Genomic DNA, 57671 nt, shown 5'->3' with positions numbered 1-57671 from the left:
TGCAGTTTTTCCTTCAGCAGGTCGCCCAGCTTGTTGGAACGTTCCAGCAGCTTTTCTTCCTGAATCACGTCGATCACGGCACTGGCAGCGGCCAGGCCCAGCGGGCTGCCGGCGTAAGTGCCACCCAGGCCGCCCGGTGCCGGTGCGTCCATCAGTTCGGCCTTGCCGACCAGGGCTGCCAGCGGGAAACCGCCAGCCAGCGACTTGGCCATGGTGGTCAGGTCCGGGGTCACATCGTAGTGTTCCATGGCAAACAGCTTGCCGGTACGGGCAAAGCCGGCTTGCACTTCGTCGGCAATCATCACGATGCCGTTGTCGTCACACAGCTTGCGGATGGCACGCACCCATTCGGCCGGTGCGGAGTAGAAACCACCTTCGCCTTGTACCGGTTCGAAGATGATGGCGGCCACGCGCTTGGCTTCGATATCGAACTTGAACAGTTTTTCGATGCTGGCCAGCGAATCTTCCACCGATACGCCGTGCAGGGCATTCGGGTAGGCAGCGTGGTAGATCTCACCCACAAACGGACCAAAGCCGATCTTGTACGGGGCAACCTTGCCGGTCAGGGCCATGCCCAGCATGGTACGGCCGTGGAAGGCACCGCCAAATGCGATCACACCCGGACGGCCGGTGGCGGCGCGGGCTACCTTGATGGCGTTCTCGACGGCTTCGGCGCCGGTGCTGAAGAAAGCGGTTTTCTTGGCGAAGTTGCCCGGAGTCAGCTTGTTCAGCTTTTCGGCCACATCGATATAGGATTCGTAGGGTACGACCTGGTAGCAGGTGTGGCTGAACTTGTTCAGTTGCGCGGCCACGGCAGCCTGTACCTTGTCGTGCAGATGGCCGGTATTCAGTACGCCGATACCGCCAGCAAAGTCGATGTAACGGTTGCCTTCGATATCCCATACTTCGGCGTTCTTGGCCTTGTCGGCAAAGAAAGTACACATTACACCCACGCCGCGCGGGGTAGCCTCGGCCTTGCGTTGCATCAGATCCTTGTTGCTCATTCCATCTCTCCTAAGATTGGGGTGCCTGGCGGCGATGTCCTGGACGGAAGGGCTGGTTGCGGCGGTGGCACTTTCAATGCTTTTTTGCCGGGTCAACCAGCTGCCGGGGCGATGAATCGGCGGCTTCCAGAGTCGTTTGATTCTAATCAGGTGTTTAGCAAAAAGCTACACTTGCCACAAAAAGTTAAACACTTGTTGCAAGACCAGCACACCATGAAAAATGGGGCCGCTGTGCGAACAGTAGCCCCATTTGATCAAAAGTAACACATTTTCTTAATGCCGCACTGCCGCATTCACCTCCTGCAGTTGCTGCTGGTCCAGCGTGCCCGCCACTTGTCCCAGCTGCAGGCGAGCTGTCAGGTAATCGTATTTGGCGGTGGCCAGGCTGGTGAGTGCATCGTAGTAAGCCTGCTCGGCCTGCAGTACGTCCAGATTGGTCCGAATGCCCACTTCCTTGCCCAGCTTGGTGGAGTCGACCTTGCTTTTGGCCGAGACCAGCAGCTGTTGCTGTGCCCGCACCAGTGCCGCGCCATTGGTCACGCCCAGCCAGCTTTTGCGTACATCTTCCCTGAGCTGGCGGCGGGCGGATTCCAGCTTGTCGCGCGCCGATTCTTCACGGGCCAGTGCTTCGCGGATTTGCGAGTTGATGCCGCCGCCGGCAAACAGCGGCAGGCTGACGGTCACGCCGATGCTGCTGCCGCGGGTGACCGGTATCGTGCCGGCCTGGTTGCTGCGGTTGTCGTTATAACCGGCATTGAGTGCCACCACCGGTAATTGGTTGCCGCGTTTTTCGGTGACGGTCTGGCTGGCATATTGCAAGGCCTGTTCGGCAGCGCGCAGTGCCAGGCTGTTGTGCGTGGCGGTCTCCAGCCAGCCTTGCAGGGTGCCGGCGGGCGGTGGCGGCAGTTGCTCCTGCAAGGGCTGGATGGCGCTGGCATCCAGGCCGGTCAGCCGGCGCAGATTGTTCTGGCTGATTTCCTGCTGGTTCAGTGCAACGATTTCCTTGGCGTTGGCGGCATCGAAGCCGGCCTGGGCTTCGTGGGTGTCGATGATGGTGGCCGTACCCAGCTCAAAGGCGGTTTTCGCCTGTTCCAGCTGGGTGTGAAAAGCCTTTTTGCTGGCGCGGGTGGCGGCCAGGGTGTCTTCGGCCAGCAGCACGTCAAAATAGGCGCGGGCGATGTCGACGATCAGTTGCTGCTCTGCCGCGCTGAAGGCGGTTTCGGCCTGCTGGCTGGCAATCTTGCCTTTCTGATAGGCGCTGTACTTGCTGGTGTCGAACAGCGGCTGGCTCAGTTGCACACCATAGCCGGAGCTGTCGTAAGTGGACTGCCCGGCCGGCTGGGTGGGGTTGGTGTGGCTGTAGCTGCCGCTCAGCGCCACTTGTGGCAGCAACTGGGCACGGCCTTGCACCGCCTGTTCCCGACCGGCGCCCAGATCGGCACGCGAGGCCGCGTAGTCGCTGTTGTAGTCGCGGGCGGCCAGCCAGGCCTGGTTCAGGTCGAAGGCCGGCGTGGCCGTGCTGGCCAGCAGCAGGGCCAGTCCGCTCAACAGCGGTGCGCAGTGGGCGTATGTCTTCATGATGTTCTCTTCGGTTTGCTTTCCACCCTGAACCACTGGGCGTACAGGGCGGGCAAAAACAGCAGGGTCAGCACCGTGGCCACCAGCAGGCCCCCCATGATGGCCACGGCCATCGGCCCCCAGAAGGTGCTGCGGGTCAGCGGGATCATGGCCAGGATGGCGGCCAGCGCGGTCAGCATGATGGGGCGGAAGCGCCGTACCGTCGAACCGATGATGGCCTCGTGCCGGTCTATGCCTTCGCGGATGTCCTGTTCGATCTGGTCGACCAGGATGACCGAGTTGCGCATGATCATGCCGGACAGGGCAATCACCCCCAGCATGGCGACAAAGCCAAAGGGCGCATGGAAGATGATCAGCGTCAGCGTCACGCCTATCATGCCCAGCGGTGCGGTCAGCAAGACCATCAGGGTGCGCTGGAAGCTTTGCAGCTGCAGCATCAGCAGGGTCAGCACCACCACGATCATGAAGGGGGCGACCGCGGCGATGGCGCTCTGCGAATTGCCACTGGACTCCATCGATCCGCCCAGCTCGATGTGATAGCCCAGCGGCAGGGTTTGTTCCAGCTGCTGCATCTGCGGCCACAGCGCGGCGGATACATCATCCCCCTGCACGCCGTCGGCCACGTCGGCATTGACGGTGATGGTGGGCAGGCGGTTGCGCCGCCAGATGATGGATTCTTCCGGCTGATAGTCGATCTTGCCCAGTTGGGATACCGGTACAAAGCGGCCACTGGCGGTTTGCACCTGCAGATCACCGAGGGCGGCCACGTCGCTGTGCTCCTGCTTGTTGAGGCGGGCGACAATGCCCACGGTACGGTTGCCATCGCGATAGTCGGTGATGGTGGCGCCGGAAATCAGCATCTGCAGCTGTTGCGACAAGGATTGGCTGTTGATGCCCAGCAGGCGGATCTTGTCCTGATCCAGGGTGATGCGCAGCGCTTTCTGCTGCTCGCCCCAGTTGATGTTGACGTGGCGGCTGGCCGGATGGGCGCGCACCTTTTGTTCTACCTGGGCGGCAATGGCGCGGATCTTGTCATGATCCGGCCCCATGACGCGGAACTGCACCGGGTAGCCCACCGGCGGGCCGTTTTCCAGCCGGGTCACCCGGCCGCGCACCAGCGGGAAATCGTGGTCGAAGATGGACTCCAGCCGCGCCTTGACCTGTTCGCGCACATGCTCGTCGCCGGTCATCACCATCAGCTGGGCGTAGTTCAGATGCTGTTGCTGCTGGTCCAGCGGCAGGTAGAAGCGCGGGCTGCCACTGCCGACATAGCTGGTGACGCTGAGCACGTTCCTGTCCTGCTTGATCAGTGCTTCCAGTTTTTTCACTTCGCCTTCGGTGGCGGCAAAACTGGCACCGCGCGGCAGCCACATGTCCACCATCAGCTCCGGCCGGTTGGACGAGGGGAAGAACTGCTGGGCCACCAGCAGGCGGAAAGCCAGCAAGGACAGCACGAAAACGCCCAGCGTGATGGCGATGACGGTCTTGCGGTAGTGCAGGCACCATTCCAGCAGCGCACGAAAACGGATGTAGAAGGGCTTCTGGTACACATCATGTGTCTGGTGATGCATGGCCTGTTCCGGCAGCAGCTTGTAACCCAGAAACGGGGTAAACACCACGGCGACGATCCAGGACAGGATCAGTGCCAGCCCGACCACGGCAAACAGGCTGAACACATATTCGCCCGCGTCGGATTTAGCCAGCCCCACCGGCAGGAAGGTGGCCGCGGTAATCAGCGTGCCGGTGAGCATGGGGAAGGCGGTGCTGGTATAGGCATACGTCGCGGCCTGGAACTTGTTCCAGCCCTGTTCCAGCTTCAGCGCCATCATTTCCACGGCGATGATGGCATCGTCCACCAGCAAGCCCAGCGCGATGATCAGCGATCCCAGCGAGATGCGTTGCAGGTCGAGCTTGAAGAAGTACATGGCCAGAAAGGTCATGGCCAGCACCAGCGGAATCGACAGCGCCACCACCACCCCGGTACGCAGGCCCAGGCTGAAGAAGCTGACGGCCAGCACGATCAGCACCGCCTCGATCAGCGAGCTCATGAATTCGCCGACGGCGCCTTTCACCACCTTGGGCTGGTCGGACACGGCGTGAATCTGTATGCCCACCGGCAGCTTGGCCTGAATCTGCTTGAGCGTGGCATCCAGATGCTCGCCCAGCTTCAGCACATCGCCCCCGGTTTTCATCGAAATGGCCAGGCCCAAGGCCGGCTGGCCGTTGAAGCGCATGCGGAAGGAGGGCGGGTCGATGAAGCCGCGGTGAATGCTGGCGATATCACCCAGCCGCAGCGTCTTGCCATTGGCCACGATGGGCGTGTTGGCCACGGCTTCCACCGTGCTGTAATTGCCGGTAGGGCGCACCCAGATGCGGTCGCTGGCCGTTTCGTAACTGCCGGCCGGCAGCATGGCATTTTGCTGCTGCAGCGCAGTCCAGATGCTGCCGGTATCCAGCCCCAGCGAAGCGAGCTTGCTGCTGGAGAGGTCGATATAGATGTTTTCGCTTTGCTCGCCCACCAGGCTGACCTTGCCCACATCCGGCACGCGCAGGATTTCTTCCTTGGCACGGTCGACGTAGCGGCGCAGTTCTTCGGCGCTGAAACCGTCACCGGTAAAGGCGTAGATATTGCCGAAGGTATCGCCGAACTCGTCATTGAAGAAGGGGCCCTGGGTGCTTGCTGGCAGGCTGCTGCGCACATCGCCCAGCTTCTTGCGTACCTGATACCACAGGCCAGGTACGTTCTTGGCTGGGATATCCTCACGCAGAGCGATCAGCAGCAGCGATTCGCCCGGTTTGCTATAGCTCTGCACATACTTGATTTCCGGCATTTCCTGCAGCTTTTCTTCCAGCCGGTCGCTGATCTGCTGCTCTACCTCCTCGGCCTTGGCTCCAGGCCAGTAGGTCTGCACCAGCATGGCCTTGAAGGTGAATTCCGGGTCTTCCTTCTGCCCCAGCTGGGTGTAGGCCCACAGGCCGGACACCATCAGCATCACCATGAAGTAGAACACCAGTGCCTGGTGGCGCAGTGCCCATTCCGACAGATTGATTTTCTTCATTACTGTTCGCCTTGCTGCAGCAGGAGCACGCGCTGGCCTTCGTGCAGCAGGTGCACACCGGCAGTCACCACCAGCTCGCCCGGCTGCAGCGCCCCACGTACGCTGGCACTGTCGCTGTTGATATCAAGCACGCTGACGGCGCGGCGGCTGACGCGCTGCGTCTTGGGATCGACAATCCACAGCGCATGCTTGCCCTGCTCGTCCAGCAGTGCGGTCAGCGGCAGCCGCATGGCGCTGCTGTCGCCGTGGCTGGCGCCGGGCAGGGCCACGGTGGCCGTCTGGCCCAGAGCCAGGCCAGCGGCTTGTGGCAGGGTGATGCGTGCGGCATAGGTGCGGGTGGCCGGATCGGCATCACCAGCCAGTTCACGCAGCCGGCCCTGGTATTGCTGTTTGCCGGCCCACAGGCTGATGTTGAAGGTCTGTTGCTGGCGCACGCTGGCCAGGGCGTTTTCCGGAAGCTGGATCGCGACTTCGCGCTCGCCGTCATGTGCCAGCCGTGCCACGGTCTGGCCGGCGGCCACCACCTGTCCCGGCTCGGCCAGCATCTGGCTGACGATGCCGTCGGCATCGGCGACCAGCTGGGTGTAGCTGCCCTGATTGCGGCTGGCGGTCAGTTGCGCGCGTGCCTCGTCACGCTTGGCGCGCGCCGCGTTGACGCCATTTTGCTGGCTGTCCACCTGCGCCTGGCTGATGAATTGCTTGGCCAGCAGCTCCTGGTAACGCTTCAGATTGAGCTGCTGCTGGGCAAGGTCGGATTCTGCCGCGGCCAGTTGTGCCTGTTTGGCGCTGATGTCCAGGCTGGTGTCACTGGCATCCAGCCGCGCCAGCACCTGACCTTTGCGCACATGCTCGCCGCTATTGACCAGCTTGGCGATCACCTTGCCGCCGATGCGGAAGGCCAGATCGGTTTCGGTACGGGCGCGGACTTGTCCGGCAAAGCTGTTGCCATTGTCGATGCCGTGCTGGCCGGCGCTGACCACGCGTACCGGGCGGACTTCTTCGCTGGGGGCCTGCTGTTTGCTGCAGCCGGCCAGCAGCAAGCCAAGCAGGGCAATACGCCAGAGGTGGGGAGAGGTGGACATGGGCATGTTTCCTGTCAGTTGTTTTTCAGGCCGTGCAGCACCAGATCCAGCGCGTCTTGCAGAAAGCCGAGCGGGTCTTTGGTGGAACCGATGCAGCAGCCAGGCAACTGGCCGAAGGAGTGGCTGAAAATCATGGTGGTCAGCAAGGGGGCCAGCAAGGCATCGACGGTGTGCACCAGCGGCACGGCGCGAAACTCGCCACTATCGATGCCGCGTTGCAGCACCCGGCTCAGCAGCTGGTTGCTGGGGGCGATCAGTTCTTCAAAGTAGAAGCGGGCAAGTTCGGGGAAATTGGCCGCTTCCGCAATCATCAGCTTGCACAGGCCGGCCGAAGGGGAGCAGCCCACTTCCTGCCACCAGTGCGCCACCATCTGATGGAGCAGTGCACTGGCGGAACCGTCGAAATCATCGGCCAGCCTGTCCAGCTGCTGCAGATTGGCCACGAAAGTGCCGCGGGCAATCGCCTTGAAAATTTCTTCCTTATTCTGGAAGTACAGGTAGGGCGTGCCCTTGGTCACCCCTGCGGCGCGGGCAATGTCTTCCATCTTGGTGGCGCGATAGCCTTTTTCGACAAACTGGCTGAGGGCGGCATCCAGGATTTCAGCCGGGCGGGCTTCTTTTTTCCTACGCCAGCGGGCGATAGGGCAGTTTTCGGTCATGGATTTAACTGAATCAATATTCATTAATGTCCGGCAATGTAGTGCAATTGCCTTGTCATGACAATTAATAAATCACTGTTCAGTAGCTTGATTGATTAGAATGCAACACATTGTCGCCAGTGGCCGGAATGGCTCCGGTCCTTATCCTCAGAAGGAGAGTGTCGTGTCTGTAAATGCCGCTGAAAAAGCGTTGGTTCTCGCCGAGGCCCTGCCGTATATCCGCCGTTTTTCCGGCAAGACCATCGTGATCAAGTACGGTGGCAACGCCATGACCGACGATGCCCTGAAAGAAGGCTTTGCCAAGGACATCGTGCTGCTCAAGCTGGTGGGCATCAATCCGGTGGTGGTGCATGGCGGCGGCCCGCAGATCAACGAGCTGCTGGAGCGCGTGGGCAAGGAAGGCAAGTTCATCCAGGGCATGCGCGTGACCGACCAGGAAACCATGGACGTGGTGGAAATGGTGCTGGGCGGCCTGGTGAACAAGGAAATCGTCTCGCTGATCAACACCCATGGCGGCAAGGCGGTTGGCCTCACCGGCAAGGATGGCCATTTCATCCGCGCGGAAAAGATGTTCCTCAGTGATGAGAGCGAAGACAAGATCGACATCGGCCAGGTCGGTGAAATCTCCAGCATCGACCCCTCGCTGGTGTCACTGCTGGACCGGCAGGATTTCATCCCGGTAGTAGCCCCCATCGGCGTAGGTGCCAATGGCGAAGCCTACAATATCAATGCCGACCTGGTGGCCGGCAAGCTGGCCGAAACCCTGAATGCCGAAAAACTGATCCTGATGACCAATACCCCGGGCGTGCTGGACAAGGCGGGCAAGCTGCTGACCGGCCTGTCCGCCCAGCAAGTGGACGCACTGTTTGCCGATGGCACCATCCACGGCGGCATGCTGCCCAAGATCAGCTCGGCGCTGGATGCGGCGCGCAGCGGCGTGAATACCGTGCATATCATCGACGGCCGTGTGCCGCATGCCCTGCTGCTGGAAATCATGACCGACGACGGTGTCGGCACCATGATCCGCGCCAGCTAGGCGTCAGCACTCAGCAAGCCAGGCCGGCAACAGCGATGTTGACCGGCCTTTTTCATGGCGGCGTGGCGGCCGGGCAAGGGCACGATATACCTTCTGCCATTTCGTTGATCAGTCTTGTTCTATAGTATTAAAACAGGTTGTATCAGGTTCTCTTGGCCGAACAGGGAGGGTGCAATGCAGACAGTCAGACAGTTGCTGGAGCAGAAGTCCGGGCGCGTGCTGGTGACGGTATCGCCGGAAAGTACCGTGTTTCAGGCTTTGCAGGTGATGGCGGAGCACGACATCGGTGCGGTGCTGGTGATGGAAGGCGGCGACGTGGTGGGGATATTCTCCGAGCGCGACTATGCACGGCGCATCGTGCTGCAGGGCCGTACTTCGGCTGGCACCCGCATCCGCGACATCATGACCAGCAAGGTGGTGTATGTCACGCCGGACCAGAGGTCGGACGAGTGCATGGCGCTGATGACGGAAAAGCACATCCGCCACCTGCCGGTGCTGGAAGGCAAGACGGTGCAGGGCATGTTGTCCATCGGCGACCTGGTCCATGCCACCATTCAGGAGCAGGCGCAGGTCATCAACCAGCTGGTGCATTACATCCAGAGCGCCTGAATCCGGATCTGCCCGCAAGAAAAAAGCCGCCTGTTGGCGGCTTTTTGCTATCTCGTGTAACGCCTCAGGCCACCGGCACGATGCGCTGGCGCAGGGCAATCAGCGCCGGGGCAACTTGCTGCTGCATTACCTCGGCGCTGAAGGCAAAGGCCGGGCCGCTGGCGTTCAGGCTCATCGGCGGCTGGCCCGGATTGGGCGAGGGCAGGTGCACACCTACCGCCATCACATCCGGTTCATATTCGCCAAATGATGCCGAATAGCCGCAGCGCAGGTATTCCTCCATCGCCTGTTGCAGCCGTTGTTGCAGCGCCGGCCAGCGTTCGCCATAACGCGCAGCCAGTTCGCCATCCAGTTGCTGGCGCACATTTACCGGTAGTCCGGCATAAAAGGCCCGGCCGATGGCGGTAGTGGCAATCGGCACCCGTGAGCCCACGGTCAGCTGCACGCTGACCCGCGACTGGCTGCGACAGGTTTCCAGATACACCATATCGGTGCCATCGCGCATGGCCAGGCTGATCGACACATTGTTTGCCAGGGCAAATTCCCGCATCAGCGGGCCGGCCACCTGGCGGATGTCATAGCTGGCCAGCACCACCGAGCCCAGCGCCAGCAGTGCCACCCCCAGCCGGTAAAAGCCGCTGTGTTCATCCTGCGACAGATGACCGAGCCTGGTCAGGGTGTAAGTCAGCCGCGACACGGTGGACTTGGGCAGGCCGGTACGCTTGGCGATTTCCAGGTTGGACAGCGCCGATTCGCCGGGGCGGAACGCCGCCAATACTTGCAAACCCCGCGCCAGCGCGGTGACAAATAACCGGTCCTTGTCATCCTCTTCCTGCATTGCTTTCCTCATTTCTATCTTGATGGCCTGGATTTTCCAACCTGGCGCTAGCGCGTGAGCGGCAAGCATAGCCTGCTTGCCGCCAGGATCAAACAAAACGCTTTACAGGCGAATTTGGAGTTGTTAGTCTATTCTGCAATGTAAAACGCAATTCCGCAATGCGGAACAAGCAAAACCAAGGAGAACTCTCGATGGCCGCATCCAACAGCCGCGCACCCTTTGCCTGGGAAGATCCCTTCCTGCTGGCCGATCAGCTGACCGAAGAAGAACGTCTGGTCCAGCAGACCGCCGAAGCCTATTGCCAGGATCGCCTGATGCCGCGCGTGCTGACGGCCAATCGTGAAGAACGCTTCGACCGCGAAATCATGAGCGAGATGGGCGAACTGGGCCTGCTGGGCTGCACCATCGACGGCTATGGCTGTGCCGGCCTCAGCCATGTGGCCTACGGCCTGGTGGCACGCGAAGTGGAACGTGTCGATTCCGGCTACCGCTCGGCCATGAGCGTGCAATCCAGCCTGGTGATGCACCCGATCTGGGCCTATGGCTCGGAAGCGCAGAAAGACAAATACCTGCCCAAGCTGGCCACCGGCGAATGGGTGGGCTGTTTTGGCCTGACCGAACCGGATGCCGGTTCCGACCCGGCCGGCATGAAAACCCGCGCTCGCAAGGTCGATGGCGGTTATGTGCTGTCCGGCAGCAAGATGTGGATTACCAATAGCCCGGTAGCCGATGTATTCGTGGTATGGGCCAAGGATGATGAAGGTGAAATCCGTGGCTTTGTGCTGGAAAAAGGCATGAAGGGTCTGTCTGCACCAAAGATTCACGGCAAGTTCAGCCTGCGCGCCTCCATCACCGGCGAAATCGTCATGGACGAAGTACTGGTGCCGGAAGATGCCATCCTGCCGGGTGTGAAGGGTCTGAAAGGCCCGTTCGGTTGCCTGAACAAGGCCCGTTACGGCATTGCCTGGGGTGCGATGGGTGCCGCCGAGTTCTGCTGGCACGCCGCTCGCCAGTACACGCTGGACCGCAAGCAGTTTGGCCGCCCGCTGGCTGCCACCCAGCTGATTCAACTGAAGCTGGCCAATATGCAGACCGAAATCGCGCTGGGCCTGCAGGCGGCCATTCGCGTGGGCCGCTTGCTGGACGAAGGCAAGGCTGCACCGGAAATGATTTCGCTGATCAAGCGCAACAACTGCGGCAAGTCGCTGGACATCGCCCGTATCGCCCGCGACATGCACGGCGGTAACGGCATTGCCGACGAATTCCATGTCATCCGCCACGTGATGAACCTGGAAGCCGTCAACACTTATGAAGGCACGCACGATGTGCATGCCCTGATTCTGGGCCGAGCCCAGACCGGTATTCAGGCATTTGCCTGATAGCACAGCGGGGGCATGGCTCCACCTGCCCCTGTTGTTGGTTCCTGTCTGTCCTTGTGCGGCCCGGTGAGTACCGGGCCCTTTTTTTGGTGCACAGCGTCATGTGGCTGCTTACGCGGCGGCATCACACTGTCCATCCGGCCGCCAGGCGGCCATTAACGAATCAATCAGGAGAACACCATGGCGGGCGCACTTGCAGGCATCAAGGTTCTGGATCTTTCCCGGGTACTGGCCGGCCCCTGGGCAGGCCAGTTGCTGGCCGACCTGGGTGCCGAAGTGCTCAAGGTGGAACGGCCCGGTGCCGGCGACGACACCCGGCAATGGGCACCGCCCAGTCTGGCGGATGGCACGGCAGCTTACTTTCTGTGTGCCAACCGTGGCAAACGCTCGGTAACGGTGGACATCACCAAGCCGGAAGGGCAGGAGATTGTCCGCGCCCTGGCACGCGATGCCGATGTGATCATTGAAAACTACAAGGTGGGTGGACTGAAAAAATACGGGCTGGATTACGACAGCCTCAGCCAGCTCAATCCGCGGCTGGTGTATTGCTCCATCACCGGCTTTGGTCAGGATGGCCCCTATGCCGAGCTGCCTGGCTACGACTACATCGTGCAGGGCATGTCTGGTCTGATGAGCATTACCGGCCCGGCCGATGGAGAGCCGCACAAGGTGGGCGTGGCGGTCACCGACCTGTTCACCGGCATCTATGCCAGCAATGCCATTCTGGCGGCCATTATTGCGCGCAACAGCAGCGGCAAGGGGCAGTACATCGACATGGCGCTGTTCGATTGCGCGCTGGCCTCGCTGGCCAATATCAATATGAACTGGTTGATCGGCCAGCAAGTCCCGCCGCGGCTGGGCAATGCCCACGCCAATATCGTGCCTTATCAGGTATTTGCCTGTGCCGACGGCCATTTCATCCTGGCCTGCGGCAACGACAAGCAATTCCGTGCGGTATGTCAGGTCATCGGCCTGCCGGCACTGGCCGACGACGAACGCTTTGCCAGCAATCCGCAGCGGGTGAAGCACCGCGACAGCGTGGTACCCGTGCTGGCCGCAGCCTTCATGGGCAATACCCGCGAACAGTGGCTCAAGCAACTGGATGAAGCCGGGGTGCCCTGCGGTCCGATCAACACCGTGGACGAAGCCTTCCGCGATCCGCAGATCCAGCATCGCGGCATGGAAATACACTTGCAGGACAGCGTAGGGCAAAATGTGCCCCTGGTAGGGTGTCCGATCAAACTTTCCGGCACGCCAGTCGAGTACAATCAGGCCCCTCCCAAACTGGGTGAACATACCGACGACGTACTGCGCGCGCTGGGCTACGACGCTGCCAGGATTGCCACACTGCGTGAGCAAGGCACCGTTTAAACGCTTGTTTGATTTTGACGAGCAAGGCCGCTTCATTGCATGATGACTGCCAGCCAATAAGGACAGCCCTCCGGGCGCAAAGGAGATGTGGTGCAACGCGATTATATGGAATACGACGTGGTGATCGTCGGCGGCGGCCCTGCCGGGCTGTCTGCCGCGATTCGCCTCAAGCAGCTGGCTGAAGAAAAAGGCCAGGAAATCAGTGTCTGTCTGTTGGAAAAAGGCTCGGAAATCGGGGCGCATATTCTGTCGGGTGCCGTGATTGAAACCGGCGCACTGTCTGAACTGATACCGGACTGGAAAGAAAAGGGCGCGCCGCTGAATACCCCGGCACTGTCCGACCGTTTCCTCTACCTGACGGAAACCGAGTCCATCCAGCTGCCTACCCCGCCGCAGATGCACAATCACGGCAACTACATTGTCAGCCTGGGCAATTTCTGCCGCTGGCTGGGCGAGCAGGCCGAAGCGCTGGGCGTGGAAATCTACCCCGGTTTTGCCGCTGCCGAAGTGCTTTACCATGCCGACGGCTCGGTCAAGGGCGTGGCCACCGGCGCCATGGGTACCGGCAAGAACGGCGACCAGCCGGGCGAACCGGGCATGGAGCTGTGGGCAAAACAGACCATCTTTGCCGAAGGCTGTCGTGGCTCGCTCACCAAGATGCTGTTCGAGCGCTTTGCCCTGCGTGACGGCGCCGACCCGCAAACCTACGGCATCGGCATCAAGGAATTGTGGGAAGTCAAACCGGAAAACCACAAGCCCGGCACCATCACCCACACCGTGGGCTGGCCGGTGGACACCGCCACTTACGGCGGTTCCTTCCTGTATCACCTGGAAGACAATCAGGTTGTCGTGGGCTATGTGGTGGGGCTGGATTACACCAACCCCTACCTCTCGCCGTTCGAGGAATTCCAGCGCTTCAAGACCCACCCGGCCATCAAGGGGGTGTTCGAGGGTGGCCGTCGCCTGAGCTATGGCGCACGTGCCCTGTCCGAAGGCGGCATCCAGAGTCTGCCCAAGCTGACCTTCCCTGGCGGCTTGCTGGTGGGCGATACCGCTGGCTTCCTCAATGTGCCCAAGATCAAGGGCACGCACACCGCGATGAAGTCGGCCACGCTGGCCGCCGATGCCGTGTTCGAGCTGCTGCAGGCCAATCCGGAAGCGCAGGGGCTGGAAGCGACCGGCTATTCCGCCCGCTTCAAGCAAAGCTGGCTGCACGAAGAATTGCACAAAGTGCGCAATATCCGCCCGTCCTTCCGCTGGGGCCTGTGGCCGGCCATGATCTACTCGGCCATCGACACCTTCCTGTTCCGTGGCAAAGCCCCGTGGACGCTGCGCCACAAGCATGCCGACCACGAAGCCTTGCGTCCGGCCAGCGAATGCACGCGCATCGACTATCCCAAGCCGGACGGCGTGCTGACCTTCGACCGCCTGTCCTCGGTGTTCATTTCCAACACCAATCACAGCGAAGACCAGCCGCCGCACCTCAAGCTGAAAGATGCCAGCGTGCCGATCAGCTTCAATCTGGCCAAGTACGATGCCCCCGAGCAGCGTTACTGCCCGGCTGGTGTGTATGAAATCGTCGGTCAGGAAGAGGGCAGCCCGCGTCTGCAGATCAATGCGCAGAACTGCGTACATTGCAAAACCTGTGATATCAAGGACCCCAGCCAGAACATCAACTGGTGCACGCCGGAAGGCGGCGGCGGTCCCAACTATCCCAATATGTAAGCCGCGCTCTGGATTGCTGTTGCAAAAACCCGGCCTTGGCCGGGTTTTTTTGTGCAATGCAATGATTTCTGGCTTTCCGCCTTGACAGCCCACTGCCCTTGTTGGCAGGATGGTCGACATGAATACTTTCTCCGCAGTCTTTAACGCCTATTTTTATTGGTACCGCAGCTCACGGCGGCTCCAAGGGGCGTCTCTGCACTAGAGAACAGTACAAGAGAACGAATACACCCGAACAATGCCGCCGCGGACACTCCGGCGGCATTTGTTTTTTCAGCAGACAAATCAGCTCCGGACCCACCCAGGCAAGCCCGACTGGAGATGCAGGTCATGAATGAAGTCAGTGATGCAAGGCAGATCGCCCGAGAAAGCGCCAGTCTGGTGCTGGACGGTGCTGCGTGGTCCGTAACCCTGTTGACTGATGGCGAGGCCCTGGCCAATGCTGTCGCACCACAAACGGACAGCCTGTATCGCTACCAACAGCAAGACCAGACAACGGCCACGCCGCTGCTGGAATCGCTGCTGCCGGACATTCGTGCCTTTGCCATGTTGCTGGCCTCGCAGCGCCGGCATCCCCATGGTTCGCCTGCACGCTTTGCCGATGCAACAGACTGGCTGGCGGCGCGTATCGCCGTGCTCGAACTCAGCCATGTCGCCGTCACCCTGGCTGAGCTGACGCAGCTGGATGAGGCGAACCGCCGTCTCAAGCTGCTGTCGGAGCAGTTGCAGCTTACACTGGCGCCAGCCGCCCCCGTGCTGCTGACCGCACCGGAGGCTACGCCCGGCGTATTGCGCGGCTGGAGTCGCCAGCGGCAGAGCGGCATGGTGGGGACGGTGCACGGCATGCAATCCATGCTGATGGCCTCGCGCCTGGTGGCGCAGCAATGCCGTCAGCGGCTGCAACCTTTCTGGCACGGCCTGCAGGCAGCACGCCGCGGCTGAGCGACCAACAAGCGGAAATACCATGCAACTGCAAACGCGTGATGATGAGCGCAAACTGAACAACCTGACCCTGGTGGTGTATATCCTGCAGGGCCTCAGCCTGTTTACCGGCCTTCCCATGCTGGTCGGCGTGATCATCAACTATCTCAAGCTGGAGGATAGCCGCGGCAGCTGGTTTGAAAGCCATTTTCGCTGGCAGATCAACACCTTCTGGATCGGCCTGCTCGGCACGGTGCTGGGCTATGCACTGGTATGGATACTGGTCGGTTTTGCCATTCTTGGCCTGACCTGGCTGTGGTGCCTGTACCGTGTGCTGCGCGGTTTTCTGGCTTTCAATGACGGCAAGGCACTGCCGCGCTGAGCCAAAAAAGAAGGGCAACCAGAGCTGGCTGCCCAAAGAGGTCTTGAGCGTGCGGGCAGGCCAGGCCTGTATCCAACCGCCGTATGCACTACGGCTGCCACGCCAAAGAACCTACGTCGCTATCACTGAACTGACTTCGCATTGCGGTCGCAATCGGAACCGACCAGACCCCGGTAACGAATGGCCACCATGCTATCCCGTCCACGCCGGTTTTCGACAGAAAAATGACAACGGCACTTGTCGCAGATCAAATCCGGAAGCTGGACAATAAAAGTCCGACAAAACAAGGCTGTGGCGTAAAATGGCAGCCTTTGGCACAATGCGCCTCCTTCAGTCCGGTCTGAAAGCATGCAACAAGAAGATCTGCAGCGTCTGGTTACCACCGCAATGCCCTTTGGCAAGCACCAGGGTGTACTGATTTGTGATTTGCCCGGCAATTATCTCAACTGGTTTGCCCGCGAGGGTTTTCCCAAGAGCGAGATTGGCCGTCTGCTGCAATTGATGCAGGAGATCGACCACAATGGACTGAGTTATTTACTGGACCCGTTAAGAAAGCGTTAAAGCATGGCAATTCAATGGTTTCCCGGCCACATGAACAAGGCGCGCAAAGATGTCATGGAGCGCCTGAAAGACATCGATGTGGTCATCGAAATGCTGGATGCGCGCTTGCCGGCGTCCAGCGCCAATCCGATGCTGGCGCGCATGGCCAAGGGCAAGCCGCGCCTGATGATCCTCAACAAGCAGGATCTGGCCGACCCGGCCATCACCACGCAGTGGCTGGACTGGTATCGCGCCAAGAAGCAGACCCAGGCCATTGCGCTGGATGCCGGCGAACGTGCGCCCTCACAAAAGCTGGTGGCGGCCTGTCGCGAGCTGGCGCCCAATCGCGGCGGCCTGGACAAGCCGCTGCGTGTACTGATTTGCGGTATTCCCAATGTCGGCAAGTCCACGCTGATCAACAGCATGAGCAGCCGCAAGATCGCCAAGACAGGCAATATGCCTGGCGTCACCAAGAACGAGCAGCGCATCATCCTGGCCGATGACGTCGAGCTGTACGATACCCCCGGCATGCTGTGGCCCAAGATCGAAGTGGAAGAAGGCGGCTATAATCTGGCCGCCAGCGGTGCCGTTGGCCGCAATGCCATGGATGAGGAAGAAGTCTCGCTGGAACTGCTCAAATACCTGCTGCAACACTATGTGCCGCAACTGACGGCGCGTTATCGCCTGGACGAGGTGGACGGCCTGCAGGACTGGCAGGTGCTGGAAATGATTGGCCGCAAGCGCGGTGCCATGCTGGGTGGCGGGCGCGTCAATATCCAGAAGGCAGCCGAAATCGTGCTCACCGATTTTCGCGATGGCAATACCGGCCGCATCACGCTGGAGCGCCCGCAGGAATGGGTAGTCTGGGAAAAGCGTGCCAAGGAACTGGCCGCGCAGAAAGCGGCAGCGCGCGAAGCCATGATGAGCGAAAAGGAAAAGCGCAAACACAGCTCGCGCGGCCCGCAGGATTGATAGCGGTTTGCCCGGCAAACAGCTACAACAGCTAGCGCCGGAACGATCGTGCCATCATCAGGGCCGGTCGTTCAGGCCAGCGTATCAACGATGCTGCTATCCGTACTATCCTGCACCGCGGTATTGCTCAATGCCGGATCATTTTGCAGCAGGCTGCCCCAGTTGCTGCTCAGGCCCGCCAGGGTGCCGCTGCTGGCGGCTGTTCCCCCCAGTAGTTGATCATCCACCGCGGCTGCCGCGGTTGCCGGATCGCTGGCCACACTGCCTTGCAAGCTGCCAGCTTGCGTAAAACTGTTCAGCAAGCCTGCTGCATCATACGTCGTCCCCTCATCCCCACCGCCGCCAAGTGTCACCACGACGCTGGCGTCTTCGGCAATGCTGCTCGCCGCATCCACCAGCGCCGCATTGCTGTTGGAGGACTGGATCACCGGTGAGGGCAGCACGCCGCCATTCAACAAGGCGGCGCTGGCCAAGGAGAGCTGGGTAGCCTGGGTGATGGAATTGCTCATGGTGCGATCGGCTCATGCATGTTGATCACTCACTTATAGTGCAAGCGGCGCTGCTCTTGCAGGGAAAGATGTTGCCAGATGTTGCCAGTCTGTCGCGCGGGCATGAAGCTAGCCATGCTCAAGCCCCAGGCGCGGGCTCTGTCATTGTGGCAGCCAGCCAGCCGCTGGTGCGTCCTATCGGGTGCAGGGTGCGCTGGTGGCAGCTCGCTGAGCGACTGATGGGACAGTAGAGAGATTGCACTCTTCCCCCTACGCTGCTGGACAGTTCAGCCTGCCCCTTTATCGCATGAAGCCCGCGGAGCACCAGGCTGGGCATTGGCGCAACCCCCGCAGGAGATCCTTAATGAGCCGGACAATGCACCGCTATGCCACCCTGGCATTCCTTGTCATCGCCATTGGCGGTTTTATTGTCACCTGGTACTTCAACTTGCAGTACCTGATGCAGGGCGGAGGCCTGGGGCCCGCCGAATTCTTTGCTGCGGCGTTTGCCAATCCACTTACCAGCGCGATCACCATCGACATTTATTTGTCAGCCATTGCATTTTCCGTCTGGGTCATCAGCGATTCACGGCACGCCAGGGTCAAGTGGCCATGGGCATACATCCTGATCTGTTTTGCCCTGGGCCTGGTGGTGTCCCTGCCCATCTATCTGGCCATGCGCGGGCGGGCCGGGCCCGCCACCTCAGTAGCTGAACAGCCCTGATGCCCAGCTGTGCTGGTCAAGCAAGCGGGTCGGTCACCGCTGTCGGTCAGCCATCAGTCGACTGGCTCCAGACGGCCACGCAGTGTAGCCATGGCAGAAAACTGGCCAATAGTCTGGTTTTCTCCTGGGTTGTTGCCACCGCTGGCCTGTGGCGCGCCACGGCATTCCGATCAGGACTGATCTCTATGCCAGTGTGCTGCCAAAGCGGACAGTAGCTGCCTGATGGCAGCCGCCCTACCTTGCACCTCTGTTTCGTCCGCACGGCAAGCTGCTTGTGTTGCCAGCGGCACGATTCGGCTAATCCTATCTGGTGGCTAGAGGTAGCAAGGCATGACGACTGACAAACCGATTTCCCGGCGGCGGCAGATTATTGCAGCCGTCGTGGGCAATACACTGGAGTGGTACGACTTCATCGTCTACGGCTTCATGACCAGTATTATTTCCAAGCTGTTTTTCCCGGCGGATGGCAACGAGTTCATCTCCCTGCTGATGGCGACCGCCACTTTCGGGGTGGGTTTCTTCATGCGGCCAGTCGGTGGTGTGCTACTGGGCATCTATGCCGACCGCAAGGGGCGCAAGGCCGCCATGCAACTGATCATGGCCATCATGGCCCTGGTGTCCTTGCTGATTGCCTGTGCACCACCTTATGCCGCCATCGGCGTGGCCGCTCCGTTGCTGATCGTGCTGGCGCGATTGCTGCAAGGCTTTGCCACCGGAGGGGAATATGCCAGCGCCACTGCCTTTCTGGTAGAAGCCGCCCCACCGCATCAGCGTGGCCTGTATGGTTCCTGGCAGCTGGTGGGGCAGATGCTGGCCATTCTGGGCGGAGCCGGCATGGGGGCCTTGATCACACATAATCTGGATCAGGGGCAGCTGGAAAGCTGGGGCTGGCGGCTTCCGTTCTTGGTCGGTTTGCTGATTGCTCCGGTGGGGTGGTGGGTCCGCCGTCATATGGATGAGACCGAGGCCTTTCTCGAAGCCAGCCAGCCACAGGCGGCTGCGCCAGGTCTGGGCGGCCAGCTGCAGCAGAACCGGCGCAATATCCTGCTGACCATCGGCCTGACCATTCCCGGCACGGCAGGGTTTTATGTCCTGCTGGTGAATATGCCGGGCTATGTGCATCGCCAGTTCGGCCTGCCGCTGGACCAGGCCTTTACCATCCAGATGCTGGCAGTGGCCTGGATGGCCATCCTGATTCCCTTGGCGGGTGCCTGGTCGGACCGTATCGGCCGTCGTCCCCTGTTGTTCTGGCCCTATCTGGGCTTCCTGATCATGATTTATCCGGGATTCGCCTGGCTGGCTGATGCGCCCGGTATCGAACGGCTGCTCATGGTGCAACTGCTGTTCTGCACCTTGCTGGGGCTGGCATTCGGACCGGCGCCAACTGCGGTGTCCGAGCTGTTCCCGGTGCGGGTACGCTCTACCGGTGTTTCCATTGGCTACAACCTGGCGGTAATGATTTTTGGCGGTTTCGCTCCCTTCATCGTCACCTGGCTGGGCGGTCGCACCGGCTCACCCATCGCACCGGTTTACTATCTCTTGCCTTCCACCATGCTGGGCGTGGTGGCCTGCTATTTTCTACCACGTGGTCGTCCGGCTGCCGCAGCAATTGCACCGGCATCACTGGTCACCTCCAATGCAGCCTCCGGAGAGTCGTCATGAACAAACACATGTCCGGTCTTGATCCCATCGTGGCGCTGGATGCGCTGCCTCTGTCCCATGCCATTCACCAGCGGCAGCTGTCTTGTGTCGAGGTCATGCGCAGCTATCTGCAGCATATCCAGCGGGTAAACCACCAGGTCAATGCGCTGGTGTCCCTGCAGGACGAGGACTTGCTGCTGCAACAGGCTGCGCAATGCGATGCCGAACTGGCGCGTGGCGAGTCGCGCGGCTGGTTGCATGGCATTCCGCAGGCCATCAAGGATCTCGCTGCCACGCGCGACATCCCGACCACCATGGGTTCAAACCTGTATCGTCAGTATCAGCCGGCCAGTGACGACATCATGGTGGAGCGCATGCGCAGGGCAGGGGCCATCTTTATCGGCAAAAGCAATACCCCGGAATTCGGTGCCGGTTCCCATACCTATAACGCGGTATTCGGCGCTACCGCCAATGCCTATCAGCCCGAGTTGTGCGCCGGTGGCAGCTCGGGCGGGGCCGCGGTTGCCCTGGCCTTGCGCATGCTGCCGGTGGCCGATGGCAGCGACATGATGGGTTCGCTGCGCAATCCGGCGGCATTCAACAATGTATTCGGCTTTCGTCCCAGCTGGGGCACGGTGCCGCTGGGGCCAAGCCCGGAGCTGTTCTTGCAGCAGCTGGCGACCGAGGGCCCGATGGGCCGTACCGTGCCGGATGTGCTGGCACTATTGCGTACCCAGGCCGGTGCGGATGTCCGGGCGCCACTGGCGCATGGCAGCATTGCCGGCCTGGAACAGTCGCTGCAACAGGATGTCAGTGGCTGGCGGCTGGGCTGGCTGGGTGACTGGAACGGTTATCTGCCGATGGAGGCAGGTGTGCTGCAGCAATGCGAGCAGGTCTTGCCCGACTTTGCCGCACTGGGCTGCCAGCTTGAGTCATGCACGGTGAATTTCGATCCGTCCTTGCTGTGGGAAAGCTGGGAGGTTCACCGACATTGGTTGATGGCCGGCAGCTTGCTGGCGGATTATCAGGATCCCTCGCGTCGTCAGCAGCTGAAACCGGAATTGCAGTGGGAGATCGAGGGCGGCTTGCAGCTGACCGCTTTGGATGTGTACCGCGCCTCGCGCATACGCAGCGACTGGTATCGCGCCGTGTTGCAGCTATTCGAGCGCTTCGATTTCCTGTTGTTACCCAGTGCCCAGGTTTATCCATTTGCACTGGAGCAGCACTGGCCTCGCATGGTCGGGGGGCGCGTGATGAGCAGCTATCACCGCTGGATGGAGGTGGTCATCGGGCCGACCATGGCAGGTTTGCCGGTGATGAATGTGCCGGCAGGGTTTGGCAGCAATGGCTTGCCGATGGGCTTGCAAATCATCGGGCGGCCGCGGGCAGATAGCACGGTATTGCAGCTGGCCCATGCTTACGATGGGCAACGGCGCTGGGTGCAGAGCATTCTGCCCGAGCTGCTGCTGGCGAGCGGCGCTTAGGCCGGCCATGCAAAAACCGCGAGGGGCAAGGCCGCTCGCGGTGTGGTCTGCCTGCCTGTGGCTGGTGGCTTACTTCAGGGCGTGGATGGCCGGCAGATTGCGCCAGGCGCCACGCACGTCCATGCCGTAGCCGAAAACATAGCGGTCCGGCACGTCGAGGCCGACGAAATCGGCAGCAATCGGCTTTTCCTTGGGGATCAGCTTGTTGGCAAACACGCCGCTGTAGAATTCCTTGGCACCCATGCCCATCACCTTGTCGCGGATGGCTGCCATGGTATGGCCTTCATCCAGGATGTCGTCCAGTACCAGTACCACGCGGTCCTGCACATCCTCTTTGGGGGCCTGCTTCCATACCAGCTCGCCGCCGTGGGTCTTGTCGCCATAGCGCGATACATGCACGTAGTCGAAATCCAGCGGGAAATTCAGGCGCGGCAGCAACTGGCCGGTAAATACCACGGCACCACCCATGACGGACAGTACCAGCGGATAGGTTTCACCCAGTTTTTCGGTGATCTCCACTGCCATGCGATCGACGGCAGCGCTCACCTCTTCTGCGGTGAACAGAATGTCCGAGCTATTGATCAGACCGCGAGCTTCGGCAATGTTGGGCATGTTGACTCCTTGAGAAAATACAAACGCCGCTCCGTCTACAGAGCGGCGTAATGGAAAATTGGCAAATCAGTTCTGCAGCGTGCGCAGATACTGAGAAAATTCCCTGGCCACTTCGTGGTGCTTCAGGCCATAGCTGACGGTAGCTTTAAGATAGCCCAGTTTCGAGCCGCAATCGTAGCGGGTTCCCTTGAAGGGCAAGGCCAGTACCGCCTCTTCTTTCAGCAGGGCGGCAATGCCGTCGGTCAGCTGGATTTCACCCCCGGCTCCGGGCGTGGTGTTGAGCAGCTTGTCGAAAATGCGCGGGGTGAGGATGTAGCGCCCCACCACGGCCAGATTGGACGGCGCCACATCCGGGTGCGGTTTTTCCACAATGCTCAATACCTGCTGCTGCCCGTGGGCATTGCTGCCGGTTTCGACAATGCCGTAAGAACCGGTCTCCTCGCGGGCGACGGTTTCCACGCCCAGAATCGAACTGTGGGTGGTATCGAACAGGCTGACCATCTGCTCCATCGCCCCTGGTTCGCCATCGATCAGGTCATCGGCCAGGATGACGGCAAAGGGTTCGTCACCCACGACGGGGCGGGCACACAGCACGGCATGGCCCAGGCCCAATGCTTCGGCCTGGCGGATATAGATGCAGCTGACCGAGGGCGGGATGATGCCGCGTACGGTGTCCAGCAGCTTCTGCTTGTTCTTGTTTTCCAGCTCGGTTTCCAGCTCGTAGGCCTTGTCGAAGTGGTCTTCGATGGAGCGCTTGTTACGGCCGGTAATGAAAATCAGCTCGGTGATGCCGGCGGCAATCGCCTCTTCCACGGCGTACTGGATAAGGGGTTTGTCCACTACCGGCAGCATTTCTTTCGGGCTGGCCTTGGTGGCGGGCAAAAAACGCGTACCGAGTCCGGCTACCGGGAATACCGCTTTGCTGATTTTTTTCATCGTCGTAGAAGTCTTCAATTGAAAATATTTCTGACTGGCGCGCATTCTATCCTGTCTTGCGCGCCGCACCAAACAACAACTCAATCTCGCGGCCATTGCCGCAGCGTTTTTGCCACGCGGGCAATCAGGGGCGGCCAATCGCCAGGCGTGGCCTGCCGCCAGATCCGCATGCTGGCATACCAGGGTGAGGTTTCACCCTGGGCCATGAAGAAGGGGGCGCTTTCTGCCCGCATCAATACCCATACCGGTTTGCCCAGTGCTCCCGCCAGATGAACCACCGAGGTGTCCACGCTGATCACCAGATCCAGCTGGCTGATGATGGCGGCGGTATCGGCAAAATCGGAGATGGGCAGCTGGTGTACCCTGCCTTGCAGTTCCGGCGCTTGCTCACCCAGTTGCAGGCTGATGAAGTCGGCATCAATGCTATCCAGCAAGGGCAGGAACTGCTCCAGCGGGACGGATTTGTTCTGGCGGGAGTGGTCGACTATGCCTACCCCCCAAGAGCCGGTTTCCCAAACAATGCCGATGCGAGGTCTGTTCACGCTACATGGAGGGAGGCGGGCAGCGTAAGTGTGTGCTAATTGCAAATCGGCATGCAGATACGGTTGACCCGACAAATTATCCGGTTCGATACCTAGCCGCAGTGGCAGCGACATCAGCGGTAATTGCCAGTCATGGGCAGGAGGCGCGTCCTCCAGCGGCAGCAGTTCGATATTGGGTAACTGGGCAAACAGCCGCAGGCAGGCATTCTGGCAGGCGAGCATCAGCCGGGCCGAAGGATGGCGGCGCTGTAACTCGGGCAGGAAACGCACCATCTGCAGGGTATCGCCCAGGCCCTGTTCGGCCCAGATCAGCAGGCTTTGCTGGCCCAGATCCTGGCCTTGCCAGGCCCGGTCGCGGTAGCGCGGCTGTATGATGCTGTCCCAGCGCTGTTCGTATAGCGGCCAGGCTTCACGGTAACGGCCCTGTAGCAGCAGGGCCACCGACAGGTTGAAGGCGAGGAAGGCATCCGCGCCCGCCAGGGCCATGCCCTGCCGGTAGGCGCTGACCGCTTCGTCCAGTCGCAAGGCGCAGGTCAGTGCATTGCCCAGATTGTTCAGGCGCCCGGCACTGGCACCTGCCAGTTGCAGCGCATTCTGGTGGCAGATCACCGCATCGTCATAACGCAGGGCATATTGCAACACCACCCCCAGATTGCTCCAGGCATCGACATGCTCAGGTTCCGCCTGTAGTACTTCGAGCAACAGGTTTTCCGCCAGGGTCAGCTCACCCAGCTCCTTGAGCAGCACGGCCAGATTGCATTTGATATTAGTGGACGTGGGCTTGAGTGCCGCTGCCGCCAGATAGTCTTCCAGCGCCAGCGGATAGTGCTTCAGCCGCATCTGCGCCGTGCCGCGGTTGAACAGAGCCTGCCAGTCCTGGGCATTGTGGCGCAGGCATTCACTGAAGGCGGCAATGGCCTGCTCTTGCTGATCGGCTGCCGCCAGGCGGTTACCGCGCTCGAATGCCGTTTCGCGCATGATGTCCCTTTCAGTCTGCGGTTTGCTGCAACATGGCTTGCAAGCTGGCTTCATCCAGAATGGCCACGCCCAGTTCCTGGGCCTTGGCCAGCTTGCTGCCGGCATCGGCACCGGCCACCACGAAATGCGTCTTTTTCGATACGCTGCCGGCCACCTTGCCACCCGCCGCCTCAATCAGCGCCTTGGCCGCATCGCGTGACAGCGTGGGCAGGGTGCCGGTGAGCACAAAGGTTTTGCCGTCAAACAGTGGGTGAGCTGTTAGCGTATCTTGCGGCAGGCTGCTGAGGATTTCCGTGCGCAACGCTGCCAGCTGTTGCAGGGCCTGACGATTTGCGGCCTCGTCCAGCCAGTCGGCCAGCGCATTGACGACCTCTGCCGGCAACTGCAGCAATAGCAACTGGCGACGCTCCATGCGCGCCAGCTGCTCCAGCCCGCTGATTTGCGTGGCCAGCTGTTGGCTGCGCACCTCGGTCAGCCGTGGAATCGCCAGCCGGGCCAGCAGGACGGCCGTGTCCAGTTGTTCGCCCAGCTTGGCTGAAGGCGGATGCTCGTCGGCCGGGGCAACATAGTGCAGCAGGGCGTCCAGCGCGGCTTCGTTGTTGGCTTCGGCAAAGAAATCTGCCAGCGATTGCGCCACCACGCCGCCAATATCCGGCAGGGCGGCAAACAAGGCTGCCGGTGCGCGACGGATCAGCGCCAGCGAGCCCAGCCAGTCGGCCAGCGTCTTGGCGGTGGATTCGCCGACATGGCGTATGCCCAGCGCAAACAGCAGGCGTGCCAATGCGGGCTGGCGGCTGGCGGCGATGGCCTGCAACAGGTTTTCTGCCCATTTGCTGGCCACCTTGCCCGCCTTGACGGTTTCCGGCGTCACGCCTTCGTCTTCATCGGCGCGGCGTTTCATCTGTAGCAGATCGTCCAGTGTCAGGCGGTACAGATCGGCCACGCCATGGACATAGCCGTATTCCACCAGCTTGTCGATATAGCGTTCACCCAGGCCGTCGATGTCCATCATGCGGCGGCCGGCAAAGTGCTGGATGGCCTGACTGCGCTGTGCCTTGCAGCTCAGTCCGCCCGAACAGCGTGCGATGGCTTCGCCTGCTTCGCGTACCACATGGCTGCCACACACCGGGCAGTGGCTGGGCAGGCGATAGGGAGGATATTGTGCTTCCTCGCCCTGGCTGAACAAATCACCGCCAGCCGCCGGGCGCATGGGGCGGCGCTCCAGCACCACGGAGACCACTTCCGGAATCACATCGCCGGCGCGACGCACGATCACGGTGTCGCCCACGCGCACATCCTTGCGCAGCACTTCGTCTTCATTGTGCAAGGTGGCATTGGTGACGGTTACACCGCCCACAAATACCGGCTGCAAGCGTGCCACCGGGGTGATGGCGCCGGTGCGACCCACTTGCTCTTCGATGGCTTCCACCAGGGTCAGCGCTTCCTCGGCAGGGAATTTGTGGGCGATGGCCCAGCGCGGTGCGCGCGAGACAAAGCCCAGTTCTTCTTGTTGGGCGCGGCTGTCCACCTTGTACACCACACCGTCAATTTCAAAGGGCAGGGTGGCGCGACGTTGCAGCACGCTTTCGTAATAGGCGGCCAGACCGGCAGCACCTTCCACCACCGGACGCAGGTCTTGGGCTACCACGGGGAAGCCCAGTTGTTGCAGCCAGTCCATTTCGCCGGCATGGCTGAGCGGCCAGTCGGCACCTTCCACCTGGGCGATGGCATAGGCGAAGAAGGATAGCCGCCGTTGTGCGGTGATGCGGGAATCCAGCTGGCGCAGACTGCCTGCCGCTGCATTGCGCGGGTTGGCAAAGGTTTTGTCGCCACGGGCCAGTTGCTCGGCATTCAGCCGTTCGAAATCGCGCTTGAGCATCAGCACTTCGCCACGCACTTCCAGCAAGGTGGGCGGGTGCGCCAGTTCCAGCTTGAGCGGAATGGCATGAATGGTACGGATGTTCTCCGTGACGTTTTCCCCGGTGATGCCATCGCCACGGGTGGCCGCCTGTACCAGCACGCCATCGCGGTAAAGCAGGCTGATGGCCAGACCATCAAACTTGGGTTCGGTGGCATAGCGGATGGGCGATTCGGCCAGCTCGCGCCGGATGCGCTCGTCAAATTGCAGCAGTTCGGCGTGGCGCCGGGCAAAATCGTCCTGCTGCATGTCGGAAAAGGCATTACCCAGCGACAGCATGGGGACGCTGTGGGTGATCTGGCTGAACTCCGGCAAGGGCATGCCGCCCACGCGCAGAGTGGGGGAGTCGGCGGTTTTCAGTTGCGGATGCTGTTGTTCCAGGGTTTGCAGTTCGCGGAACAGGCGGTCGTACTCGGCATCCGGCACGCTGGGGGCATCCAGCACATAGTATTCATGGCCATAGCGGGTCAGCTGCTGGCGCAGGGCATGGGCGCGGGCGGCAAGGTCGTTGGTGGTCATCGGATAGTCTCAAAACGGAAAAAGGCCGGCATGTGCCGGCCTGCGCGCAGTGGTGTCAGGCGAACAGCCTGAGTGCGGCGACACTGCCCGGTGCAATGCCGCGGTCGTCCATGCTGCTGTAAATATGGACCAGCTGGTCGCGGATGCGCGACAGCCCGACGTCGGACAAGACACGGCGGTTGTCATCCACCAGTTGTGCGTCGAATTCGGCAGCCAGCTGCTTGGCAAACAGCACGGCGCGGTCGAATACCTCGACGCCACCGGCCACGCGCGGCACATCAAACAGCAGCGTCAGCGCCGGGAAGGACTTGTCCAGCAGGGTGTGGAAGGTAAACGGCATCTGGTCGGCTGCCATCAGCGAATACAGGGTGTTGCCGGAATCCGCCAGGTAATGGAAAGCGCCATCCGGCTCCAGCTGCAGGCCGCCGGCCTCGACAAAGCTGCGCAGGCGGCTGCCTTCCACGGCTGCGCGCGGCACCACATTGATGCCGATCAGCACGTCGACATCGGCGCAGAAACGATCCAGTTCGCGTGCAGCCACCAGTTTTTGCTGGCGTTGCGGAAAGCTGACCGCAGCATCGTGTTCTTCGGCGAAGCGCGATACCTGCTGGCAAAAGCCCGCCAGTTCCGGTTCGGTGACCGCGCCGCTGCGATCCACCATCTGCATGCCGATGTTGATTTGCTTGTAGCGGGTGCCCGGCACGGCTTCGGCTGGTTTCCACAAGCCTTTTTCGGTGCGGCCGATGATGTGGGTGCGTTTGCCGACATTGAAGCGCGGCATGGCGGCCAGTTCGTGCGGCTCGTGGAAGACGACTTCGGCGATGAAGTCGAGCGAGGGGTCGAGCAGGGCGGCCACCAGCGCCTGATGGTCGGCTGATTCAAACTGGCCGGACTCGTCGTCTTCGCGCTGCGGCATCGGTTCCGGTATCGGCGCCGGACGTTCCACCGCCGGCGGCAAGGTCAGGGTGGTGTCTTCCGGGATTTCCGGCTCGAACGGTTCGTCGTCGTAACCGGCCGGCACGTGCGCGCTGTCGACCAGCACCGGTTCCATGCGGTCGGCCCGTACGCCATCTCGGACATTGTTTTTGGGGACGTTCAGCAGGACGTCGTCATGAGGGCGCGCGAAAGCCTGGCTGGTTTTCTTGCGAAAGCGCCACTCTTGAAAAACATTGAATCCGAACACCAGGGCGATGACTGCCACGCCCAATATCAGTACACCAATCTGCAATTCGCTCATTAGGCCGTCCGCGTTAAGGCGAATAATTTGCCAATAGTATAACGAAAGCGGGCTGTTGCAGGCTATGGCCGGTGCAAACTAGCTGCTTTTGGGCGCATTAACCGCCGGTCATCGACATGATGCGGATGAGTTTGCCCGGATTTTCGCGAAATTCGTGCCGTTCCGGCTTGAGCTCGATGGCCTGGCGGATGGCATCCAGCAAGCCTTGATCGCTGATGCCGCTACGCAGCAGGGGCCGCAGTTCGAAACTTTCCTCCTGCCCCAGGCACATGTACAGCGTGCCATCCACCGACAGGCGGACGCGGTTGCAGGTGGCGCAAAAATGCTGGGAAATGGGGGTGATCACCCCCAGCGTGAATGCCCCGTCAGCGCTGCGCCAGTAACGAGCCGGCCCGCCGCCCATTTCACTGTTCTGTGGCAACAGACCAAAACGCAGCCGCAATTGTTCCAGTACCGGCTGCAAATCGAGATAGGCAGTATTGCGGCCGCTGTCGCCCATCGGCATGGCTTCGATCAGCCGCAGCACAAAACCGTTGGCAATGCAGAAGCCCACCATGGTTTCGATGTCTGCCTCGTTGACGTCCTTCATGGCCACCATATTGATCTTGATGGGTGACAGGCCCGCGGCGCGCGCGGCCTCCAGGCCCGCCATGACCTGCGGCAGGCTGTCACGGCCGGTGATGGCGTTGACGCATTCGCGCCGCAGCGAATCCAGACTGACATTGACACGTTTGACACCGGCACGGGACAGCGCGTCGGCATGGCGCGCCAGCTGGGTGGCATTGGTGGTGAGCGACAGGTCTTGCAGGCCGGGCAGGGCTGCCAGGCGACCGGCCAGCAACGGCAGGTCGCGCCGTAGCAAGGGTTCACCGCCAGTCAGCCGGACCCGGCGTGTCCCCAGGCTGACAAATGCCGCCACCACGCGTTCGATTTCGTCGAAGGTGAGCCAGTTTTCCGGTTCTTCAAAGTCCTTGAAGCCTTTGGGAATGCAGTAGCTGCAGCGCAAGTCGCAACGATCCGTTACCGACAGGCGGAGATATTCAATGCTGCGTCCAAAGCGGTCCTGCAGGATAGTCATGATAGAGCGACCAGGTTAAGTCAGCACGGGGGGCTGCCGTGATGGTTGATATTGATCAGAATAGCGCCAAACCTTGCCGGGTAAAAGGCGTTAGGAATTATTGTCGTTTGTTGTGGTCCACTGCTCTTTGTCTTGATTTGTCGGAATACTGCAACGGTTCTGTCTGTCAAAGATGTGGATTTTTCTAGTCCATTAATTGCAGTATAGTTCTAGTTTGAACTATACTGATTCGAACAAAAGGTTGATGACGCTATGAGTCATGCAAAAAAGGAGCCGTCTCTGTCGGTCATTCGGGAACTTGCGCGGACATTCCAGGCATTTGAACAATTGTCGGCTTTTCATATCCGCCAGATGGATCTCACGCCGCCACAATTCGATGTGGTGGCGACACTGGGCAATACGCCCGGCATGAGCTGCAAGGAATTGTCGGAAAAAACACTGATCACCAAGGGCACACTGACCGGGGTGATCGACCGTCTGATTGAAAAGGGCGTGGTCAGCCGCTGTGCGCAGGAGCAGGACCGTCGCAGCGTCATGGTGGCCCTGACCCCGCAGGGCGAAGCCTTGTTCCAGCAGGTGTTTCCGGCACACATTGCCTATATGAAAACCGCCTTCGACCTGCTGGAACCCGCCGACATGGAGGAATTGTGCCGTCGGCTTTCCCAGCTGCGCACAGCATTTAACCAGGTACTGGAGCAAAAAAAACATGAAATCGAGTGAGCGCTATTCCTCACCCGCCATCGCGTTGCACTGGCTGATCGCCGGGCTGATCATCGCGACCTTTATTGCCGGCCTGCTGGTGTCCGGCCTGCCCTTGTCGCCGGCCAAATTCAAATACATCGCCTGGCACAAGTGGGCGGGCATCACCATCCTGGCGCTGGTGGTCGTGCGCTTGCTGGTGCGCCTGCTGAAGCGCCCGCCGGCCTTGCCGGCCCACATGAGTGCTGCGGAGCGCCTGCTGGCGCATGGTGGCCATCTGGCACTCTACCTGCTGATGTTCGCCGTGCCGCTGACTGGCTGGCTGATGAGCTCGGCCTATGGTTTCCCGGTGGTGCTGTTCAAGCTGGTACAGCTGCCGGACCTGGTGGCGCAGGACGAGCAGCTGGCCGCCACCCTGAAAACCGTGCATGAAACCCTGAACTGGATCATGGCCGCCTGTGTGGCCGGCCATGTGCTGGCCGCCATCAAGCACCATGTCATCGACAAGGACGGCATGCTGTACCGCATGAGCCTGCGTGGCCCACGCAACTAAACCCTTAGCTGAAGTGAGAACGAGCATGAAACAACTGAGACTGATTCCTGCGGCATTGCTGCTGGTCGCCCCGCTGTTGCAGGCCGCGCCGCTGGACACAGGCAAGAGCCAGATCAATTTCACCATGAAGCAGCTGAATGTGCCGGTGACCGGCAGTTTCAAGAAATTCAGCGGCACCGTGCTGCTGGACCTGAAGAAACCGGAAGCCGGCAAGGCCGACATCAGCATCGACACCGCCAGCATCAGCCTGCCGACGGCCGAAGCGGTGGGCGAGGCGAAAAAAGCCGACTGGTTCAATGTAGCGAAATTCCCGTCGGCCCGTTTTGTCAGCAGCAGCATCAAGAACCTGGGCGGTGGCAAATTGCAGGTGGCGGGCAAGCTGACCATCAAGGGCAATACCCGTGATGTGACGGCGCCCTTCACTGCCCGTCAGGAAGGTGCGCTCACCGTGGTGGAAGGCGTGCTGCCGGTATCGCGGCTGGCTTACAAGATTGGTGAAGGCGACTGGGCCGATACCGGCACCGTGGCCGATGAAGTGCAGATCAAGTTCAAAGTGGCCATTCCGGCCGGCAAATAACACTCAGGAGAGTTAAGTCATGATGAAGAAAGCCCTGTTCGCTGTTGCCTTTTCGGCCTTTGCAGGCGCCGCCCTGGCCGCCCCGGTGAGCTATAGCGTGGACCCGACCCACACCGTGGCCCAATACGAAGTGCGTCACCTTGGTTTCTCGGTGCAGACCGGCGTATTCACCAAGACTGCCGGCAATGTGGTGCTGGATACCGAAGCCAAGAAGGGTGCGGTTGACATCACCATCGATACCAACTCGCTGCAAACCTACCTGGCGGCACGCGACACCCACCTGAAGAGCAAGGATTTCTTCAATGTGGCCCAGTTCCCCACCATCACCTTCAAGTCGACCGACCTGAAGTTTGCCGGTGACAAGCTGGCTGCCGTCAACGGCAACCTGACCATTCTGGGCGTGACCAAGCCGGTGACCCTGACCGTGACCAACTTCGGTGGCGGCAAGAACCCGATGAGCGGCCAGGAAACCTATGGCGCCAATGCCGAAACCACCATCAAGCGCAGCGATTTCGGCATGAAGACCTTCCTGCCGGCGATTGCCGATGATGTCACCCTGAAAGTGACCATCGAAGCCGTCAAGGCGCAGTAAGCCAACGGTTGCTGTAGCCAGCAAAAGCCCGCCTAGGCGGGCTTTCGGCTGCTGACAAGGTTATTTGCTGCGATTGTACTGGACCCGGCAAAGCCGGGCCTTTCTGCTAAGTTATCGATTCCGCAGCCTTCCCCTCTATTCCCCTTTCCACCCGCCCTTGCCTTGTCAATTGAAGAAGGGAACCTCGCTTTCTTTCCAGAAAGCGAGAGGAGGTTGTCAATGATTTGAGCCCGCCCATGCGGGCTTTTTTCATTGTGTGGGGTGCTCAGCGCGACTGCAGGCTGAAGCTGATCGGCACCAGAATATGCGAGGCAATGGCCGTGCCATCCTGGCGGGCCGGTACAAAGCGCCAGTCGGCAACGGCGGCGCGGGCCGCCTCGTCCAGTCGGCGCGAGTGGCTGCTGTCGACGATGTCGATCTGGCTGGCGCGGCCTTCCGGGCTGACCAGCACCCGCAGCAGGACCCGGCCCTGCTCGCCCAGTTCACGCGAGCGCTCCGGATAGGGTGGCTCCGGGTTGTGCAGGTAGGCGGTGCGATATAGCGCGGGATGATTTTCTGCGTCGCTGGCCGCCGGCGTATTGGCGGCTTTGCCCGGCGTGCCGGCGGCTGGAGTATCACCGGACTGGCTTGCGGGCGGCGTGGCGGGTGGCGGGCCGGCCATGATCTGCTGTGTCTGGCGGTTCGCCGCCAGGCGTGGGGCGGGTGTCGCTGTGGGCGGGGTAGTGAGTACGGGCTGCGTGGCTGTCGGCACATGCCTGGATGGCGGGCGGCTGCTGTGCGTCTGCGGCAGCTGCGCAGGCATCCTTTGTAACTGTAACTGCAGGCCGCCTGCCGCCGGCGCAGCCGCGGGTGCTGCCGGCCACCGCGCGTGGCCATAGCCCAGCAGCGCGGCATGCAGCAGCAGCGACAGCAGCAGGGCGGTGGACAGGGACGGGGAGGGCAATCGTGGCATGCCGGGACTCAGCAGCGCATGCTGGCGCTCGGGCGGGCGTACTGCCACCAGGCCACCGCCATCGACACCAGATAAAAAACCAGGAACAGCATGAAGGCGGGCACGAAGCTGGCGAACCAGTCCAGTGCGCTGCCAAAGGCCTTGGGGATGAAGAAGCCGCCCAGCGTGGCCGTGACCGAGCTGATGCTCATCGCCGCCACGCCGCGCCGCCCGCCACGGGCGTAGGCCGCGGCAATGGTCTCGCCGCTGGCCTTGGCCTGCCGGCCGGCCTCGAGCAGGAAAACCTTGGGTGACAGCTGGTAGGACGAGCCATTGCCCACGCCGGCCGCAAAGAACATCAGCAAAAACGCGCACAGGAACAGGCTGAAGCTGCCACCATCCAGCTCGCCGGGCAGGCTGGCCAGGATGAGCAGGGTGCCGACCACCATCAGCGCATTGCAGACCAGCGTGGTGATGCCGCCGCCGATGCGGTCACCGCACCAGCCGCCAATGGGCCGCGCCAGCGCGCAGATCAGCGGCCCCAGAAACAGGTAGGGTGTGGCATCCACCAGGGGAAACAGCGCGTGGGCCAATAGTGGAAAGGCGGCGGAAAAGCCGATGAAGGTGCCGTAGCTGCTCAGATACAAAAGGCAGATATACCAGGTGTGGCGCTCCTTCATCATCAGCCACTGGTCGTGCAGGGTCAGCCGCAGCTTGGGCAGGTCGTGTGCATACAGCAGGCAGAGGGTGGTAATCAGCAGGATGGGGATGATCCAGACATAGCCGGCATTCTGCAGCCAGATGGGATGCACCTGTGCACCACGGCCCCAGATTTGCGGTGCGCCGCCCAGGCTGCCAAACAGCGGAACGGCGATGACCAGCGGCACCACGATCTGCACCACGGACACGCCCAGATTGCCCATGCCGGCATTCAGCCCCATGGCAAAACCCTTGGCTGATTTGGGAAAGAAAAAGCTGGTATTGGACAAGTGTGACGACGACGCCGCGCCGCCAATGCCGCAGCAGGCAGCCACCAGCAACAGCAGGGGGAAGGGCGCGCTGATGTCCTGTACCAGCCAGCCCACGCCCAGGGCCGGGATCAGCAGGAATAGCGTGGAAATGCCCAGCCAGGTGCCACCGCCCACCCAGCTCCAGATGCAGGCGTAAAACAGCCGCATGATGCCGCCCACCAGCGGCGGGATGGAGACCAGCAGAAACTGCTGCTGGCCTGTCATGGCAAAGCCGATGGCCGGCAAATGGCTGACCACGATGCTCCACATCATCCAGACATTAAAGTTCAGATGCAGGGCGAGGGTGGAAAGGAGCAGATTGCGGTTGGCAATCCTGCGGCCGCGGGTCAGCCAGAAAATGATGTTTTCCGGCTCCCAGCGCTTGATGCTTACCGTCATGCCCGAGGTCTCGAAGAAGTCAGAATGCGCGTCATGGCAACGCAAGTCGCGCAGTATGAGCGCCACGGTCAGAGCATAGATTGCGATGCATCAACTGCGCCATGCTGAAACTTGCGTAGATGCGTCATGCAATTTCGCGCATCTTCAGCGCCTCGACAATATCCACCGCCACGATGCGGCTGACCCCCTGTTCCTGCATGGTCACGCCCACCAGTTGCTCGGCCATTTCCATGGTGAGGCGGTTGTGCGAAATATAGAGGAACTGGGTACGTTCGGACATTTGCTTGACCAGATCGCAGAAGCGGCTGGTGTTGGCATCGTCCAGTGGCGCATCCACTTCATCGAGCAGACAGAACGGCGCCGGATTGAGCGAAAACAGCGAAAACACCAGGCTCATGGCGGTCAGCGCCTTTTCGCCACCGGACAGCAGGTGGATGGTGCTGTTTTTCTTGCCCGGCGGCTGGGCGATGATCTGCATGCCGGAGTCGAGCAGGTCTTCGCCGGTCAGCACCAGTTCGGCGCGGCCGCCACCGAACAGGGTGGGGAAAAACTCGCGCATCTTGCCATTGACCGCTTCATAGGTGCTTTGCAGCATCTGGCGCGTTTCGCCATCTATCTTCTGGATGGCTTCTTCCAGCGTGGCCATGGCCTGATTCAGGTCTTCGGCCTGGCTGCCCAGATATTCACCACGCTTGCGCGCTTCTTCCAGTTCTTCCAGTGCGGCCAGATTGACCGCCCCCAGCCCTTCCAGCGCGCGCGCCAGGCGGGCGATTTCCGCCGCCAGCGCATTGGGCTTGATGGCATCGGTGAGGTCGGCCAGCAGCGCGGCCTCGTCGGCCTGGGCTTCTTTCAGTTCCTCGGCAAAGCGCTCCATCGCCAGCCGCGCTTCCTGATGCTTGAGCAACCAGTCGGAACGCCCCTCGCGCAGGGCTGGCAGGGCGGCATTGACCTCGTGCTGACGCTGGGTGAGCTGGCGCAGCTGTTCGGTCAGGCAGTTCAGGCGGTCGCGGGTGGCGGCCAGTGCGGCTTCGTGCTGTTCGCGCCGTTCCAGCGCCTGTTGCATGGCCTCTTCCGGTACGGTGTCGTCGACGGTTTCGGCTTCTTCGGCCAGTGCTTCCAGCCGCTCGGCCAGCTGCTGGTCGCGTTCGTCCAGCTCGCGGGCGCGGCGCGCCAGTTCGCCGGCTTTCTGTTCGGCGGTGTTGAGTTCCAGGCGGATTTCATGCAGCTGGCGTTCGGCATCGCGGGTCTTGTTGCGGGCCAGTTGCAGGCCGGTTTCGGCATTCAGCCGCTCCAGCCGCACTTCTTCCAGCTGCACGGTCAGCTCTTCCAGCGTCATGGCCGACTCTTCGCTCAGCAGCTCGCCTTCTTCGATTTCCAGCGCGGCCTGCTGTTGTTCCTGGCGGATGCGCAGGCGTTCGGCCTCGATAAAGGACAGGCGCGCCGCTCCCTGGCGGGCCGCCTGGTCCAGCTTGACGTGTTCCAGTGTCACCGCATTGAGCTCGGCTTCCAGCCGGGTGAGCGAGCCTTTTTGTGCCCTGACGGCTTCGGCCAGCATGCCGTTCATGCTTTGCAATGATTCACGGCGTTTTTGCAGTGTGTCGATGTCCGGTGCCAATTGCTGCTGGCGGCGGTGGGCGGCTTCCAGTTGCTGCTTGCGCAGCATGACGCCGGCACCGCTGGCCTCACTGTGAAAGCTGATGCTGCTGGCACTGACCCGGTGGCCTTGCGGGGTAAGCAGGCACTGGCCGGCCTGCAGTTGCCCGCGGCGGGCGATGGCCTGCTCCAGGTCATCGGCCAGATACACGCCGTCCAGCCAGTCGGCCAGTGCCGCGTCGAATGGGGCGCTGGCGCTGATCTGCTCCAGCAGGCGCGGCCAGGGCTGCCTGGCGCTGGCTGCGGGCTGTTGGCCATCCACCACGGTCAGCAGCGCCGGCGGTTGTGCTGTGCAATGGGCGGCACGTGCAGTCAGCCGTTCGCCCAGTACGGCTTCCAGTGCGCCTTGCCAGTGCGGATCGATCTGCACCGACTGCCACAGCTGCGGGCTATGGCTCAGGCCCTGTTGTTCCAGCCAGTCGGCCAGCTTTTCGCCAGCGGCCTCGCGTTCCAGTACGGCGGTGAGGGCGGCCACTTCGGCTTCGGCCCGCGCCAGTTCGGCGCGCTGGCTGGCCAGTTGTTCGTCCAGTTTTTCCCGTTCCGACGCCAGGTCAGCCAGCTTGGCCTCATCGGCCACCACCCGTGCGCGTACCGCGTCCAGCGCCGAGCGTGCCCGCTCCACTTCGGCTTGTGCGGCCGCCTGCTGGGCGTGGTCGGGGAGATTGAGTTCGGTCAGTTCACGCTGCAGTGCTTGTTCGCGGCTGGCCAGTTGCTCCAGTGCGCGGCGCTGGTGTTCGGCCTTTTGCCGCGCCAGGTCGCGCTCGCGGGTGAGGTTGGCCTGCTGCGCCAGCAGCTGGGCTTGTTGCTGGTCGCGCGTACGGAATGCGGCTTCGGCCATGGGCAGCAGGTCGGCACCGTCTTCCAGCGCCATCTGCGCCTCTTCCAGCCGCATCTGCGCTTCTTCGCGCCGTGGCAGCCAGTCGTCCAGCTCCATGGCGGCCTGGCGGCGGCTTTCGGCCAATTGCTGGCGCTCGCTGCGGGCGGCAGCCAGTTCGCGCTCTACCCTGACCTGGTTTTGCTGGCGGTGGCGTAGTTGTTCTTCCAGCCGGGCCAGCGCGGCATTGGCTTCGAACAGCCGCTGCTGGGCTTCGTGCACCGCATCGCTCACCGCGTAGTGGCTTTCGCGCACGGTTTCCAGTTCGCTATCCAGATGGGTGAGCGCCGCTTCCATGGCGGCTTCTTCGGTTTCGATGCGCGACAGCTCGGCGCGGGCGTGGGCTTCGTTGCGGCTGGCTTCTTCACGCCGTGCCAGTGCCAGCAGGTTTTGCTTGTGGGTGAGGGTGCCGCGCAGGTCGTGGTACTGGGCGGCCACTTCGGCCTGCTCGCTCAGCCGTTCCACCTGGCGTTCCAGCTCCTGGCGCAGGTCTTCGATGCGTTCCAGGTTGGCGCGGGTGTCGGCAATGCGGTGTTCGGTTTCGCGGCGGCGTTCCTTGTATTTGGACACGCCGGCGGCTTCTTCCAGATAGGCGCGCAGCTCCTCCGGGCGGGCTTCGATGATGCGCGAGATCATGCCCTGTTCGATCACCGCATAGCCACGCGCGCCCACACCCGTGCCGAGGAACAGGTCGGTGATGTCGCGGCGGCGTACTTGCTGGTTGTTGATGTAGTAGCTGGATTCGCCCTGGCGGGTGAGCACGCGCTTGATGGCCACTTCGGCGTACTGTCCCCACGGCCCGGTGAGCTGGCCGTCGCCATTGTCGAACACCAGTTCCACCGAGGCACGGCTGACCGGCTTGCGGGTGGAGGAGCCGTTGAAAATCACGTCCTGCATCGATTCGCCGCGCAGCTGTTTGGCACTGGATTCGCCCAGCACCCAGCGTACCGCGTCGATCACATTGGATTTGCCGCAGCCATTGGGGCCGATCACCGCTACCAGCTGGCCGGGGACCGGAATGCTGGTGGGATCGACAAATGACTTGAAACCGGAGAGTTTGACGTGGGTCAGGCGCAAGGCGTCCTCGCAGGGTGGATGAAGCAATCGCGGCATTTTATCAGGGTGGCGCCATTTGGTCGGATTTGCTGCAGATCAAGCGTCAATCTGCGGCAATGCTTGCAAGCGCTGTTGCCAACTTTGTTGTGCCATAATGCCCGCATGGAACCGTTATCGCTGACCGATCACTTTCTGATTGCCATGCCCAATATGGCTGATCCCCTGTTTGCCCGTTCGCTGGTTTACCTGTGCGAACACGGCGAACACGGCGCCATGGGCCTGATTGTCAACAAGCCATCCGGCATTGCCATGGCGCAGCTGTTCGAGCAGATCGACCTGCCGCTGGAGACCGATCCGCTGCGTGGCGAGTCGGTGTACTTCGGTGGGCCGGTACAGCCCGACCGCGGCTTTGTGCTGCATGCGCCGGCTGGCCATTGGCAGTCCAGCCTGCAGGTCAAGGAGGGCTTGGCGCTGACCACCTCCAAGGACGTGCTGATTGCCGTTTCCGAAGGCCGGGCACCGGAACGCATGCTGATCACCCTGGGCTATGCCGGCTGGACCGCCGGACAGCTGGAGCAGGAAATCAGCGACAACAGCTGGCTGACCGTCAAGGCCGAGCCTTCCATCCTGTTCGAGCTGCCGGCAGAGCTGCGCTACGACGCCGCCATGTCCCTGCTGGGATTTGATCCCTCCTTGCTGTCGGGAGATGTCGGCCATGCCTGAGGGAACCGTACTGGCTTTTGACTTTGGCGAACGGCGCATCGGCGTGGCCATGGGTGAAACCATGCTGGGCATTGCCCATCCGCTGCTCACCATCGATACCGAACTCACCGACGCCCGCTTCGCTGCCATCGGCAAGCTGATCGACGAATGGCGGCCATCGCAACTGGTGGTGGGCCTGCCCATGCATCAGGACGACACCGAGCACCAGATGACGCAGCTGGCACGCCGTTTTGCCAATCGGCTCAAGGGCCGCTTCGGCCTGCCGGTATGGCTGGTGGACGAGCGACTGACTTCGGTGATCGCCGAGTCCATGCTGGAAGAGGCCGGCGTGCGCGGCCGCAAACAGAAACCGGCGCTGGACCAGGTGGCGGCCCAGGCCATTCTGGCCACCTGGTTCGAAAGCCCCGGCATCGCCGTCTGAACCATCCATCATCATGCCTCTATCCCCCCGTCTGCAGACATCCATCCTGATGCTGGCCTTCCTGCTCAGCCTGTCCGGGCTGGTGTACCTGCTGCTGGATCCGGCACGCAGTGTCAGTCACTGGCAGCCGGCCCCCGGTCATGTCGAGTCCAGCCGCATCCTGGTCAGCAGCCCGCCCGAGCACCCCGACCAGATCCACTGGGAACCTTATGTGCAATACCTGTACACGGTAAACGGCGAGCTGTACCACGGCGATCAGCTATACGCAGTGGCCGCCGGCCTGCCCGGTGACCACAGCAGCGCCGAAGACATCACCCGCCGCTTTCCCGCCGGCAAGGCGGTGGTGGTGTATTACAACCCGCAACAGCCAACCCGCGCCGTGCTGATTCGCGCCGGTGACAGCAGCATAGGCAGCGGGCAGTTCATTCTGGCGGCGCTCAGCACCCTGTTTGGCTGGGCCCTGTTCGACCGCCTGCTGCAACGCTGGCGGCTGGGGCGCAGTCACCGGGTGGTATCGCATGGTTGAAAAGCTGCTGCAAAGCGTGATGCTGCTGGCCGGACTGGCCGCCTTCGGCTATCTGTGGTGGCTGGGGGCCAAGGGGGATGCTTCGAGCAGCTGGCCCAGTGCCGTCGGCACCGTGCTGGAAAGCCGGCTGGAGCAGCGCCAGGTCAATGCCGGGGGTGATCGCGACAATACCTGGGAATATTTCCCGCAGCTGCGTTATCAATATCAGGTGCAGGGTCAGACCTATCAATCCGGCAACCGCCGCTTCCCCAATCCCGGTTACAGCCGCAGCCAGCAGGAAGTGGCCGCCATCCTGGCACGCTATCCGGCAGGGGCGCAGGTGAGGGTGTATTACAACCCGGCCAATCCGGCAGAAGCCTGTCTGGAAACCGGCCAGCACTGGACGGCCTGGGTGGGCAAGGCCATTGCGCTGCTGATGGCCGTGGTGGCCGGCTGGCTGCTGTGGCGCGGACAAAGCTGAAGCCTTGGCACGGCGTGATCTGGCACCGTGGATCGCCGCCACGCTTTGCCGCCCGTTTTTTCCATGCAAATCGACTGCCAGACGGGATAAAGCAATTTATCCCCTCAGCCGATTTAAGCCATAATGCCGACAAAACCAAGCTGCATGGCACTTGCATCCACGCCATGCCATAACAAGGGGAACGATTATGTTGGCCATTATCGGAGGCAGCGGCCTGGCCAAGCTGCCGATTCTGGAAGTGACCCATCGCCAGGTGGTAAGAACGCCTTACGGTGATCCATCCTGCGCGCTGACTTTTGGCCGCATCGGTCAGCAAAACGTGGTGTTCATTGCCCGCCACGGCCATGGCCACTCGCTGGCACCGCATGAAATCAATTACCGTGCCAATATCTGGGCGCTGCACAACCAGGGCGTCAAGGGCATCCTCTCCATCGGCTCGGTCGGCGGCATCCGCGCCGACATGGGACCGGGCATGCTGGTGGTGCCGGACAACATCATCGATTACAGCTGGGGTCGCAAGCACACCTTTTTTGATGGCCCGGAGCGGCCGGTGGTGCATGTCGATTTCAGCAATCCCTACGACGATGGCCTGCGCAGCAAGCTGATCGAGGCGGTCAAGGCCAGCGGCAAGCCGGCGCTCAATCAGGGCATTTATGCCTGCACCCAGGGGCCACGGCTGGAAACCGCAGCAGAAATCCTCAGGCTGGAGCGGGATGGTGCCGATATAGTCGGCATGACCGGCATGCCCGAAGCCTGCCTGGCCCGTGAAATGAACCTGCCCTATGCCCACCTGTGCCTGGTGGTGAACTGGGCCGCCGGGAAGGGCGGGACGGCCACAGTCGATTTTGATCCTGCCACCGCGGAAGCGGGCATGAATGATGTCACTGCAGTTCTACACTCTCTTTGCATAAACAGAGAGTAAGGTTGTATTGCCTACCGCCACAGCGGTAACTGCATATTGCCTGCGGGCAATATGGCTTACCGCTGTGGGCTTGGTCTGAAATGCTGTGTCAGTTGAAATTCAGTCCGGCAGCGGTTGGATGATCCGCAGCTAAAACTTTACGGCGCGCATCGATCACTTCTTGTATTCCCATATCGCTATATCTGCCGTAGATGATTTCAAAATCATGCTTCATGTTCTGCCAGGCCTGCACGGTTCGGGAATCATATTCCTGCCCATTTCCTAGTCTGCGTCTTACCTGTACCGTTGTATCATTGAAATGAACAAATGGAATCGTACGCGAAAGGCGTATCAGTAAATCCCAATCTTCATGTGAAGCCAGACTTTCATCAAATCCCCCCACCTTTTCAATAGCCAGCAAGGGATGAGCCAGTGCATTGATCGGGATATAGTTGGTAATTTGCAGTCTGTTGAAATCAAATTTCTTGCAAGCCATCATCGATTTACGCTGATCCTCGCGCAGACCGAAATTGACCTGCTCGGTAATAAAGTGTGCATTGCCAAACACCAAAGCGCCAGGATTGCGACAAGCCTCGTGATGCAAGCGTGCCAGATGGTGCGTGTACATCAGGTCATCATCATCAAGATATACGACATATTGACCACGGGCCAAGCGCAATGCCAGATTTCGTGCGGCTGCGACGCCTCTATTCGGCTGACGCACATACGTAATATTCAGATCTTTGCATAGCCATTCAAGCAAATTTTCCTGTGCAGGTCCACCATCATTGACCATGATGATTTCGAAATTTTTGTAGGTTTGGCTGGCGATGCTTTGCAGGGCATTGACTGCAAGATGAGGACGATTATAAGTCGTCAGGATAATGCTAAAGAATGGCTGGTTAGGGTCGATGGGATCGTGCAGTGATGATGATATATCTGTTTCGGTAAAGTGTTGTTTGGTCTGCGGTGCCGATTGGGAAATGACTTTTTCAATGTGAGAAAGTAATTGATTGGCACGCTGCTCGGCCAGAGATTTGCGATATTCAAATTCAGGTAGTGCATTTTGAACAAAAAATTCAAATTTGGACTGATATAAGCGAATAATATCGGCTAGATGCGGCAAAAGTCGGTCGACATTTTCAGCAGTAAAGTATTTTTCCAGTAAAACGGAGTGTTCAAAAAATGCCAGTCCAGAGCGTCCATAGCGATCGCCGGAGGAAGCTTGCTGATTATGTAGTCTAAAGATGGAAATTTCACTATTGATAAAAGCACTTTGCACTCCCTTCAGGGACAGGTTCATTACCTTGTCCCAGTCTGTGGCACGGAAGAAGCGCTCTGTGTCAAAAGCAGACAGCTTGGTATCGAAAAAGTCCTCGCTACCCAGTATGTTTCTTCGGAACATGCTGGCACCAATATTGATGTAGCAGTCAAACTTGAGCAGCTCGGGTAACTCATCGCGACTGGCAAAGTAGTCCTGTGTCAACCAGCCGGGATGTTGCAAGGGGATGCTTCTCTCATCCTCGGTGAGCATGGTGTAGCGACCGAATACAAAGCCACACTCCGGATGCTGGTCTAAAACATCTTTGAGTTTTTGCAAACTATTGGGCACCAGCATATCGTCTGCGCCAAGCAGCACTACATAGTCGCCGCTTGCCCGTTTTATGCCTTGATTGATATTGCCGGTGGCACCTAGGTTTATTTCATTCCTTACATAAGTAATACGGGAATCGGCATTCGCATATGTCTCGGAAATGGATTGTGTTTCATCGGTAGAGCAATCATCACAGATAATAATCTCAACATCGTTGATGTTTTGTTGCAAGATGCTATTGATTGCGCTGGGTAAAAAGCGAGCATAATTATATGCCGGTATAATAATCGAGATCATTTTAGTCCAATAACTTGTTTAAAATTGAGGCAGCATTGTCAGCGTCAGATAAAGTTGACGTGCTCGGGTGGGTTTTTCAGATCCCACAGGAACTTGTTGACATAATCTTGACGGCAGCCAATCGCACAATCTTTATGGACATCGACTGATGCGGCTACATCTTGATGCACCGCCCAATACCGGTCACCCATTACGATATCAAAGAAGGATTGCTCGTGCAGGTCGCCGATGTAAAACCTTTCCTTGTTGAAAAATGGGCCGCAGGGATAGATTTTTCCATTCCCGGATATCTGTAGTAAAAATGGGGTGCCATGACAGACGTCGTATTTTCGGAATCCGTTTTTATACAAGGAAGATTCACCGGCAGCATTGATTTTATTCCACTTCGCCTGCACCACATAGTCTGGTGTGGAAAGGCTTTCAGCCTTTTTCAATACATCAGTAACGGAAAGATATTCATCGTAGTTGATGCCAATTTCTTTGTATTCCGAGTCAGAGCAGTGCTTGATGACAAAGTAGTCAACACCCAGCTCTGCGCCAAGCATTGCTTCAGGAATGACTTCGTCAAAACACTCAGGTATCAAAACCATTTGCAGACCAATTGTGCACTTATAGCCATATTCTTTTTTGATCTGAACCAGCGCACGTATTTTTTCAATCAGCAGATCAAAATTTTCTTCCCTGGATTGATGTACACGGCGGAATCCCTCTCGCGTCCCTGCGGATAGATTGAAACGGATCCAGCTCATATTCTTTAGCAAGTCATGGGCACGATCCATATCCAGCTGCAGACCGTTGGTGGCCATCGAGGTATCAATGCCTAATTCACTGGCAAGCACCGTCGCATCATAGAGTGCAGGATTCAAGGTCGGTTCGCCATCGCCAATAAACCCGATAGAGCGTACGCCCAGCTTGCCGCAGTCCTGAATATAAGATAGCAGTGCCTCTCGACCGATCATTGTACCTTTGGTCATGTTTTGCACTACGGCATAGCAGTAAATGCATGCAGTATTACAAAACTTGGTCAGACCCATATCGATATGAATGGGTGCAAAGCGCTCTCCATTTTGCCAGGCCAGGACGCGATCCAGATGGTGCAGCATCTTGTGGCCATCGAAACGGAATCGTTCAGCCTTGTTGCGATAACTTGGCCCGGTGAACTGGTTTGGTACGGCAGTTTCCTCTTCGTCGGCAAGCCGAATGACACCAACCTGGCTGCCTTCCTTATAAAACTCAATTTTCTGCCCACTGCTTTGGCTTAGTTGGCGACTGTCAAGCAAGTCCTCTGGCTCTGCCAGTGCTTTCCGATTGACGATGACATTGGATGTGCGCAGTTTATGGCCGGGGTTGCGTGCCAGGGGGGCTTCATCAGGAATCATGGTGGTGGTTTTTTGACCGAACCGGTTGATCCCTTCCTTAGGCTTGTTATCGCTCATGCTGTTTCCTTTTATGTGCAGTTCAGAAGGGGCCGGTAAACCAATCCCCGGGCACGTCATGATGAAGTCGTGGTGGTGGCAGGGCCTCAAGGGGCAGCGACTCAAGTCCCAGCATTTCTCCCACGCTGGTAATGATATCTTTAGCCTCCGTGTAGAAGGCTCGACTCAGACCATAGCTTGTTGGCTCTGGGCAATCTGGCGCTGTCAGCCGCCGAGGGGCGCAGCGTAGTGCTGACCAGTGTGTCATGCAGATACGGGCAATGATTTCCCCGGCGACAGAGCATGTTGCAGCCCCGCTATCCAGTACCAGCAGTCGGCCGGTTTTGACCACGGACGCTTCCAGTGTTGCCATATCCAAGGGTTTGATACTGCGTAAATCGATCAATTCGCAATGAATGCCAACCTCTGCCAGCGCCTGGCAAGCATGGCGGGCTTCCGCGACCAGATAGGACATGGCCACGATGGTGATGGCATCACCCGCTTGCAGCGTATGTGCTTTGCCAAGCGGTACACGGTAGTCACCAACGGGAACATCTTCGGTAGCAGGGTGTATCCACCGGTGCTCAAGAAAAACGACTGGATCATCATCAAAAATCGCGGAAAGGAGCAAGCCCTTGGCATCTGCTGCGCTGGAGGGCATGACCACCTTCAAGCCTGGAACGTGGGCAAACCAAGCCTGAAGGTTCTGCGAGTGGGTAGGACCCTGACCCCAGCCACGACCCATGATGAGGCGCAGGGTTAACGGCACCTTATGCTCCGCACCAAAGGTGTAGTGCCATTTTGCGGCATTATTGACGAGCTGATCCATGGCAAGCAGGAAAAAATCCAGCCGCTGATGGCACATCACTGGACGCAGGCCACCAATTGCAGCACCAATGCCGATGCCCGTCATGCCATTTTCCGCCGTGGGCATGTCAAAAACGCGATCTGTGCCGAATTGTTGTTGCAAGCCGGCGGTCGTGCCAAAAATTGCCTTGGGATCATCTACACCCAAACCGTAGCAGATGACTGCAGGATCATGCTGCATGGCGATATGCAGGGCTTCATTGATGGCTTGTGCGGCATTCATCATGCTCATAATTGCGGCCCCAAAACCGTTGCGTAGATACCGTCCATGCCACTAGAAGGATCAGGAAACGGAGCGGAATCGGCTTTTGCGAAAGCAACATCAATGCGATGCGCGATTTTGGTTTCCATGGTATTCAAATCTTCAGCACAAAGCTGTAATCGTTCGATGAGCTGCTGAATCGGATCCCGACTTTTCCAATAGGCCAGTTCCCCATGTGGTCGGTAATTAAGATGATCATCATCATAAGGACCACAGTGTTCAAGCCAGCGATAGGTTGGCATTTCTATGAAATAAGGGCCCAGCCCATTCCGGATCGCGCTGATAGCCGCATTTGTAGCGGCGTGAACAGCTTCCACATCGTTGCCATCCACAACGACAGTATTTAGGCCGATGGCCTTTGCCAATTCAGCCAAGGATCTGTTTTTTGGTTGTCTTTTATCAAGTGAGCTATAGACAGAATAAAAATTGTTCTCGCACGCAAACAGCACAGGGAGATTCCGTACTACGGCAAAATTGGCACTTTCATAAAATGCCCCTTCTTCGGTTGCACCATCCCCTAAAAAAATGCAACTTATCCGGTCACTGCGCTTTAGCTTTAGCGAGAGTGCCAATCCAACACCAACAGGAATGCTGTTACCTACGATGGCCGTACTGGCGACAAAGCCAACTTTGGTATCAGACAAATGCATTGAGCCACCTCGGCCCCCGCAGCAGCCCGTGGACTTGCCGTGTAGCTCAGCGATAAGGGCGTCAAGATCTCCCCCCTTGGCTAAATAGTGTGCATGAGCACGGTGCGTGCTGACAGCCAGATCCGTCGCTTCAAGCGCTGCGCAGACACCAACTGCGGCAGCTTCTTGACCAATCGATAGATGTACTGGGCAGCGCATCTTCTGTTCTGGATAATACCTTGCGATGGCCTCTTCAGTACGCCGTATCAATAACATCTGCTCAAGAAAGAGGGTAGAAAGGCTCATGATGTCTCAGATGAAATTGACGTGTGGAACATTATTGTTAATCAGTCGATCAAGATAACGATTGACTTCATCCATGCGACAGTTACGACGGCAATTCTGAATATTCAGGTTTTCCCGTACATAATGGAAGTTTTCCTGTCTGCGTGCACCTTGCCAAATGCTTCGAAAACTACTTTCATTGATGTTTCCATATTCGAAACGCTTATCCAGCAAATAAGCGCTGCAACCATAAACACGACCATCTGCCATGATATAAGCCCAAACAAATGGCGTTGCATGACATTTCTGGTAGCGTTGCTTAGGGTCTTCCATGTATTTGTGCATGGTATGACTTCGGAAAATCAGCTGAAAGCGTTCTGTATTGAATTTTGCAAGCTCAGCTTCCATATCAAGGTAGGGCTGATAGTCCACGCTCTCGTATTGATGTGTCTCACTGAAAAGATGCTGGGAGTATGGTTTGATTACAAGGTAATCGCAGCCGATCTCATCTCGACAGATGCGTGCCAATTCCAACATGTCGGCGGCGTTCTCCGGGAGAAGTAAAGCCTGCACGCCGATTGTGCAGTTGATATTGTTCTCATGTTTGAAAGCAACCGCGCGTTTGATATTTTCTAATACGCGGATGAAATCACGTTCGCGGGTTTTATGAATTGCAGCATAAGAGGCCGCATTGCCCGCATTTAACGATATTTTTATCCAGGAAATTTTATCCAGGGATTTTTCAATGAACTCCTGATTCATCAGGACGCCATTTGTCGTAAAGGCAACATCAATTCCGGATTTTTTGGTCAGTGCGACAATGTCATTGATTTTTTTATGCAGCAAGGGCTCACCTTCCCCTGCATACATGATGCTTTTCACACCAAGACTACCCATTTCAGGAAGTCGCTGCTCAAGTATGGAGTAATCCAGCATGCTGGATTTATAACCAATATAGTCTACCGCACAAAAGGTACAGCGATGATTGCATGCGCCAACTGGTGATAATTCCATATAGATGGGATAGATCTGCTTGGCCTTTTCCCAATCGTCACCAGTGTCAAGTAAGTCGGCCACCCGTTTCGGATGATAAATCAATTTATGGCTGTCAATCAGGAAGGCATCCATGGCATTTGGCCCTATTTCAATAAGGTAGTGGCGTATTTGGCAAACAAGACCGGATCAACCGGTTCTCTGTTGCAAACAATCTGAACATCCAGGGCTGCCGCAATGCTGCCAGCTAATACTGCTGCGGGGGTACTGTCTGTTACTGCCATGAATAAACCTCCGAGTGATAAAAAGGCATCACCCGCACCGATACGGTCGACTACATGTGAAGATAGCGCCGGTATTGCCAGCGTACTTTGCTTGTCAACAATTAATGCACCTTTGAGGCCTCTGGTAATGGCTACCGCTCGACTATCCAGTCGGGTCAATAGTTCCATGGCAACATCTTCTAGTGGTGACTGACGGTCATGGGTTGCCAGGCGTGCTTCAGGCTCGTTCAGACAAATAAAATCCGCTTTAGGATAACGAGTAATAATGTGATATCCGCGGTTTCCACTATTGATCTGTGTATTGACCACTAAAAAACGGGCATGATGCGAAATGGTTTTTGCCATTTTCTTACTGATCATGCCATTCCCGAAGTCGGGCACAATGACCAAATCATAGTCATTGGCATATTGCTCAATCCAGGAGCAGAAATCTTGCTCAAGATCTGGATTGTCTTCTTCTTCACCACCAAAATAGACTTCAAATAGCCGCTGCAGATCCTGATCAACAAAGCGCCGTTTAATCAGTGTCGGCGCATTTTGAAAATGTCGGTATTCTAGTGTGACATTGGATTTCAGTTTTGATTTAATATAGTCAATGCCATCATCTTTTCCCAGGGCCGTGAGCAAAGTCACGTTTTGGGTAAATCCTGCAATGTGGTTTGCCACTGCAACCGCACCACCTGCAAACCTTTCCTCACTTTGGTGACGTACTGCTAATGAGGTTCCCTTGCCGGTCTGCCCTAAAGTGTGGACATAGTGATATTCATCGATGATGGTATCACCTATCACAAGCACATTAAGCGATTTGAGTGACTGAATATGCTCAAGGAATGAACTGAGAGGGCTGGTTTGTTTAAACTGCTCTAAAAAAAGACGAGTATCCTGAGGTAATACATCGAAATGGGTGTTTAGCAGCTTGGTTGAGCTGAAAGTAATTTCATCGGTAAAGTAAATATCTCCACCATTGGATCTGACCGCTTCAATCTCAAGCGAAATATTACCTGTAGTGTCTTTAGTGGGATCCGCATAGTCACTTCCCTTAACGTAGAGGAATGGCTTTATTTTCTCTATCGCTAAAATGGCTGTTTCCGCACGGCTGATGGCGAGGTAGTCTACACAAGACAAGGCTGCAAGATTCTCGGCGCGCAACAACTCAGAGAACACTGGCCTGCCTGGTCCTTTGCGCACAAAATCGTCTGATGTTATCGTCACAATTAGCACATGGCCCAAGCTACGTGCTAATTGCAGGTGCTTGATATGGCCGGTATGCATCAAGTCAAAAGTGCCGTGGCAATGAATGACTTTTTGTCCGGAGCTTCTGAGTTGTTCGGTAATGTGTGCCAACTCATCAAGAGTCTTGATTTTTTCAGTGCTCATTTTTATTTTCTGCAAGTGAGTCCGAAAGATAATGCAAAATTAGCTGGTGGCCGACTTCAACCATGCCATAATCGTCTGAAGGCAACCAGATGTTGATCATGCCTTTACTTCTAAGGTGGTTATTGGCCGAAAAGCCTGATAAGGTGATAATGTTAGCCTCATTTGCTAGCGCGCTATCACAGGCCTGTAGAATATTGGCAGACTGACCAGAGCTGCTGACAGCCAGTACGACATCGCCGCTTCTGATGTATCTGCTTAGTAACTCCTGATACGCGTTAGCGTATCCATAGTCATTACTCATGCATGTCAACAACGATGGCTCTTGCAAAACATGAGCACGCAACCTGCACTTGTTGACCAGATCGGTTTGTACGTGGGCAACCAATGCAGCACTACCACCATTTCCTAACAGATAGACATCTTTTCCTTCGGCGCGCACCGATAGCAGCACTTCTTTGGTGCGTTGCAAGGAATGTTCAATACTCATGGGAATATTGTTTCCATCCGTAGCCTGTGCTTGCGCCAAAATGCCTTGAAACTGCTGGCTGTATATGAGGAAGTTATCTGTCAGCATGTTGACTTCCCAGGTGGGTAAACCAGGATCTCGTGGCTTTATCAATCGATTCAGCGGTCCAGACAGGGGCGTCAGACCAGTCTTGTATGGACGATAGCATGATTTTGACGCCCTCTTCGAAGCTAACCTTCGGTTTCCAGTCCAGGACTTGTTGTATGAGTCTGGTGTCGGCGAAAGTGCAGTCTGGCTCGCCGGGGCGCTTGGGAATGAAAATGTGCTCTCCTCCAAGTAACTGAGCCAGGTAGAGGACACTGTAATGGTTACCGCTACCCACATTGAGCGCTCGGCCGCAAATGTTGGAGCGTGCAGCAGCAATGAAGGCATTGGCGACATCTGTAACAAAGGTGAAGTCACGTGTCTGTGATCCATCCCCTACAATCGTCAGTGGCAAACCTTTCAGCTTTTGTGCAAGAAACACACCAAATACCGCGCCATACGCTCCACTGGTTCGAGAGCGTGGGCCGTAGACGTTGAACAGTCGAAGTGACAGGGCTGGCAATTGGTAAACCTTGGCCCAGTGCAGTACCAATTCCTCCCCCATGGCCTTGGTTAATGCATACGGATATTCGGGTTGTAAAGCAGCTTGTTCACTGGTTGGATAACAATCAGGAATGCCGTAACTGGAGGATGACGCCGCATAAACAAATCGTTGGATGCCATGTTCTTTGGCGGCCTGCAGCACATTGAGCGTACCGTTGACATTGACATCAAAATAGTCTTCAGGTTGTTCGATAGATGGGACGATATCCGATCGTCCAGCCAAATGAATGACCCAATCGACACCATGGAAATATGTTCTGATCAGCTGTCGTTCGCGGATATCGGCGCGTATGAATTGAAATTCCGGGTGGTCGATGAAGCCAGCCAAGTTACGTTCAGTACCTGTCGAGAGGTCATCAAGGGCCAAGACTGTGTGTCCTTCTCGAAGCAGCAGATCACAGACATGACTGCCAATGAAGCCTGCGGCTCCTGTAACCAGTACTCGCATGGAGTGTCCTTGTTGTAGCTGAGTAGGATGATGAATTTTTATCGTCAAATCGGGATAAAACTTAAGCTGCAAAGGCAGCCATGTAGCCATGGAGATAAGTTTGGTATTGGGTGGACATCTTAAATTGTATAGTTTAAACAAATTAAATCAAATAATTTAATTTGAGGCGTGTGGTGCTCCCAGATTGCTTGCTGGTTGTTTTGTGAGTTGCAATGTATTATCGCATTTCATTGTAAAGTGAAATGTAATTCCAAAAGCTTGTATATTGCCATACATCCTGTTGTTTCTGCACGCGGTACACTGTGTGTCACAGCCCGCGAGAATATTCAATGGAAACACGATTCTTGGTGCGTGGAGAATAGAGATATGGATAAAATTCACATTGCGACAATCAAAATTTACATTAGTCAAATGGCATATATTCTCTATTATCAGTATTTTGCATTGGAATTAAGCCCTGATGTGTCTTTGTCTTTAGGTATGGCTTGAGAATGGTATCGATATTGAGCAATATTGCCAATCTGACTTGATGGTGAATGAGGCTTCAACTTATTTGTATTGCCATTTCGCAGTCATTTTTTGTTTATAATGATGATTCGTGAAGAATATGATCTTTATTTAAGTTGCTTGTCAAAAATATTTGCTGAATAGGTTGGTTGACTGATTTGTGTGTGGGGAGCATCTTAATATGCATGATGGTGAGTTGGATATGCTATCAGATGCTTTGACCTGTTTGCGGTTAATTAAGAATTCACATGGTAATGTGAATGACGTTGATGCGAATTCTACGGTTGGGGCTGCCTGTATTGGGTATAAGACGCACTCAATTTGCGCTGGTCGGGTATTTTGATTTTGTTGCTTGTATGAATTGAACTAGCCAGTAGCGTGCTGGAAAATCTTAGTGCCTGTCATTAAGTGGTGGCATGTGTAATTTTCATGTCATATTATGATGTTAAGCAGTTGCGCAGCGGTGAGATGTCCAACCGTTTGTCGTGGCTGTGATTTATTTTGTGTTTGATATCTTTTATTAATTATTAACCCTTTAAATTTTTAGGTGGGGTTGTTTATGAATCAGGGTAAGCTTCAGCATCATTTGCTTGATGTAATTAACAAAAAGCCTAGGGTTTGCATCCTCACTCGTGATGGATTGGATGCCGCTTGCTTTCGTTTGCGATTGGGTGATGCATTGCAAATGATGAGCCCTGTATTCGAGACTTTTTTCTACAAAAACTCTGCGCAGCTGATGCCGAATGGGCAATTTCCATTCGAAAATGATGATGACTTGATTGCTTTTGCCGATTTGTTTGTCGTGCAAAGGGCATTTCCTTCGCCAGCGTACAAGCCTTTGCTGCAGAAGACTGTGGATTCTGGCAAGCCAATTATTTATGAGGTGGATGATTGGTTGATAGGTATGCCGGAGAGTCATCCGATGTATGAGGAGTTTAATACTCTTTTCCCTGTTGTTGAATGGTTGTTACCGCATTGCGCAGCAATTATTACGGCTACGGAGGCTTTGGCAAAAAAATTTGCAAAATATAATAATAATATATCGGTTGTGCCTAACCGGTTGGCTAGAGCACGCTTGCCTGCTGTAGTAAATAGAAATAATGATGTTGTTACAATTGGTTTTGCCGGAACGGGGACTCACAAAAAAGATCTGGAAAGCATTTCAAAGGCATTAATGCGTATTTATTATGAATACGCAGGGCAGGTGCGGTTTGTATTCTGGGGCGATGTTCCTGAGGCAATGGTTGGGAAGAAGGGGGCAAGTCACATCGCCCAGTTTTTGCCGTATTCGGATTATCTTCCTCAACTATCAAACCTGAAGATTGACATTGGCATTGCCCCATTGCGTCAAGGCGATTTTAACGAAGGCAAGTCAGACCTGAAGTGGATGGAGTACACCGTCGCAGGAGCCGCGGCAGTGGTGGCAGATGTTCCTGCGTACAGCTGGCTGAAAGGAACTGGCTTGGCAACCGTCTGCGATGATGATACTGAATCTTGGTTTACTGCTATTTCGTCATTGATTGAGGACGAAGCGCTTCGCATGAGGCAAGTGGATTTGTCTCGTGAGCATATCATGAGATATCGTCTTCTCGATGATGCCATGCCGGCTATTTTCAGCATTTGGAATTCAGCTTTGCCACCTTTATTGCGCCGTTCACAACCTGCGGCTTGGGGTAAAGTCAATATTGCGCCATTGACTGGGTGTGACTTGAACGAGATTCATCGTTATCGTCTTTGGTTAAAGAAGTATAATTTCCGCGAGATACATGTTGAGCAATTGGCAGAGAGAATGATGATAGATTGGCCCAAGCAGCCAGTTTTTAATATTCTATGCATTGCTCAGGCGCATGACCTGCATCGTTTGGCGGAAAGTTTCGAAAATATGCAGAGCCAGTTATACCCACACTGGCGCCTCATTGTTATTTCGGATACACCTCAGCCGGATGCTATATTTGAAAACAATAATCAATTAGGATGGTTGCAGATAGAGAGTGTTGAAGATCATGAGTTGTTAATTTCTGCAGTAAATGGAGTGATAGCTGATATTCCTGCAGACTGGTGTTTTTTGCTTTCTTCGGGTTTTCGTTTACAACCTCAGGCCTTGTTGAAGTTTGGTGAAGCTGCAGCCGCTAACTTATCAGCGAAAGCGATCTACTGTGACCATGATGTCGTATCCCCAATGGGAGAGCGCTTCCTTCCAAAATTCTTACCTGATTTTTCGCCAGAATATTTGCTTTCAATGGATTACATCGGAAGTGCGGTTGCCTTCTCGGTTCCTGATTTGGCACGTATTGGTGGCTTTAGAGCTTTTCCTGATGCTTATCAGTATGACGTTTTGCTCCGCTTGATGGGTACTAACGATGCTAATACCGTCGTCCACATCGATGACATGCTGCTTTCCCTGCCATGGCAGCAAGCTGCAAATCGACCGTTGGCAGCTGCATCACGCCTTGTAGCCCTTCAGGATCATGCAAGCATCCATGGCATAAATGCTGAAGTCACCGAGGGTTTGGTCCCAGGTACTTATCATTTCGAATATAAATTGTCTGGTAACCCATCTCTTAGTGTAATTATCCCGACTAAGGACAAGTTGGAGTTTCTGGTTCCGTGTGTGGATAGTCTGTTCAATAAAACAGGGTATCAAAATTTTGAACTCATTTTGGTCGATAACCAATCTGAGGATGAAGAGTCACATGAGTATTATGCTTCTCTTTTGCAGCGCTATCCAGGGCGTGTAAAATTGATCGAGTATAACCAGAGTTTTAATTTCTCTGAGCAGTGTAATCGTGGTGTTGAAGCGGCTTGTGGTGAGTATATCTTGCTGCTTAATAATGATACGGAAATCATTTTTGATAACTGGCTTGATCGTATGCTTGCTACTGCGCAGCAGCCAGGTGTCGGTGCTGTGGGTGCCCGTCTTTTGTATCCGGAAGTTGGGAAAATACAGCATGCAGGAATTTTGCTTGGCGTTCCCGGTACCATGCACGCGGTGGCCGATCACGTTTTTGAAGGTTCGGATTTCAGTGATGGCGGCTATTTGAATCGTGCACTCACGATGCAGAATTATTCAGCGCTTACTGCGGCCTGCTTGTTGGTGAGTAAGCAAGATTATCTTGCTGTCGGTGGGATGGATGCTGAAAATCTGAAGGTTTTCTTTAATGATGTTGATTTGTGCTTGAAGCTCAAGGCAAAAGGTTTGCGCAATGTTTATAATCCTTTTGTTGTTCTTTATCACCATCATGGTAAAAGTATTTGTCGCACTACTAGTGATCCACGCGTATTGCTGGAGGCAGCAGTGCGCGAGCGTAATGAGCGCGAAACGATATTGCAGCGCTGGTTACCCATAATTGCGCATGATCCAGCTTACAACCGACATCTATCTTTGCGTGAAAGGAAGATGGAAGTCGAAGTAAGCCGAATTGTGTCTTGGGATCAGAAAATACATAGGCGCAAGCATGTGTTGGGTCTGCCTGTTGTCGGGGGTAGTGGAGAATACCGCCTTAGCCAGCCTCTTTCTGCTTTGCAGCAAGCAGGCAAGCTGGATGGTGAAATTGTGCAACCTTCACATGGCATCCTTTCGATTGCGGAGATGGCGCGTATCTCTCCTGATACCCTGCTGCTACATACGGGTATAAATGATGCCATTTATGAGGCATTGCAGGCTTATCGACAATTTTTGCCTGGGATGCGTTTTGTGTTTGGTATCGACGACTTGATTGGAGCTACTCCCGAGAAGAGCAATTTGCATGATCATTGGAAGCGCTATTTTCCTGATGCCAAGCAACGGTTGCGCAAGGTATTGAAACTCTTTGATAGCTTGATCGTATCTACCGAACCGCTGGCTGAGTTTACCAAAACCATGATCGATGATCGTCGAGTCATCCCTAATCGCTTAAGCAGGGCAAAGTGGGGTGGATTGCAGTCTTCTCGTCGCAGCGGTGCCAAACCTCGTGTGGGTTGGGTTGGTGCCTCTCAGCACCGTGGTGACCTCGAGTTGCTGTTGTCCGTCATACAGGAGACTGCTGCCGAAGTGGATTGGGTTTTCATGGGGATGTGTTTGCCGCAGTTCCGCCCGTATGTGGCCGAGGTGCATCATGCGGTTCCGTTTGAGCAGTATCCTGCCGCAGTGGCGCGGCTGAACCTTGATCTTGCCGTGGCTCCTCTCGAAATTAATGCCTTCAATGTGGCTAAAAGCAACTTGAGACTGCTGGAGTACGGTGCCATGGCTTGGCCGGTGGTGTGTTCAGATATCTTCCCCTACCAGACCAATGACGCACCTGTCTGCCGGGTGCCGAACAATCCCGCTGCTTGGGTCAGCGCGATACGTGAACGTGTGCATGACCTTGATGCGGCTGCTCAAGAAGGGGATGCCTTGCGACGGTGGGTGGAGCGTGATTACTGGCTGGAAGACCATCTGGAGGATTGGTTTGCCGCCTTGAGTGGCTAGTTGTCAAAAAAAAGCAGGCAGGGGGCTAAAGTTCGCAAACCGGGTGACGATAACTAGTCAAGGTCAGCAACTTCGCCCCCGAATGCTCTAAGGAGAATCATCATGGCACTTACCGTCAACACCAATATTGCGTCGCTCACCGCGCAGAACAACCTGAGCAACTCCAGCACCTCGCTGAATTTGTCCTTGCAACGCCTGTCCTCCGGTCTGCGCGTAAACAGTGCCAAGGATGATGCTGCCGGTCTGGCCATTTCCCAGACCCTTACCTCGGCCATTCGCGGTAACAACCAGGCCATCCGTAACGCCAATGACGGTATTTCCGTGGGCCAGACGGCTGAAGGCGCGCTGGGCCAGATTGCCAACAACCTGCAGCGTATCCGTGAAATTGCCACCCAGTCTGCCAACGGCTCGGTCAGCGATACTAACCGTTCGCAGCTGCAAAAAGAAGTGGACCAGCTGACCCAGGAAATTTCGCGTATCGTTCAAACGACTCAGTTTAACGGTACGTCTTTGCTGTCAGGTGGCTCTACACTGACTTTCCAGGTGGGTTCGTCCGGTGACGCTTCTAACCAAGTTTCCATCTCGTCAACCGATCTGACATCGGCCGGTACGCTGAATGCTTATAATTCGTCGCTGACGAATACGGGCACGATTGATGTTACTTCGCAAGCAAAGGCGTCCGGCGTATTGTCCGCGCTTGATGCTGATATCTCGGAAGTATCGAATATCCGTTCCACCTTCGGTGCGGTACAAAACCGTTTTGACGCTGTGGTGGCCAACCTGCAAAACTATGTCACCAACCTGACTGCCGCCAACAGCCGTATTGTTGACGTAGACTTCGCTGCGGAAACGGCTAACCTGACCAAGAACCAGATTCTGCAACAGGCTGGTACTTCCATCCTGAAACAGGCCAACTCGCTGTCGCAGTCGGCACTGACTCTGCTGCAGTAAGCTACACTGAAGCCATAAGCTGAAGAATCGGCCTCGGTTGGCATGCTAACCGGGGCCGTCTGCACAGGAGTAGTTGCCATGCAAATATCATCAACGAATGGTCCGGTCCTGCCTTTGGCGACCACCCCGACGGCGCGTCAGCAAAATCAGCTGATCCAGGGTAATACTGCTGATGCCACGGCAAGTTCGGTTCTGCCCAACTCGACAGCAGGCGTGACGGCGGTGGGGCAAAGCCAGGCACAAAATGCTTCCAGTGACGGAACTCAGCAAAAGAAACCCGATCCACAAGAGCTGCAGAATTCGGTCAAACAGCTGAATGATGTAGCCAAGCTTTATTCCAGTCAGTTAGAGTTCTCTGTCGATAAAGACACCAATATTCAGGTCGTCAAGGTGGTCGATCAGGAAACCAAGAAAGTGATCCGCCAGATCCCTTCGGAAGATGCCATTCGTATCGCCAAGGCAATCGGCGACTTCAAGGGTTTGCTGCTCAAGGACAAAGCCTGACGCCGATAGTATTCAGTATCCAAGGAGGTAGTGCCCAATGGCTTCCATCACGACTAGTGTCGGCTCGCTGGATGTACAGTCTATTGTCAGCCAGTTGATGACCATCGAGCAGCAGCCTCTGCAAGCCAGCCAGCAACGTTCCAGCAAATACAATACCCAACTGAGCTCGATCGGCCAGATCAGCTCGGCCCTGTCCGCCTTGCAGACGGCCTCCGGCAAGATCTCGACCGGTGCATTCCTGCAGCAATTCAAGGCCAGCTCCACGGATACCAGTATTGCCAATGTCACCACCACCACCGGTGGCGTGGCCGGCAGTTATACGCTCAACGTGACCCAGCTGGCCAAACCCCGCCAGCTGGTGTTCGACCAGTTTGCCGGCCAAGCGGTGACCGACCCCAAAGCGACCTTGAGTGGAGCGCCCACTTCGCTGACGCTCACCGTTGCCGGCAAGGATAACGTGATCAACCTGACGCCCAGTGCAACTGATACCGTCAGCCTGCAGTCCATTTCCGACCGTATCAATCAGAGCGGTGCCGGGGTGAATGCATCGGTGGTGCAAAACAATGGCCAGTACAAACTGGTGCTGGCTTCTGCCGTTTCCGGCAGTGACAATACTTTCAGTATCAAGGCTGGTGGCAGCGACTCCGGCAGCACCAGCGGCTCCAGCCTGGCTGGCCTGACGCAAAGTGCCACTGCCGCCAGCGAATCGGCAGCAGCCAGCGATGCCTTGCTGAGCGTCAACGGTGTCAGTGTCTCTTCTGGTAGCAACCATCTGACCAACGTGATTTCCGGTGTCAATGTCGACATTACCAAGCTGGGGCAGGCTACCGTCACCATGGCCTCGGACAGCAGTGGCATTGCGGCTTCGCTGCAAGGTTTTGTCGATGCCTACAATCAGGTGAAATCTGCGGTAGACTCGGCACGTTCCGGCAGTCTGAAGGCCAATGCATCGGTACTGTCCATCCAGCAAAAGCTGACCGGCATCCTGAGTACGCCGGTTCCGGGCGTGGATG

The 57671-nt window shown here is 57.5% G+C and carries 49 protein-coding genes (1 of these 49 running past the window's edge); 25 read left to right on the top strand and 24 right to left on the bottom strand.

Translation table 11 applies throughout. From position 1 onward, the window contains the following. The 5 genes from gabT to JHD64_RS12085 all read right to left on the bottom strand — a co-directional run. Positions 1–1004: the 5' portion of a 4-aminobutyrate--2-oxoglutarate transaminase gene (gabT, locus tag JHD64_RS12105; RefSeq protein ID WP_059285257.1), read on the bottom strand. It extends 262 nt beyond the left edge of the window; the window shows 1004 of its 1266 coding nt (coding positions 1–1004); the start codon lies at positions 1002–1004; its stop codon lies off the left edge, out of view. 273 nt (positions 1005–1277) lie between these two features. After that, the gene (locus JHD64_RS12100; protein WP_199053370.1) at positions 1278–2582 is read right to left on the bottom strand and encodes a TolC family outer membrane protein; all 1305 of its coding nucleotides are present in this window, start codon (positions 2580–2582) and stop codon (positions 1278–1280) included. After that, entirely contained in the window at positions 2579–5641 is a 3063-nt protein-coding gene (locus tag JHD64_RS12095; protein ID WP_199053369.1) for an efflux RND transporter permease subunit, read from the bottom strand. Before JHD64_RS12095 ends, JHD64_RS12100 begins: the two co-directional genes overlap by 4 nt. Continuing rightward, positions 5641–6723 (bottom strand): efflux RND transporter periplasmic adaptor subunit, encoded by a 1083-nt coding sequence (locus tag JHD64_RS12090; RefSeq protein WP_199053368.1) that lies wholly within the window; start codon positions 6721–6723, stop codon positions 5641–5643. The genes JHD64_RS12095 and JHD64_RS12090 overlap by 1 nt, the downstream gene beginning before the upstream one ends. 14 nt (positions 6724–6737) lie before the next feature. Beyond that, the gene (locus JHD64_RS12085; protein WP_233170466.1) at positions 6738–7406 is read right to left on the bottom strand and encodes a TetR/AcrR family transcriptional regulator; all 669 of its coding nucleotides are present in this window, start codon (positions 7404–7406) and stop codon (positions 6738–6740) included. Between the two features lie 139 nt (positions 7407–7545). Here JHD64_RS12085 and argB point away from each other — a divergent pair, with 139 nt between their 5' ends. Together argB and JHD64_RS12075 are read left to right on the top strand one after the other, a co-directional pair. Next, a complete protein-coding gene (gene argB / locus JHD64_RS12080) occupies positions 7546–8418 on the top strand; it encodes an acetylglutamate kinase (RefSeq protein WP_059285261.1) in 873 nt (290 codons plus the stop codon). Positions 8419–8592: 174 nt separating this feature from the next. Further along, positions 8593–9027 (top strand): CBS domain-containing protein, encoded by a 435-nt coding sequence (locus JHD64_RS12075; protein ID WP_059285262.1) that lies wholly within the window; start codon positions 8593–8595, stop codon positions 9025–9027. A 64-nt stretch (positions 9028–9091) separates the two neighbouring features. Here JHD64_RS12075 and JHD64_RS12070 read toward each other — a convergent pair whose 3' ends face one another. Then, a complete protein-coding gene (locus JHD64_RS12070; RefSeq protein ID WP_110313557.1) occupies positions 9092–9865 on the bottom strand; it encodes an IclR family transcriptional regulator in 774 nt (257 codons plus the stop codon). Between the two features lie 191 nt (positions 9866–10056). Between JHD64_RS12070 and JHD64_RS12065 the strand changes: the two genes are divergently transcribed. The 7 genes from JHD64_RS12065 to ylqF all read left to right on the top strand — a co-directional run bounded on the left by JHD64_RS12065 (position 10057) and on the right by ylqF (position 17152). Further along, on the top strand, positions 10057–11244 hold the full coding sequence (locus JHD64_RS12065) for an acyl-CoA dehydrogenase (protein ID WP_059285263.1): 1188 nt from the start codon (positions 10057–10059) through the stop codon (positions 11242–11244). Between the two features lie 180 nt (positions 11245–11424). After that, a complete protein-coding gene (locus JHD64_RS12060) occupies positions 11425–12615 on the top strand; it encodes a CaiB/BaiF CoA-transferase family protein (protein ID WP_059285264.1) in 1191 nt (396 codons plus the stop codon). Positions 12616–12720: 105 nt separating this feature from the next. Beyond that, positions 12721–14340, top strand: coding sequence for an electron transfer flavoprotein-ubiquinone oxidoreductase (locus tag JHD64_RS12055; protein WP_199053378.1), 1620 nt, complete (start codon positions 12721–12723; stop codon positions 14338–14340). Between the two features lie 327 nt (positions 14341–14667). Then, positions 14668–15279, top strand: coding sequence for a hypothetical protein (locus tag JHD64_RS12050; RefSeq protein WP_199053367.1), 612 nt, complete (start codon positions 14668–14670; stop codon positions 15277–15279). Between the two features lie 22 nt (positions 15280–15301). After that, positions 15302–15640, top strand: a complete 339-nt coding sequence (locus tag JHD64_RS12045) for a hypothetical protein (protein WP_059285266.1) — start codon at positions 15302–15304, stop codon at positions 15638–15640. A 348-nt stretch (positions 15641–15988) separates the two neighbouring features. Beyond that, positions 15989–16201 carry a DUF3820 family protein gene (locus JHD64_RS12040; protein ID WP_045846780.1) on the top strand — a complete coding sequence of 71 codons (213 nt, stop codon included), beginning with the start codon at positions 15989–15991 and terminating at the stop codon, positions 16199–16201. A 3-nt stretch (positions 16202–16204) separates the two neighbouring features. Then, positions 16205–17152, top strand: coding sequence for a ribosome biogenesis GTPase YlqF (ylqF, locus tag JHD64_RS12035; RefSeq protein WP_059285268.1), 948 nt, complete (start codon positions 16205–16207; stop codon positions 17150–17152). A 71-nt stretch (positions 17153–17223) separates the two neighbouring features. Here ylqF and JHD64_RS12030 read toward each other — a convergent pair whose 3' ends face one another. Then, positions 17224–17661 (bottom strand): hypothetical protein, encoded by a 438-nt coding sequence (locus tag JHD64_RS12030; RefSeq protein WP_059285269.1) that lies wholly within the window; start codon positions 17659–17661, stop codon positions 17224–17226. Between the two features lie 355 nt (positions 17662–18016). Between JHD64_RS12030 and JHD64_RS12025 the strand changes: the two genes are divergently transcribed. The 3 genes from JHD64_RS12025 to JHD64_RS12015 all read left to right on the top strand — a co-directional run bounded on the left by JHD64_RS12025 (position 18017) and on the right by JHD64_RS12015 (position 21489). Beyond that, on the top strand, positions 18017–18364 hold the full coding sequence (locus tag JHD64_RS12025; protein ID WP_059285270.1) for a DUF2834 domain-containing protein: 348 nt from the start codon (positions 18017–18019) through the stop codon (positions 18362–18364). Positions 18365–18694: 330 nt separating this feature from the next. Continuing rightward, complete coding sequence (locus tag JHD64_RS12020; RefSeq protein ID WP_199053366.1) at positions 18695–20026, top strand: MFS transporter; 1332 nt, start codon at positions 18695–18697, stop codon at positions 20024–20026. Further along, entirely contained in the window at positions 20023–21489 is a 1467-nt protein-coding gene (locus JHD64_RS12015) for an amidase (RefSeq protein WP_199053365.1), read from the top strand. Before JHD64_RS12020 ends, JHD64_RS12015 begins: the two co-directional genes overlap by 4 nt. A 69-nt stretch (positions 21490–21558) precedes the next feature. On the opposite strand, the gene JHD64_RS12010 is transcribed toward JHD64_RS12015, so the two are convergent. From JHD64_RS12010 to moaA, 6 genes are all read right to left on the bottom strand, one after another. Further along, positions 21559–22101: a hypoxanthine-guanine phosphoribosyltransferase gene (locus JHD64_RS12010; protein ID WP_059285272.1), complete on the bottom strand. Its 543-nt coding sequence runs from the start codon at positions 22099–22101 to the stop codon at positions 21559–21561. Positions 22102–22167: 66 nt separating this feature from the next. Then, on the bottom strand, positions 22168–23037 hold the full coding sequence (gene galU, locus JHD64_RS12005; protein WP_199053364.1) for a UTP--glucose-1-phosphate uridylyltransferase GalU: 870 nt from the start codon (positions 23035–23037) through the stop codon (positions 22168–22170). Positions 23038–23117: 80 nt separating this feature from the next. Beyond that, positions 23118–24557 carry a tetratricopeptide repeat protein gene (locus JHD64_RS12000; RefSeq protein ID WP_199053363.1) on the bottom strand — a complete coding sequence of 480 codons (1440 nt, stop codon included), beginning with the start codon at positions 24555–24557 and terminating at the stop codon, positions 23118–23120. Positions 24558–24567: 10 nt separating this feature from the next. After that, positions 24568–26994 carry an NAD-dependent DNA ligase LigA gene (gene ligA, locus JHD64_RS11995; protein WP_059285275.1) on the bottom strand — a complete coding sequence of 809 codons (2427 nt, stop codon included), beginning with the start codon at positions 26992–26994 and terminating at the stop codon, positions 24568–24570. A 55-nt stretch (positions 26995–27049) separates the two neighbouring features. After that, positions 27050–28231, bottom strand: a complete 1182-nt coding sequence (locus JHD64_RS11990; RefSeq protein WP_110313558.1) for a cell division protein ZipA C-terminal FtsZ-binding domain-containing protein — start codon at positions 28229–28231, stop codon at positions 27050–27052. A 97-nt stretch (positions 28232–28328) separates the two neighbouring features. Continuing rightward, on the bottom strand, positions 28329–29303 hold the full coding sequence (gene moaA, locus JHD64_RS11985) for a GTP 3',8-cyclase MoaA (protein WP_199053377.1): 975 nt from the start codon (positions 29301–29303) through the stop codon (positions 28329–28331). 333 nt (positions 29304–29636) lie between these two features. On the opposite strand from moaA, the gene JHD64_RS11980 reads away from it, so the two are divergent. From JHD64_RS11980 to JHD64_RS11965, 4 genes are read left to right on the top strand one after another with little or no spacing between them, the layout of a single operon-like run. Beyond that, on the top strand, positions 29637–30029 hold the full coding sequence (locus JHD64_RS11980; RefSeq protein WP_233170464.1) for a MarR family winged helix-turn-helix transcriptional regulator: 393 nt from the start codon (positions 29637–29639) through the stop codon (positions 30027–30029). Next, on the top strand, positions 30016–30561 hold the full coding sequence (locus tag JHD64_RS11975; RefSeq protein WP_059285277.1) for a cytochrome b: 546 nt from the start codon (positions 30016–30018) through the stop codon (positions 30559–30561). The genes JHD64_RS11980 and JHD64_RS11975 overlap by 14 nt, the downstream gene beginning before the upstream one ends. A gap of 25 nt (positions 30562–30586) precedes the next feature. Further along, entirely contained in the window at positions 30587–31138 is a 552-nt protein-coding gene (locus tag JHD64_RS11970; RefSeq protein ID WP_233170463.1) for a YceI family protein, read from the top strand. A gap of 19 nt (positions 31139–31157) precedes the next feature. Then, entirely contained in the window at positions 31158–31730 is a 573-nt protein-coding gene (locus JHD64_RS11965) for a YceI family protein (RefSeq protein ID WP_199053362.1), read from the top strand. A gap of 265 nt (positions 31731–31995) precedes the next feature. Here JHD64_RS11965 and JHD64_RS11960 read toward each other — a convergent pair whose 3' ends face one another. The 3 genes from JHD64_RS11960 to smc all read right to left on the bottom strand — a co-directional run bounded on the left by JHD64_RS11960 (position 31996) and on the right by smc (position 37710). Further along, positions 31996–32682, bottom strand: coding sequence for an energy transducer TonB (locus JHD64_RS11960; protein WP_199053361.1), 687 nt, complete (start codon positions 32680–32682; stop codon positions 31996–31998). 8 nt (positions 32683–32690) lie between these two features. After that, entirely contained in the window at positions 32691–34070 is a 1380-nt protein-coding gene (locus JHD64_RS11955) for a nitrite extrusion protein (RefSeq protein ID WP_110313560.1), read from the bottom strand. A gap of 124 nt (positions 34071–34194) precedes the next feature. Then, positions 34195–37710, bottom strand: coding sequence for a chromosome segregation protein SMC (gene smc / locus JHD64_RS11950; RefSeq protein ID WP_233170462.1), 3516 nt, complete (start codon positions 37708–37710; stop codon positions 34195–34197). 105 nt (positions 37711–37815) lie between these two features. On the opposite strand from smc, the gene JHD64_RS11945 reads away from it, so the two are divergent. The 5 genes from JHD64_RS11945 to JHD64_RS11925 all read left to right on the top strand — a co-directional run bounded on the left by JHD64_RS11945 (position 37816) and on the right by JHD64_RS11925 (position 40705). Further along, the gene (locus tag JHD64_RS11945; RefSeq protein WP_059284336.1) at positions 37816–38376 is read left to right on the top strand and encodes a YqgE/AlgH family protein; all 561 of its coding nucleotides are present in this window, start codon (positions 37816–37818) and stop codon (positions 38374–38376) included. After that, on the top strand, positions 38360–38797 hold the full coding sequence (gene ruvX / locus JHD64_RS11940; protein WP_059284337.1) for a Holliday junction resolvase RuvX: 438 nt from the start codon (positions 38360–38362) through the stop codon (positions 38795–38797). The genes JHD64_RS11945 and ruvX overlap by 17 nt, the downstream gene beginning before the upstream one ends. 13 nt (positions 38798–38810) lie before the next feature. Continuing rightward, positions 38811–39323 (top strand): DUF3592 domain-containing protein, encoded by a 513-nt coding sequence (locus JHD64_RS11935; protein WP_082693226.1) that lies wholly within the window; start codon positions 38811–38813, stop codon positions 39321–39323. After that, positions 39316–39783 carry a DUF3592 domain-containing protein gene (locus JHD64_RS11930; protein WP_199053360.1) on the top strand — a complete coding sequence of 156 codons (468 nt, stop codon included), beginning with the start codon at positions 39316–39318 and terminating at the stop codon, positions 39781–39783. Before JHD64_RS11935 ends, JHD64_RS11930 begins: the two co-directional genes overlap by 8 nt. 187 nt (positions 39784–39970) lie before the next feature. Next, a complete protein-coding gene (locus JHD64_RS11925) occupies positions 39971–40705 on the top strand; it encodes an S-methyl-5'-thioinosine phosphorylase (protein ID WP_059284340.1) in 735 nt (244 codons plus the stop codon). Between the two features lie 88 nt (positions 40706–40793). Here JHD64_RS11925 and JHD64_RS11920 read toward each other — a convergent pair whose 3' ends face one another. The 8 genes from JHD64_RS11920 to JHD64_RS11885 are packed head-to-tail and all read right to left on the bottom strand — an operon-like array spanning position 40794 to position 50249. Beyond that, a complete protein-coding gene (locus JHD64_RS11920; protein ID WP_199053359.1) occupies positions 40794–42575 on the bottom strand; it encodes a glycosyltransferase in 1782 nt (593 codons plus the stop codon). A 44-nt stretch (positions 42576–42619) separates the two neighbouring features. Beyond that, positions 42620–44011 (bottom strand): radical SAM protein, encoded by a 1392-nt coding sequence (locus JHD64_RS11915; RefSeq protein ID WP_059284342.1) that lies wholly within the window; start codon positions 44009–44011, stop codon positions 42620–42622. A 22-nt stretch (positions 44012–44033) separates the two neighbouring features. After that, complete coding sequence (locus JHD64_RS11910) at positions 44034–45083, bottom strand: alpha-ketoacid dehydrogenase subunit beta (protein ID WP_199053358.1); 1050 nt, start codon at positions 45081–45083, stop codon at positions 44034–44036. A gap of 2 nt (positions 45084–45085) precedes the next feature. After that, the gene (locus JHD64_RS11905; RefSeq protein WP_199053357.1) at positions 45086–46054 is read right to left on the bottom strand and encodes a thiamine pyrophosphate-dependent dehydrogenase E1 component subunit alpha; all 969 of its coding nucleotides are present in this window, start codon (positions 46052–46054) and stop codon (positions 45086–45088) included. A gap of 6 nt (positions 46055–46060) precedes the next feature. Further along, positions 46061–47161: a radical SAM protein gene (locus tag JHD64_RS11900; protein ID WP_199053356.1), complete on the bottom strand. Its 1101-nt coding sequence runs from the start codon at positions 47159–47161 to the stop codon at positions 46061–46063. 11 nt (positions 47162–47172) lie between these two features. Further along, positions 47173–48687, bottom strand: coding sequence for a PfkB family carbohydrate kinase (locus JHD64_RS11895; protein WP_199053355.1), 1515 nt, complete (start codon positions 48685–48687; stop codon positions 47173–47175). Next, positions 48677–49261 carry an SIS domain-containing protein gene (locus JHD64_RS11890; RefSeq protein WP_199053354.1) on the bottom strand — a complete coding sequence of 195 codons (585 nt, stop codon included), beginning with the start codon at positions 49259–49261 and terminating at the stop codon, positions 48677–48679. The genes JHD64_RS11895 and JHD64_RS11890 overlap by 11 nt, the downstream gene beginning before the upstream one ends. Beyond that, positions 49248–50249, bottom strand: a complete 1002-nt coding sequence (locus JHD64_RS11885; RefSeq protein ID WP_199053353.1) for an SDR family oxidoreductase — start codon at positions 50247–50249, stop codon at positions 49248–49250. The genes JHD64_RS11890 and JHD64_RS11885 overlap by 14 nt, the downstream gene beginning before the upstream one ends. A gap of 1066 nt (positions 50250–51315) precedes the next feature. On the opposite strand from JHD64_RS11885, the gene JHD64_RS11880 reads away from it, so the two are divergent. From JHD64_RS11880 to fliD, 4 genes are all read left to right on the top strand, one after another. Then, complete coding sequence (locus JHD64_RS11880; RefSeq protein ID WP_233170461.1) at positions 51316–55203, top strand: glycosyltransferase; 3888 nt, start codon at positions 51316–51318, stop codon at positions 55201–55203. A 102-nt stretch (positions 55204–55305) separates the two neighbouring features. Continuing rightward, positions 55306–56154, top strand: a complete 849-nt coding sequence (locus JHD64_RS11875) for a flagellin (RefSeq protein WP_059284349.1) — start codon at positions 55306–55308, stop codon at positions 56152–56154. Between the two features lie 78 nt (positions 56155–56232). Beyond that, positions 56233–56658 (top strand): flagellar protein FlaG, encoded by a 426-nt coding sequence (locus JHD64_RS11870; protein WP_059284350.1) that lies wholly within the window; start codon positions 56233–56235, stop codon positions 56656–56658. Between the two features lie 37 nt (positions 56659–56695). Continuing rightward, positions 56696–57671, top strand: a 976-nt coding sequence (fliD, locus tag JHD64_RS11865; RefSeq protein ID WP_199053352.1) for a flagellar filament capping protein FliD, incomplete at its 3' end; no start/stop codon positions are given.

Source organism: Aquitalea sp. ASV15, from assembly GCF_016429115.1.
GTDB lineage: Bacteria > Pseudomonadota > Gammaproteobacteria > Burkholderiales > Chromobacteriaceae > Aquitalea > Aquitalea magnusonii.
This window is presented reverse-complemented; position numbering and strand designations above follow the sequence as displayed.

What these genes read in the sequence shown, in the direction of transcription:
- JHD64_RS11930 (WP_199053360.1), top strand. Translation starts at nt 39,316, where the DNA reads ATGGTTGAAAAGCTGCTGCAAAGCGTGATGCTGCTGGCCGGACTGGCC.
- JHD64_RS11975 (WP_059285277.1), top strand. Translation starts at nt 30,016, where the DNA reads ATGAAATCGAGTGAGCGCTATTCCTCACCCGCCATCGCGTTGCACTGG.
- JHD64_RS11885 (WP_199053353.1), bottom strand. Translation starts at nt 50,249, where the DNA reads ATGCGAGTACTGGTTACAGGAGCCGCAGGCTTCATTGGCAGTCATGTC.
- JHD64_RS11905 (WP_199053357.1), bottom strand. Translation starts at nt 46,054, where the DNA reads ATGAGCCTTTCTACCCTCTTTCTTGAGCAGATGTTATTGATACGGCGT.
- JHD64_RS11895 (WP_199053355.1), bottom strand. Translation starts at nt 48,687, where the DNA reads ATGAGCACTGAAAAAATCAAGACTCTTGATGAGTTGGCACACATTACC.
- JHD64_RS11990 (WP_110313558.1), bottom strand. Translation starts at nt 28,231, where the DNA reads ATGAGCGAATTGCAGATTGGTGTACTGATATTGGGCGTGGCAGTCATC.
- JHD64_RS12030 (WP_059285269.1), bottom strand. Translation starts at nt 17,661, where the DNA reads ATGAGCAATTCCATCACCCAGGCTACCCAGCTCTCCTTGGCCAGCGCC.
- JHD64_RS12025 (WP_059285270.1), top strand. Translation starts at nt 18,017, where the DNA reads ATGCACCGCTATGCCACCCTGGCATTCCTTGTCATCGCCATTGGCGGT.
- JHD64_RS11920 (WP_199053359.1), bottom strand. Translation starts at nt 42,575, where the DNA reads ATGATCTCGATTATTATACCGGCATATAATTATGCTCGCTTTTTACCC.
- JHD64_RS11890 (WP_199053354.1), bottom strand. Translation starts at nt 49,261, where the DNA reads ATGCTGACAGATAACTTCCTCATATACAGCCAGCAGTTTCAAGGCATT.
- JHD64_RS12010 (WP_059285272.1), bottom strand. Translation starts at nt 22,101, where the DNA reads ATGCCCAACATTGCCGAAGCTCGCGGTCTGATCAATAGCTCGGACATT.
- JHD64_RS12015 (WP_199053365.1), top strand. Translation starts at nt 20,023, where the DNA reads ATGAACAAACACATGTCCGGTCTTGATCCCATCGTGGCGCTGGATGCG.
- JHD64_RS12050 (WP_199053367.1), top strand. Translation starts at nt 14,668, where the DNA reads ATGAATGAAGTCAGTGATGCAAGGCAGATCGCCCGAGAAAGCGCCAGT.
- JHD64_RS11915 (WP_059284342.1), bottom strand. Translation starts at nt 44,011, where the DNA reads ATGAGCGATAACAAGCCTAAGGAAGGGATCAACCGGTTCGGTCAAAAA.
- JHD64_RS11900 (WP_199053356.1), bottom strand. Translation starts at nt 47,161, where the DNA reads ATGGATGCCTTCCTGATTGACAGCCATAAATTGATTTATCATCCGAAA.
- JHD64_RS12100 (WP_199053370.1), bottom strand. Translation starts at nt 2,582, where the DNA reads ATGAAGACATACGCCCACTGCGCACCGCTGTTGAGCGGACTGGCCCTG.
- JHD64_RS11945 (WP_059284336.1), top strand. Translation starts at nt 37,816, where the DNA reads ATGGAACCGTTATCGCTGACCGATCACTTTCTGATTGCCATGCCCAAT.
- ligA (WP_059285275.1), bottom strand. Translation starts at nt 26,994, where the DNA reads ATGACCACCAACGACCTTGCCGCCCGCGCCCATGCCCTGCGCCAGCAG.
- JHD64_RS11935 (WP_082693226.1), top strand. Translation starts at nt 38,811, where the DNA reads ATGCCTCTATCCCCCCGTCTGCAGACATCCATCCTGATGCTGGCCTTC.
- JHD64_RS11965 (WP_199053362.1), top strand. Translation starts at nt 31,158, where the DNA reads ATGATGAAGAAAGCCCTGTTCGCTGTTGCCTTTTCGGCCTTTGCAGGC.
- JHD64_RS11960 (WP_199053361.1), bottom strand. Translation starts at nt 32,682, where the DNA reads ATGCCACGATTGCCCTCCCCGTCCCTGTCCACCGCCCTGCTGCTGTCG.
- galU (WP_199053364.1), bottom strand. Translation starts at nt 23,037, where the DNA reads ATGAAAAAAATCAGCAAAGCGGTATTCCCGGTAGCCGGACTCGGTACG.
- JHD64_RS12055 (WP_199053378.1), top strand. Translation starts at nt 12,721, where the DNA reads ATGGAATACGACGTGGTGATCGTCGGCGGCGGCCCTGCCGGGCTGTCT.
- JHD64_RS12085 (WP_233170466.1), bottom strand. Translation starts at nt 7,406, where the DNA reads ATGAATATTGATTCAGTTAAATCCATGACCGAAAACTGCCCTATCGCC.
- JHD64_RS12090 (WP_199053368.1), bottom strand. Translation starts at nt 6,723, where the DNA reads ATGTCCACCTCTCCCCACCTCTGGCGTATTGCCCTGCTTGGCTTGCTG.
- JHD64_RS12020 (WP_199053366.1), top strand. Translation starts at nt 18,695, where the DNA reads ATGACGACTGACAAACCGATTTCCCGGCGGCGGCAGATTATTGCAGCC.
- JHD64_RS12045 (WP_059285266.1), top strand. Translation starts at nt 15,302, where the DNA reads ATGCAACTGCAAACGCGTGATGATGAGCGCAAACTGAACAACCTGACC.
- JHD64_RS12000 (WP_199053363.1), bottom strand. Translation starts at nt 24,557, where the DNA reads ATGCGCGAAACGGCATTCGAGCGCGGTAACCGCCTGGCGGCAGCCGAT.
- JHD64_RS11880 (WP_233170461.1), top strand. Translation starts at nt 51,316, where the DNA reads ATGAATCAGGGTAAGCTTCAGCATCATTTGCTTGATGTAATTAACAAA.
- JHD64_RS12075 (WP_059285262.1), top strand. Translation starts at nt 8,593, where the DNA reads ATGCAGACAGTCAGACAGTTGCTGGAGCAGAAGTCCGGGCGCGTGCTG.
- ylqF (WP_059285268.1), top strand. Translation starts at nt 16,205, where the DNA reads ATGGCAATTCAATGGTTTCCCGGCCACATGAACAAGGCGCGCAAAGAT.
- ruvX (WP_059284337.1), top strand. Translation starts at nt 38,360, where the DNA reads ATGTCGGCCATGCCTGAGGGAACCGTACTGGCTTTTGACTTTGGCGAA.
- JHD64_RS11910 (WP_199053358.1), bottom strand. Translation starts at nt 45,083, where the DNA reads ATGATGAATGCCGCACAAGCCATCAATGAAGCCCTGCATATCGCCATG.
- smc (WP_233170462.1), bottom strand. Translation starts at nt 37,710, where the DNA reads ATGCCGCGATTGCTTCATCCACCCTGCGAGGACGCCTTGCGCCTGACC.
- JHD64_RS11925 (WP_059284340.1), top strand. Translation starts at nt 39,971, where the DNA reads ATGTTGGCCATTATCGGAGGCAGCGGCCTGGCCAAGCTGCCGATTCTG.
- JHD64_RS12070 (WP_110313557.1), bottom strand. Translation starts at nt 9,865, where the DNA reads ATGCAGGAAGAGGATGACAAGGACCGGTTATTTGTCACCGCGCTGGCG.
- JHD64_RS11970 (WP_233170463.1), top strand. Translation starts at nt 30,587, where the DNA reads ATGAAACAACTGAGACTGATTCCTGCGGCATTGCTGCTGGTCGCCCCG.
- JHD64_RS12060 (WP_059285264.1), top strand. Translation starts at nt 11,425, where the DNA reads ATGGCGGGCGCACTTGCAGGCATCAAGGTTCTGGATCTTTCCCGGGTA.
- JHD64_RS11955 (WP_110313560.1), bottom strand. Translation starts at nt 34,070, where the DNA reads ATGACGGTAAGCATCAAGCGCTGGGAGCCGGAAAACATCATTTTCTGG.
- JHD64_RS11875 (WP_059284349.1), top strand. Translation starts at nt 55,306, where the DNA reads ATGGCACTTACCGTCAACACCAATATTGCGTCGCTCACCGCGCAGAAC.
- JHD64_RS12095 (WP_199053369.1), bottom strand. Translation starts at nt 5,641, where the DNA reads ATGAAGAAAATCAATCTGTCGGAATGGGCACTGCGCCACCAGGCACTG.
- JHD64_RS12065 (WP_059285263.1), top strand. Translation starts at nt 10,057, where the DNA reads ATGGCCGCATCCAACAGCCGCGCACCCTTTGCCTGGGAAGATCCCTTC.
- JHD64_RS12040 (WP_045846780.1), top strand. Translation starts at nt 15,989, where the DNA reads ATGCAACAAGAAGATCTGCAGCGTCTGGTTACCACCGCAATGCCCTTT.
- JHD64_RS11870 (WP_059284350.1), top strand. Translation starts at nt 56,233, where the DNA reads ATGCAAATATCATCAACGAATGGTCCGGTCCTGCCTTTGGCGACCACC.